Below are 57,671 nucleotides of genomic sequence, written 5' to 3'. Positions count from 1 at the left end.
TTCGAAGCGTCGATTTCTGGTTTCTTTCCTGTAAAATGTGCAGGGAAAGTATAATTTAAAACCTGATTTTTATAGTTTTCGAAACGAGCTTTTGCAGTTCCGTTTTTAGATTGTTTTTGATCTAATAAATAAGAAGTTTCAAACCAAACATCTCTGTAAGTTGGAATATCTAATTTGTAAGCTCCAATTTCTAAAGTTGCAGTTTCTTGAACTGAACCGATTTTGAAGAATTCAATATTGTTAGCATTCAATTTAGCTTCAACAGCTGCGTCAGATTTAGCTTGGAATACGATTCCGATGTTTTCTGCAAAAAGGATTTTCAATAAATCTTTTTCTGCAAAAGCGCTGAAATCAATTTTTGCTCCAAGATTCACATCAGCAAAACACAATTCTAATAAAGTAGTGATTAAACCACCGCTTCCGATATCGTGTCCAGCTAAAATTTGGCTTTCGCCGATTAATTCCTGAATGGTATTAAAAGCGTTTTTGAAGAAAGAAGCGTCTTTAATTGTAGAAGTTTCGTTTCCGATTGTATTTCTGATTTGTGCAAAAGATGAACCTCCAAGTTTGAAATCATCCTGAGACAAATTGATATAATAAATAGAATCTCCGTTTTTCTGTAAAACTGGTTCCACTACTTTTCTAATATCGGTACAGTTTCCTCCAGCTGAAATAATAACCGTTCCTGGCGCGATTACTTCGTCGTTTGGATATTTTTGTTTCATCGAAAGTGAATCTTTTCCTGTCGGAATATTGATTCCCAATTCGATTGCAAATTCTGAACAACCTTCAACTGCAGCGTACAAACGAGCGTCTTCACCTTCGTTTTTACAAGCCCACATCCAGTTTGCAGATAATGAAATTCCTTTTAACTGATCTTTAATTGGCGCCCAGATAATGTTTGATAACGATTCTGCGATTGCATTTCTAGATCCTGCAACTGGATCAATTAAAGCAGCGATAGGAGCGTGCCCAATAGAAGTTGCAATTCCTTCTTTACCTAAATAATCCAAAGCCATAACACCGACATTATTTAAAGGCAATTGTAAAGGTCCCGCATTTTGTTGTTTCGCTACTTTTCCTCCAACGCAACGGTCCACTTTGTTAGTCAACCAGTCTTTTGAAGCAACGGCCTCTAAACGTAAAACGTCTTTTAAATAGGTTTCAAAATCTGCAGCGTTGTAAGCAACATCAGCATATTTTCTATCGATAGTTTTATCTGTCATTACCGTTTTTGGAGAACTTCCGAAGAAATCTTCTAAAGCGTAATCCATCGGCTTTGAGCCATTTGATTTTGATTGAAAAGTAAAACGGTGATCTCCCGTTACATCTCCAACCTGATACATTGGCGAACGCTCTCTATCAGCGATTCTTTGTAAAGTATCAATATCTTTTTGACCGATAACCAATCCCATTCTTTCCTGAGATTCGTTACCGATAATTTCTTTTGCAGAAAGCGTTGGATCTCCAACAGGTAATTTGTCTAAATCAATTAAACCTCCAGTTTCTTCCACCAATTCCGAAAGACAGTTTAAGTGTCCTCCAGCTCCGTGATCGTGAATAGAAACAATTGGATTATTGTCGCTTTCTACTAAACCACGAATCGCGTTTGCGGCACGTTTTTGCATTTCAGGGTTTGAACGCTGAATGGCATTTAATTCGATTCCTGAACCGAAAGCTCCAGTATCTGCAGAAGAAACTGCAGCACCACCCATTCCGATTCTATAATTTTCTCCACCAAGAATTACGATTTTATCGCCTTCTTGTGGTTTCTTTTTAATGGATTGATCTAACTTTCCGTATCCAATTCCTCCCGCTTGCATGATTACTTTATCGTAACCAATTTTACGGTCGTTTTCTGAATGTTCGAAAGTTAAAACAGAACCTGTAATAAGCGGTTGACCAAATTTATTTCCGAAATCAGAAGCTCCGTTTGAAGCTTTGATCAAAATATCCATTGGAGTTTGGTACAACCATTTTCTTTCTTCAAGAGCGTTTTCCCATTTTCTGTCATCGTTTAAACGAGAATAAGATGTCATATAAACTGCAGTTCCTGCTAATGGTAATGAACCTTGTCCTCCTGCTAAACGGTCACGAATTTCTCCTCCAGAACCTGTTGCAGCACCATTGAAAGGCTCAACTGTGGTTGGGAAATTGTGTGTTTCGGCTTTTAATGAGATAACCGAATCAAATTCTTTTATTTCGTAAAAATCAGGTTTATCTGCCGATTTTGGTGCAAATTGCTGCACTTTTGGTCCTTTTACAAAAGCAACGTTGTCTTTGTAAGCAGACACAATATCGTTAGGATTTTCCTGAGATGTTTTTTTGATTAATTTGAAAAGAGAAGTCTCTTTTTCTTCACCGTCAATAACAAATGTTCCGTTGAAAATTTTATGACGGCAGTGTTCTGAATTTGCTTGTGAGAAAGCAAAAATCTCAGAATCCGTTAATTTTCTTCCTAATTTAGTTGAAAGATTGTTTAAGTAATCTACTTCTTCGTCACTTAAAGCTAAACCCTCAGCTTTATTGTAAGTGGCAATATCATCTATTTCCAGAATTGGTTCAGGCTGAATGTTGATAGTGAAGATTTCTTGATCTAATTCGTTGAATTTTTGAAAAAGCATCGGATCAAAATCAGTGAAATTTTCCGTTGCTGGATGAAATTCCTCAATTCTGATAATGCCCGGAACACCCATGTTTTGAGTGATTTCTACAGCATTTGTGCTCCATGGTGTGATCATAGTGGCGCGAGGACCAACAAAAAAACCCGTCAATGCGGATTTTTCGATCTTATTCGAGTCGGCAAAAAGCCAGTTTAATTTTGAAATGTCTTGAGCTGAAATTTCGTTTTGCGTCTGTACGGCAAAAACAGTTTTGCTTTGGTTTTCAAAGAAATGGATCATTGTTTTGTGTAGTTTGTTGTATTGAGGTGCAAATTTAATGTAAATAAATAGCAAGCGCAAATTTGATAACAAACTCTTTTAATGTTTTTTTGCCACTTAAGATACAAAGGCACAAAGTTTAGTTAAAAATGATTAATCGTACTGTTTGCCATTTCGGCTAGGAGAAATCTCTGCGAGTAGCCCGACAAAGATTTGGACTATTCAAATGTTATATCACTAAAGCTAATTAATTTTTGTTAGGATCATTGAGGTGCTCATATTTTCTCCATTGAAATCTGCATCCCTTTTCCCTGAAAGACTGAATGCCAAAAGCATTTTAGTGTCATTTATAAACTTTATTATACCCAAGATTCTGCCTTTTTCAATAAGTTTGTTATTCTCTACTATTGATGCTATAAAATCAATTGTAAATGGGGATTTTGAATAATCGATAGTATATTTTAGTTCACCTGATTTACTATCATTTTTTCCGCCTCTGATTATAAATTTTTTTCCATCGATAAATTCACCGCTAATTGTTAATGAGGCATAATTATCTTTAGTAAAAATAAATTTACCCTGATTTCCATCAGAATCTATTCCAGACCATTCTCCAATAATTTTAGAAGTAGTTTGTGAGAAAGCACAACCAGAGAAAAGTACTATAAGTACTAAAATTATTCTTTTTGAAAATTTCATTTTAGAAATGTATTAAATATAGTTTTTGAATAGGACTTTGCGTCTTAGCGTCTTTGTGGCAAAAATTGCAAAACTCTTTATTTCGGAAATTCAGCACTTTGATAAGCACCTAAATCCGGTGGTGAAGTTCTCGTAATTCCTAAAATATCCTGCAGAATTATATAGGACTGATTTCCTTTCGCGAAAGCGGCAGAAGTTTTATCGATGTTGAATTTATTCTGAGAAACATTATAAAAATTCGGGTTTTCATTGAGAATGATGTTGCTGTAATGTTCCGTATCCGTTTTAAATTGATAATCAGGATTTGTTGTTGAGCTGTTGAATTTTAAAAGACAATTATTTAATTGATAAACAAATGGTGCGTTTGGTTTTTTACTTAAGTTAAATTCGTTCGTATTTGAACCATAAATTATGCAATTATTAAAAGCTGCCTGCGTCAACGCATTTGTTTCGGGCACTTTGCCTGCCAAACTATTGCTTATATTAACTGCAAATTGTGAGTTGCTTTGCCAATTGTTATTAAAAGTGCAATGCGTAAAATTATAATTTCCGCCGTAAACACAGGATAAACTACCTAGGCCGGCATAATTTATAACTAGATTTTCTCCGTTAATTCGGGCGTTTTGTGCTAAAATTCCATATTTAGCACAATTATAAATTTGGGTATTTTTAATTTGAATTGTGTTAACTGAATTTCTAATATCTAATCCTGTAATCGCATTTTTTAAAGTTAAATTTTTGATTGAATGGTTATTACTGCCGTTTTCAAGAATAACCGATTTCCATTGTCCAGGAATATCCGAATAAAGAGATTCTAATCGATCGCCTTCAAAAATAACTTCATTTTCTAATTTTTCTGTTGTTGAAGTAGTTCCGTTAATTTGAAGAGAAGCGTTCTTGCCAACATATAATCCTGAGTTGGTATGAAAGTGAATTCTTGCGCCAGCTTCAAAAGTGACTGTTTTGTTTTCTGGAACTCCTGCGTAACCATAAACTACATAAGGTTTTTGTTTGGTAAAAAGTAATTCATTTCCGTTTACAGGATCATTTTCTTTGAGATAAAATCCATCAACATCTTTGCCGTCAATTTTGATTTTCTCTTTTGTTCCGTTTGGATTTTGATTCGGATATAAAAAAACAGCATCCTGAATTAAGGTCACCAAAGCGACTTGCTGCAGATTTGCGCCGCTGTCAAATTGAATTTCATCGGTATATAAAAAATCGGCTGGATTTGCATCTGTAATATCTGCCGTAGTTTCAATAAAAATGTACAAACTGTCTTTTGCTAAAAGCGTAACATTGTTGAAAATTTTACCATTATTGCCACTCATACCATCAACAGTCATTCGGTATTTTGAACTTAGTCCTTTTTTGAATTGTACTACTGGAATTGATATGTCGTTTTTGCTTCGATTGTAAACTTTTAGTTGATAGGTGCTTGAGCCAATATTTTTAAAAACGGTGTCCAAATAAACGGTGTCTTTAGAAAACTTTAAATCTCCAGAACTGGCAACGGTATCAAAGTCAGTTCGGCAGGAACTGAAAACTAGAATTAAACCCAGAAAGAAGATTGCAAAGTATTGACGCATTTAAAAGTTTTTTTTAGCCACAGATTAAGAGGATTAAAAAGATTTTCCGGAATAGGTTAAAAAATAAATCTATGTTAATCTGTGTTAATCTGTGTAATCTGTGGCAAAAAAAATCAGCCATAGATTTGATTGTTTTTGTAAAAATAACAAAAAACTTACACGTTTGAAGTTGAATTTTAAATTTTAGAATTGGATTTTAGATTTATGTCTTATCTTTCTTTAATTTTACGATTTTAAAGTTTATTTAATGAATTATACAAAAGAACAGATTTTAGCGTACTGCAATGAGTTTTCTAAAAATACATTGATGGAAACGCTGAAAATAGAATATATCGATGCTGGCGAAGATTTTTTAACTGCAAAAATGCCTGTAAACCCAAGTGTCCATCAGCCAATGGGATTATTGCACGGCGGGGCTTCTGTAGCTTTGGCGGAAAGTGTTGGAAGTGCAGCTTCGCATTTTTTTATTAATGCGAAGGAACAAGAAGTTCGCGGTATCGAAATTTCGGCAAATCATTTAAAAAGTATTCGTGAGGGTGTTGTTTTTGGAACTGCTCGAATTATTCATAAAGGCAGAAGTCTTCATCTTTGGGAAATTAAAATTACGGATGAAGCAGGAAATTTGATTTCGCTTTGCAAATTGACGAATATGGTTTTGGATAGAAAGAAAAGTGAATAAATTATGAATCCATTTTTCTTGAAAATTAAAAAACATAAAGAACTAAATTTACCTTTTGTACTTTATTCAAAACCCAATACTACTGATCTTATAGTTGTTTTGCAACAAAATAACACTTTATATACTGTTTCAGATTACAGCGAAAAAGGATTTGTGTTCGCTTCTTTTGATGAAAAACAACTGGTTCTGATTCCTGAAAATGAATCGGAAATTATTACTACTGAAAAAGAGCCGACTTCATTTGAATCCATCGAAGTTGATGATTTAAATTTTGATGCTGAAGCTAAATTTCAATACGAATATTTGGTTGCACAGGGAATTCAAGCAATCAAAAATGAAGAGTTCAAAAAGGTAGTTTTGTCACGAAGTGAAGAAGTCCCTTTAGTTGAATTTGATTTTGCTGCAGCTTTTCAGCATTTGGTTCAATTATATCCAGCAACTTTTTGTTATTGCTTTTTTCATCCGAAAATAGGACTTTGGATGGGAGCAACGCCTGAAAAACTGCTTAAAGCAAATGAAAATGTTTTTGAAACAATGGCATTGGCGGGAACGCAGAAAGATGATTTGCAAACTGAAATTGTCTGGCAGCAAAAAGAAAAAGACGAACAGCAATTTGTGACTGATTTTATTGTAAAAAGGCTTAGAGAATTTACAGCTTCGGTTGTAGTTTCTGAACCATATAGTTTAAAGGCGGGTTCTATCTGGCATATTAAAACGGATATTTCGGGAGTTTTAAAGGATAAATCAACTTTGGAAGAAGTCATTGATACGCTTCATCCAACGCCAGCAGTTTGTGGTTTGCCAAAGAAAAAAGCAAAATCATTTATTATTGAAAACGAAAATTATGATCGTACTTTTTACAGCGGATTTTTAGGAGAGCTTAATAGTGATTTTGCTGGAAAAAATGTAAGCTCTGATTTATTTGTAAATTTACGATGTATGCAGATTCAGGAAAACAAAGCCATTTTGTATATGGGCTGTGGTATTACAAAAGAAAGTATTCCAGAAAAAGAATGGGAGGAAAGCGTCAATAAATCAATGACGATGAAGAGAGTTTTAAAAATATAGAGAAAGAATAGTTTCAAGTTTCAGGTTTTACGTTCTATGCGTAACCTGAAACTTGAAACCTGAAACAAAAATTATGAAATTAGATATATTAGCTTTTGGCGCACATCCTGACGATGTAGAATTGGGTTGTGCTGGAACAATTTTAAAAGAGGTTTCTCTAGGGAAAAAAGTTGGTGTTGTTGATTTAACACGCGGCGAATTAGGAACACGCGGAACTGCTGAAACTAGAGATGAAGAAGCAAAAGCTGCAGCAAAGATTTTAGGAGTTGTTGTTCGTGAAAACTTAGGGCTTCGTGACGGCTTTTTTGTAAATGATGAAAAACACCAATTAGAAGTCATTAAAATGATTCGCAAGTACAAACCTGAAATTGTGCTATGCAACGCTGTTGATGATCGTCATATCGATCATGGAAAAGGAAGTAAATTAGTTTCTGATGCTTGTTTTTTATCAGGATTGGTGAAAATAGAAACTTCTATAGATGGAAAGCAGCAGGAAGCTTGGAGACCAAAAGTGGTTTATCATTATATTCAATGGAAAAATATTGAACCAGATTTTGTAGTTGATATTACTGGTTTTGAAGAAAAGAAGATCGAATCAATTTTGGCTTATAAAACACAATTTTACGATCCAAATTCAAATGAACCTGCGACACCAATTACGAGTAAAAACTTTTTAGAAAGTGTAAAATATCGTGCGCAGGACTTAGGACGTCTAGTTGGTAAAGATTTTGCCGAAGGTTTTACTGTTGAAAGGTGTTTGGCAGTCAATAGTTTAGAGAATTTGATTTAATTTTTATGAAAATTTTTCATTTTTTTCTTTGTAGAACTGAACCTTTGTTCTATATTTGCACTCGCTAAGCAAAAATGGTGGTTGTAGCTCAGCTGGTTAGAGTAGCGGTTTGTGGTGCCGCGGGTCGCCGGTTCGAACCCGGTCAGCCACCCAGATTTAAAGCCTTGAAGAAATTCAAGGCTTTTTTTGTGCGTTTATTTTTTTTAAAAATCACTTATATAGTTTGAACAAAAAAAAGCATGACAGTTACATCATGCTTTTTGGTTGGTTATTATATTTGGTTGGTGTATTATCGAATTTCGTCAAAAGTATTTCCCTGCTTAATATCGCCGGTTTTAAAACCTTTTTTAAACCAATACATTCTTTGTTCTGATGTACCGTGTGTAAATGAATCAGGAACTACCTGACCTTGCATTTTGCTTTGTATTGCATCATCTCCAACAGCATTAGCTGCACTTAAGGCTTCTTCTATGTCTCCTTCGTCCAGCGTTTCCTGATTGTCATGTGCCCATACTCCGGCATAAAAATCAGCTTGCAGTTCTAAGGCTACCGAAAGTTTATTGGCTTCGGCTTGACTTTTACCTTCTTGTGCCTGATGCATTTTTTCAGAGGTTCCTAGTAATGTTTGCACGTGATGGCCAATTTCATGCGCTATAACATACGCAATTGCAAAATCACCGCCCTCAGCACCAAATTTAGATTTTAGTTCTTCAAAGAAGCCTAAATCCATATATACTTTTTGATCGCCCGGACAATAAAACGGTCCGGATGCTGATGAAGCTCCGCCGCAAGCAGTATTTACAGAGCCTTTAAAAAGCACTAATTTTGGGTTTTTATAAGTCATGCCATTTTCGGCAAATATTTTGCCCCAGGAATCTTCAGTTTTAGCTAAGACAGATCTAACAAAATGTCCCATTTCTTCATCTTCCTTACTTAATGGAGCGGCTGCTTCAGTTTGTGTCTGCTGTCCGCCTTGCATTTGTTCTAAAACGGGCGTAATAAACTGCGCATTTTCGCCGCCAAAAACATTTACTAACAAAATAATGATACCGATAATTCCGCCTCCAACGGCTACTTTTCCGCCAGAAATTGATCTTCTGTCTTCAACGTTATCACTTTCTCTGCTTCCTTTCCATTTCATACTTTGTTGTTTTTTAAAAAGTTATGTTTGTTGTACGAATTTATATATTTTTTGGGAATTACATGTTATTGGAGGTAATTTACTTTTTTTATTTCAACCATTTTGCCAAAATTTCTTCTACAATACCTTTCATAATAGGCTTTGAGATATAGTCGTTCATTCCTGCTGTTATGCATTTATTTCGTTCTTCTTTTTCGGCACCTGCCGTTACGGCAATTATGGGTGTATGCTCTCCCGTTATTGTGCTTCTTATAGCTTTGGTGGTTTCATATCCATTCATAATTGGCATTTGGATGTCCATAAAAACAAGTGTCGGATTAATGCTTTCAAATTGTTTTACAGCTTCGTAGCCATTTTCACATTCGTAAATAATAGAATTGCTGTATAAATTTGAAATGATGGTTTTTAGCAGCAACATATTAACTTTGTTGTCCTCAACGATTAAAAATTTAATTTTCTCATTGTTTGAACTATTGTTAATTTGGTCGTACTCTGAGTTTAAAGTTTTGAGTTTAGTGTTGTTTTTTTCTGTCCCGCTTTGATTTCTGGTTTTTAGATTTAAATCGAAGAAAAAATTACTTCCTTCACCAATTTTGCTTTCCAGCTGCAGTCGGCTGTCCATTAAAGCTAATAACTGATTGGATATTGTTAATCCCAATCCAGTTCCTCCAAATTTTCTAGTTGTAGAGCTGTCCGCTTGCGAAAAAGCTTTAAATATTTTTTTCTGATTTTTTTCAAGAATTCCAATTCCTGTATCTATAACAGAGAAACGCATTATGCAATTGTTGTTCTTTGTTTTTTTAACAACAGAAACATCTAGTCTAATGGAGCCTTCGTTGGTAAATTTTACGGCGTTTGATAGCAGATTAATTAATATCTGTTTTAATCGGACAATATCTGTCCAGATGTATTTAGGAACTTCTGGATCGATATTTAATTCAAGTTGAAGATTCTTTTGATTAGATTCAAAAATAATTAAATCAAAAACTTGTCCTAGTACTTTTTTAATGTCGTATAAGTCGATAAAGAGTTCAAGTTTTCCAGCTTCAATTTTAGAAAAATCTAGTATGTCGTTTATGATTTCTAATAAGGAATGGGCAGATTGATTAATAGTTGTGGTATACTTTTCCTGAATTCCTTCGAGTTCAGTTTGCATCAATAAATGTGTAAAACCAATTATACCATTTAGAGGTGTTCTGATTTCATGTGATATATTAGCAAGAAAATCTGATTTTGATTTGTTTGCAGCTTCCGCCAGTTGTTTTGCTTTTATGGCATCTTCTGTCACTTTTTTATTTGTAATGTCAAAATAAATACCACCTACAAATTCTATTTCGTCTCCTTTTTTTATTACATCGCCAAACTCTTCGATCCAAATATATTCGCCGGTTTTTCTTTTAATTCGGTAAACATTATGAAGCGGAATTCCGTTTTGAAGATTGTGAATTTGATTCTTAATTACTTTTTCACGATCGTTGTGGTGAATAAGTGATAAAAAGGATAAGTTGTTTTCTATGAATTCAGCTTTAGAATAACCAGTTAAGTTTTTTATTTCGTCGTTTAGGAAGATTTTGGTAGATATTGCATCAAATTTTGACAAGTAAACTGTTCCTGGAATATTGTTGGCAATTAACTTAAATTTCTCTTCGCTTTCTAGGATTTTGGCCTCATTTTGATTTCGCTCGAGGGCTGATGAAATATTATTGGCTAAAACCTGAAAGATGTAAATTTCTTCTTCAGACCATTTTCGTTCAGAAGTGCAGTCGTCAAAGCCTATAAATCCTGTAAAAACATCATTGATATACAAGGGCAGAATCAGAATTGATTTTATTTGATTGTCAAGTAAAAGTTGTTTGAAAAAGGTTTTTTTGAGTTTACGTGTATACGTTTTCAAAATACTTTTGTTAAGGACTGCCTTATGAATTTCTTTTAGATTGTCTTCTGTTAATTGTTTTAATGGTGTTATTTGATGTTCTACACCGTTTCTCGACCATTTGTATTTTTGAGTAAAAGTATTGGTCAAAAAGTCTTTTTCATAATAAAACATATGATCTGCTTTTGAGGCTTTTCCTATTAGATCATATGTTTCCTGAAACATTTCTTCGGTAGATTTGCTAAGTAAAAATTTCTCTGTACAAAGAGAAAGTGCTGAAAGCAACTGACTTTTGAATTCTAATTTACGTTCTGCATCTAATCTCATTTGCGATGAAATTGCAAGTGAAATTACATCTGAAATGGTTTTGGCGTAGTTAATGTCTTCATTGTCCCAATCTCTTTTTTCTTCTGTGCTTTCAAAACAAACTACACCAACCAGTTTTCCGTTCAAGAAAATAGGAACGTCCAGCATTGATTTGATGTTGTTTTTTGTAAAGTACAGCCTCTGAAATTCTGATGTTTCTAATTTATTAAAAACATCTGGAGCGTTTATGACAACTTTATTTTTTAGCGTTTCAAAATAGATTGGATAAGATTCCTGATCTAATATATTTTTGTCACTTGGACTTTGATTGTCGCCGCTGAATAAGTTTTTGCAAGTAATTAAGTCTTTTCGGTATTTCCAGAAGCTGACTCTGTTTGATTTGCTTACTATCGATGCTTCTTTGATAATGTAGTCAAGAACTGTGTTTAAATTGTGGTATTTGCTAAAGTCAGCAGTTGATAGTTTTTTTGTAGAGTTATTGTATGCTTCAATTTTTTCGAGACGTCTTTTTTTCTCATTTTCAGCATTTTTAGTTTCGGTAATATCTCTTGCAATTCCTGCATAACCAGTTGTTTGACCTAAATCATTTTTACGGATAATAATATTTTGAGAAATCCATATTTCCTGCCCATTTTTCTTTAAAATCGGAATCTCGATCGTAGGGAATTTGTTTTCGTTGACTACAATATTTTCATAAAAATCTACGGCGCTTATTGAGTGGCTTTCGTGAATGAAATTTGAATAATGGTGTTTTAATATTTCATTTTCGGTGTAGCCTAGAAGTGTGTAAGCAAATTCATTTATGAATGTAAAATTACCATCGGCATCAATTTCAAAAATAATATCTCTTGCTGTCTGAATTAGGTTTTTGTATTGGTCTTGTACATTAAATTGCTCTGTAACGTCCTGTCCGATACTTATAATTAGATCTTCAGTAAATTTTTTATCTTTCCATTGAATGTGTTTGTATTCGCCGTTTTTACTTTTCAGCTTCCATGTGTAAGTTTTGTTTTCTTCACGATCAAGTATCGGTTCTTTTTCATTTTGCTGATTTTCTTTTGCAAAGTGCCAAAAGTTTAAGCCAATAACTTCTTCTGGCTGATATCCCAAAATAGAAGAAATGGTCTCGCTGCAAAATAGTATTTTGCCTTTTTGGTTTGTTGCAATTGTTAATGAACTTCCTTTTTGAACAATTTCATTTGCAAATCTATAGTTGTCATCATTGTTTGATAAAACGGCATATTTTACATGATTAACAATGAAAATTAAAATGCAAAAATTAATTAATAAAACAGAAGATTTTATTGGAATTAAATGAAAGGAAACGGTCGCAAGAAGAAATATAAACGTTAGGCCTACAAAAAACCAGTATATTTTTATTGGTTTTAAAATGTTGTACGAGAAGAAAAAGGAAATTAAAAAAACAATAACAGGAACAACATCGGTACTGAGGCGAACAATATTATAACATACATAGCTTATGTATATAAAAAAGCAAGTAATAAATATGTTTTGAATTTTGTCGCGCAGCCATTTTATTTTGTCTACCAGCAGATAAATAAATAAAACGAAGAATCCAATCGAAACATTTGTAACTAATAAGCTTTTGGGGCGGATTTTGAAAATCTCATTAATGATCTCGATTACAATAACCGCAATTCCAAAAAATAAAATGTAAAGCTGATATTCTTTTTTAGCTGTCTCGGCTTCTTTTGTTTTTTCAATAAAATACCCAATTTTAGTTTTAATTTTAAAAAACTGGTAGATTAATAATGCTAAAAAAGCAGCTAATGAAAGTCCGAGTATAATAAGTTTTGGACTATTGAAAAAAATAATGTCGGGGCTGAGAGCGTATGATTTTGTCATAATTGATTTCAGAGAATTACCAAAAGCGGTAATTCCTGAAATCAATACATTGAAAAAACTATAGCTTTCCGTCATAGATTTTGAGAGAGTTAGTTTTCGTAAATAACATTTTAAAAAATTCAAATAAAAAGACCTGTTTGAACTCTTTCTATTTGAATTTTTTGTTTTTTATTCGAAATCAGATTGTCCGATAGAGTCAATTGAATCTTGCTCTTCTTCTTCACTGAAAATTGAAAAATAAGTCGCATAGGTAATTGATGTATTGAAAACAGCTGTAAAAATAACGCCAACACAACAAGCTACAAGACCTACTAATGATCCAAGAAATCCAATTATAAATAGGCAAAATATTATAACAGGGTTTTTGCTTACCAATATTATACTTGATTTAATAGCATCTATGGCTTTTAAATCGCCAAAAATGATTAGTGGAATTGTAAAAAATGTGAAAAAATTGATGAATAAAGATACTCCTGTTCCTAGATATCCTAAGCCTAAGCTTTCTGTAGAGTAAGAAATTCCATTAGTAACAAGCCCTATAATAAAAGCAACTGCAAACAATTGAAGAAAATAAGGAGCTCTATAATAAGTGAAAATTGTTGAAACATTAAATTCTTCATCTTTATCTGCACAATCAGCCATTTTTAAGAATCCTGCGCCCAAAGGAGCAAATACTGCGGTAACTGCAGCAAGTGAAACGGCAGTTATTACTTGTTGAATGTAGCTTAAGTTTTGAATTTGAAAATTTTCTAAGGAATTCTCAGATAAGCTTTTAACGCCATAAAAAGTTACAGCTAATCCCATAATTACAATTACTACTACGACTGAAAATACTAGAATTATAAGCCCGGAATACAATGAGATTTTTTTGAAATTTTCGAGGGCATAGTTGAAAATAGTCGAAAAATCTATTGAATAGCCATTTTTTTTGATGTCTTCAATTTGGTCAAGTGTAGCTTTCATTTTAAGAGTAAAATTGTTAAATATAGTTTGTGTTTGGTACCATAATAGTCAATGGTAAATATAATATATTTAATCAATTTCGTCTAAAAATCCTAAAATTGTTTTTGCTTCTTAAATCCAGCTTAATACCCTTTTTATTGAAGCTAATTTGTCTTTGTAAGGAGCGTAACGCATTGGTAAATCAAGCCAGTTTGCTTTTTTTACAATTGCTTTATGATGAGAGAAAGTATCAAAACTCATTTGACCATGATAAGCCCCGATACCGCTGTGCCCGACACCGCCAAAAGGAAGTCTTTTGTTCGAAAAATGAATAACAGTGTCGTTGATACATCCGCCTCCAAAAGAATAGCTTGTGATCATTTTTTTTGCAAAAGATTTATCGTCGCTAAAAACATAAAAGGCGAGAGGTTTTTCGTAACGACTGATCACGTTATGAATGTCGTCTTCGGTTTCATAAGCAAGAATTGGCAAAATTGGACCAAAAATTTCTTCGCTCATTACCGGGCTGTCTAAACTTGGTTCTTCAATTAGGGTAGGAGATATGTAAAGCTTGTCGGCATTAGTTTCACCTCCAAAAATTACTTTATCACGTTCAATCATTTGATCTAAGCGCACCCAGTTTTTTGTATTAATAATACGCGCAAAGTCAGGAGATTTATCTATTTTTTTGCCATAAGCTTTTATGATTTCTTCCATTAAGAAAGTAATGAAATTTACTTTCATGTTTTTTTGAATCAAAATATAATCTGGTGCAATACAAGTTTGTCCCGCATTAATAAATTTTCCCCATACAATTCGCTTTGCTGCTAATTTTAGATTGGCAGTTTCATCAATTATACAAGGGTTTTTTCCGCCTAGTTCAAGAGTTACGGGAGTAAGATTTTCGGCAGCAGCCTTGGCAATGACTTTTCCAACAGTAACACTGCCGGTAAAGAAAATATAATCCCAGCGTTTGGCTAGTAATTTATTGGAAACTTCTACGCCGCCCTCAAAAACTTCGACGTGGTTAATATGAAAAGTTTTTTCAATAAGTTTTGCAATTATTGCAGAAGTATGCGGAGTAAGTTCTGATGGTTTTAAAACAACTCTGTTTCCTGCTGCAACGGCAGCAATAAGCGGACATAAAGCTAATTGAAAGGGATAATTCCAAGGAGCAATAACCAATACATTTCCGTAAGGTTCTTTATAGATGTAATCTGTAGAAGGAAAATTAAGCAAAGAAGGAAAAATTCGTTTTGGTTCTGCCCAAGTATTAATATTTTTGATCGTATCTTTTAGTTCTGAAATGACATAATTTGTCTCTGTCAGGACAGCTTCAAATTCTGGCTTTTTAAAGTCATCGTACAAAGCTTGTACAATTAAATATTCGCTTTTTTGAATGTTATACAATAACTTTTTGAGCGTTTCTTTTCTGTACCCGATGTCGTTTTTATAGTCCATTTTATGATCAGCTTGTTTTTCTCTATGCAAGTTAATCGATAAAATTTAAAAAATTAACAATTATATCATAAAAATCAAATGGCATTCCAAACCGTTTCGTCAGGTGTTGGCGCTATGATAGTTATGTTTTCTTTTGATACAGGATGAATAAAAACCAATTTTCTGGCATGAAGATGAATACCACCGTCAGGATTACTTCGGTCAAAACCATATTTCAAATCACCTTTTATGGGAGATCCAATTGCGGATAATTGAGCACGAATTTGATGATGACGTCCTGTATGAAGATTAATTTCCAGCGCCGTATAATTTTGAAGTTCTTTGATTATTTTATAATCTAAACTAGCTAGTTTGCTGTCTGGAACCTCTTTTAAATGTGCTTTTGAAGTGTTATTCTTTTCGTTTCTTTTTAAATAATGAACCAATTTAGCAGACGCTTCTTGAGGTTTGTTTTTTACAACTGCCCAATACGTTTTTTGAGTTTCACGATTACTGAACAATTCATTCATTCGAGACAATGCTTTACTGGTTCTCGCAAAAACAACAATACCTGTTGTGGGACGATCTAAACGATGAATCACACCCAAAAAAACATCTCCAGGTTTATTGTATTTGTCTTTTATGTATTCTTTTACAATATCAGATAATGGTTTATCTCCCGTTTTATCGCCTTGAACAATATCGCCTACGCGCTTATTAACTACAATAATGTGATTGTCTTCGTGAAGAACTTGGAGATTGTTTTTATCTGAAATAATTTTCATAATTAGACTGGCTTAGACTGCTTAGATTTTTAGACTGACTTAGATTTCTTAGATTTTAGTTTTTTTTACAATAAAGTTGCTCTAAACCTAGAAGTCATTTTAGTGATTTCTTCTAGTATATTAATTAGTTCTGTTGTGTTTTCTTCATTTAGAAAGCCTAAATCAGATGAAATCAAAAGTTGAGTTTCAACTTCATAAGCAGATCCAATTGCAATTTCTAAAAATCTAGCAAAATCTTTATTCGAATTTCTCGAAGAACCTTCAGCTATATTTGAAGGAATGGATACAGCTGCTCTTCTTAATTGATTAATTATTCCAAACTTTTCATCATGAGGAAAAGTTGATGTTATTGAATATATTTTAGAACAAAATAATCTACTTTTTTTCCAAATCAAAAGTTCTTTGAATTGATGCATAATTTTAGATTTATATATTTCTAGACTTCTTAGATTTTTAAAAGAATAAAAAAATCTAAGAAGTCTAGAATCTAAGAAGTCTAAGATAGTCTAGACTTAATATTGTTCATTAGAATTTGGGAAATCACTAGACTTAACATCGGCTGCATATTGACCAATAGCTTTTGTCATTTCGTCGTATAGATTTAAGTAACGGCGTAAAAAACGCGGACTAAACTCGTTGTTCATTCCTAACATATCATGAATGACTAAAACTTGTCCGTCAACACCGCCTCCAGCACCAATTCCTATAACTGGAATTGAAATACTTTCAGCTACTTTTTTAGCTAGATCGGCAGGGATTTTCTCCAGAACAACTCCAAAGCAACCAATTCTCTCCAGCATTTTAGCATCTTCAATTAATTTTTCTGCTTCAGCATCTTCTTTTGCGCGAACGCTGTAAGTTCCAAATTTATAAATTGACTGAGGAGTTAAACCCAAATGCCCCATAACTGGAATACCTGCGTTTAGTATTTTTTTAATTGATTCTTTAATTTCTTTTCCGCCTTCAAGTTTTACTGCATGTCCTCCGCTTTCTTTCATAATTCTGATAGAAGAGCGTAAAGCTTCTTTTGGGTCAGATTGGTAGCTTCCAAAAGGTAAATCTACTACAACCAAAGCTCTTTCGACAGCACGAACTACAGACGAAGCATGATAGATCATTTGGTCTAAAGTAATTGGCAAAGTCGTTTCGTGACCCGCCATAACATTTGATGCAGAATCACCCACCAAAATCACATCGACTCCTGCGGTATCAACAATTTTAGCCATTGTATAATCATAAGCGGTAAGCATAGAGATTTTTTCTCCGTTGCTTTTCATTTCTATTAATGACTTTGTTGTGATTCTTTTATAATCTTTTTTTGCTACTGACATTTTATTTTTTTTTGATGATGTAAAAGTATTGAATAATTGTAAATTGAGAATCAGCAATAAAAGAATATTTCGATGCTGTATAGTTTCCCGTCTTTAAATTCTATTCTAAATTGACTGTCTTCCATTAGTATAGAATAGATATGAGGCCATTTTAGCGAAGCTTCAATATAAGTTCCATATTTTTCAATGAAAGCTTTTTCGGACATGGTATGGTCTAAAACCGAATTTGGGTTTATAATAAGTTTATTGTTTTCATTGATAAAAACCTTAACGATTTCGGCTTGATTTTGTTTTTCATCTACAGATGAGTGTAAATCTGAGTAGTAATAAAATAAATCACTTAAGTAAATACCGCATTCATCGCCTACACTTGCTTTTTTTGCAGGCTCTCCAAATGTTTTTACTAGATCTTTTTGAGTTAAATAAAGCGATTTTGTTTTGGTGCCTTTTAATGAAAATTCGGCTTTTTTTATAAATGCATTAATTTGTTCTGGCAGCTTATGTTTGGTTAAACCTTTTGCAAGAGCCATATTCAATTCAGTATCAGCAATAAGTTTAGGGTGATTTAGCTGTTTAACAACTTCATAATAGCGTTGATATGCAGGTACTAATTTATCATATTCACTATTCCATGCTAGCTCAACAAGTCTTTCGCTTATGGTTTTTCGCTCAGCGGTAGCATTAACATCAAGTTTGTCGAAGTCTTTTAATAAAATTTCAAAGTTTGGTCTTGCGCCAAGGAATTTTCTTAAGGTAAATTTTGCATATTCTTCGTCAAAATTACCATTAATGTTAACCCATTCTTCGGAACTTTTAGGCAGATAATTTACAGGCACTGCGTCACCAGTAAATAAAATTTCTCTGATCTTGGAGTTTTTATCTGGTAAAGCTCTGGCTTTTAAACCTGCTGCTAAAACAAATAAATGATTACCGCCATAATAAGCGTCGCCACCTTCTAGAATTGGGTTTTCATTATCTTTAATCTTAACATCTCTGGCGTTTAAACTTTTTGCTACGAATTTATCTGGAATATAACCTTCGTTAAAATTATCGGCTTGTACTTTATACCAGCCATTTTTATTTTCTGATAATAAACGAACTTCGGCTCCATATTTAAAATAACCTAAAAACTCAGCAGCAGTATTAGTTGTAGTATAAAGTCTTGTATCTGAGTTAAGAAAATAGCGCTGTTGCGAATGCAGTAAAACAGAGCAGAATAGGGCAATTATGAAGTTGAGCTTTTTCATGAAGTTTTTTTGTTCGCCACGAATTTCACCAATTTACACGAATTGTTTTTAACCAAGAAGGATAGAAATTAGTGTAAATTGGTGAAATTCGCGGCAGACTTTATAAAATTTAACAATCAGCCATATTTACAGCAACAGCCAATCCGCCTTCAGAGGTTTCTTTGTATTTTGAATTCATATCTTTTGCTGTCTGCCACATAGTGTTAATAACTTTATCTAAAGGCACTTTTGCATTTTTAGAATCAGTTTCAAGAGCTAATTCGGCTGCATTTATAGCTTTTATGGCACCCATTGTATTTCTTTCAATACACGGAATTTGAACTAATCCGCCAATAGGATCACAGGTTAAACCTAAATGATGTTCCATAGCGATTTCAGCAGCCATTAAAACCTGAGCAGGAGTTCCGCCCATTAATTCGCATAATGCTGCCGCTGCCATTGATGACGAAACGCCAATTTCGGCTTGACAACCGCCCATTGCAGCAGAAATAGTGGAGCCTTTTTTGAAAATACTTCCAATTTCGCCAGCAACCATCAAAAACTGTTTTATTTCTTTTTCGCCGGCTTTATGGTTTTCAATTACTAAATAGTACATCAAAACAGCTGGAATTACGCCGGCACTTCCATTAGTTGGAGCTGTAACAACACGTCCTAACGACGCATTTACTTCATTTACAGCAAGTGCAAAACAGCTTACCCATTTTAAGATTTGACGAAATTTCACTTCCGTTTTTCTTATTTCTTCAAGCCATGATTGCGGATCGTTATAGTTGGATAAACCAATTAAATTTTGATGCATATCAAAAGCTCTTCTGCGCACATGTAATCCGCCAGGAAGAATTCCTCCCGTATGACAGCCTATGTACATACACTCAAGCATTGTATTCCAAATACGCATAAGTTCTGAGTGAATTTCATCTTCAGAACGCATCGATTTTTCGTTTTCATAAACAATCTCCGAGATTGATTTTTGCTCTGTAACGGTATAGTTTAAAAGCTCAACGGCATTTTGTATTGGAAACGGAAAGGCACATTTTATTACCTCTTTAATTTTGGCATTTTCGCGTTCTTCTTTTACAACAAAACCGCCGCCGATAGAGTAAAATGTAGATTCGTACTCAGAGTCATCAGCTTTATAAGCTGTAAATTTCAGTCCATTTGCATGAAAAGGAAGAAACTCTTTATTGAAAACAATATCTTGAAGAAAATAAAAAGGAACTTTATATTGATCTGCGAGAATTATCTCGTTTGTATCTTCAATGTTTTTTATAATTCCAGCAATGTTTTCTACCGGAATATATTCAGGATCTTGACCGCTTAAGCCCAGCATTACTGATAAATCAGTAGCATGTCCTTTACCAGTTAAAGAAAGTGATCCATACAAATTGACTTTTACTCGAGTAACTTGATCTAAAAGCGATTCATTTTTTAACTCTTCTAAGAAGCGTTCGGCGGCTCTCCAAGGCCCCAAAGTGTGTGAGCTCGAAGGGCCGACACCAATTTTAAGCATATCAAAAACAGAGATACATTCTTCCATTGTTCAATTTTTGTTATGACAAAGATAATTGAATAATGCAATGAAGTTTTACTTTCAATTAGAAATCTTGCGATTTTGTTAAAAAAGATATTAAATTCTAATAATTTGACAAGGAACTAAATTTAATTAGTTAATATAAGGCTTTAGTAAAGAGTTTAGTAATTTTTTTTAGGTATTTTTGTAATAGATGCAAGTGCAAAAACAATATGTTTAGACTTTCGCAAAAACAAAATTAATTATATCTTCAGATAAAAAATATTCTAATTTAAGACACCATTTTGAGAGAAAATTAAAATACCACAATGAAGATTAAAATTACACTATGATAGAATTTTTCAAGCATTTTTTACAAGAATTCGAATTACCGTTAAGTAACCCAGTATTGATTTTTTCGTTAATACTTTTTATTATCTTGTTGTCTCCCATTTTACTTAAAAAAATAAATATTCCAGGTATTATAGGTCTTATCATTTCTGGAGTTATCATTGGTCCGCATGGACTTAACATACTTGCCAAGAACTCAGCAATTGATTTGTTTTCGACCATAGGACTTTTGTATATTATGTTTATTGCGGGTTTAGAATTGGATATGAATGAGTTCAAAGCCAATCGTAATAAGAGTTTATTGTTTGGTTTTTTTACATTTATTCTGCCGCTCTCTGTTGGTTTTCCCGTTTGTTTTTATCTTTTAAAATATGATTTTAATGCGAGTTTTTTAACAGCAAGTATGTTTGCAACACACACTTTGGTGGCATATCCTATTGTGAGTAAACTTGGTATCGCAAAAAATCAAGCAGTTGCTATAACAGTAGGAGGAACAATTTTAACAGATACTGCCGTTTTGATTATTCTTGCGGTAATTATGGGAAGTGCACAAGGAAGTCTAAATCAAGCTTTTTGGATAAAACTTGGAGTTTCACTTGCCATTTTTTCGGCCATTATGTTTTTAGTGATTCCGAGAATTGCAAAATGGTTTTTCAAAAAATTAGAAAGCGAAAAACACGCGCATTATATTTTTGTACTGTCAGTAGTTTTCTTTGCGGCGTTTTTGGCAGAAGTAGCGGGAGTGGAGCCTATTATTGGTGCTTTCGTTGCGGGATTGGCATTAAATCCTTTAATTCCGCATTCGTCAGCTTTAATGAACAGAATAGAATTTATAGGAAACTCATTATTTATTCCGTTTTTCTTGATTTCTGTGGGAATGCTTGTTGATATAAGTGTAATTTTAAGCGGACCAACAGCTTTAATTGTAGCAGCAACTTTGAGTGTTGTGGCTATTTTTGGAAAATGGATTGCCGCCTTTTTTACTCAAATTGTTTTTAAATATACAAAGACTGAAAGACAACTTATTTTTGGCTTAAGCAGTGCACATGCTGCTGCAACTCTAGCCGTAATTTTAGTGGGTTTTAAAGCTAAAATTCTTGATGAAAATATTTTAAACGGAACTATTATTCTGATTCTGATTACTTGTATTGTTGCTTCATTTGCAACTGAAAAAGCAGCTAAAAAAATTGCCATTTGCGAAGAAGAAGTTTCTACAGAGGATGCAGATAAAGATCAAATATTAGACGAACATATTTTGATTCCGCTGGCTAAAACTTCGGCGACAGCCAGTTTATTAGATTTTGCACTTTTAATAAAAGACAAAAAATCAGCTAATCCGGTTACGCTTTTAACCATTGTTCCTAATAATGATCAAGCCGAAAAGAATATTTTAAAGTACCGAAAAGCAGTCGATAAATTTGTAATTCAAGGTTCAGCTTCTGAAGTTAAGATTAATACAATTGCCAGAATTGACCATAATCCTGCAAGTGGTATTGCAAGAACTTCTAAAGAAATCATGTCAGATATTGTGATTGTCGGCTGGCCGAGAAAAACAGGATTTTTAGATAAAATTTTTGGAGAGAACGTAGATTCGATTATTAATAATGTTGATAAAAGTTTATTCATCTGTCGTTTTCAAAAAACATTTATAGAAGATAAAAGACTGGTGTTTATTTGTCCGCCATTTTCTGAAAGAGGTGTCGGTTTTCAACTTCTGCTTCAGAAAATTTCAAGATTATCGCAAGAATTAAGTATTCCGATTGTAATTTATGCGGAGTATAAAACACATCAAACTATTCAGCAGATTGCCAATAGTTTGAAGCTAAATGCTAAATTCGGCTTTAAAAGCATTTTAGATTGGGATAACTTTGAAGTTATTTCAGATGAGATCAAGCCAAATGATCTAATTGTTTTTAATTTATCTAGAAAAGGTTCTGTGTCGTATCAATCTATTTTTGAGAGACTTCCTCAGAAATTCGAGAAATTCTTTGGCGACAATAACATTATTTTAGTTTATCCGCAAGATGATCGAAAAGAGAGTTCTATGGATGCTTACGAAGATTTTACCGCAACGCCGTTAACCAAAAGTTTGGAAGCTATTGAGCAGATTGGTCGTGGTTTGGGAAGTATTTTGAAGAAAGGTTAGGCAATTTTTAAAGTTATAAATCGCATAGATGACACGAAATTTTCTATTAATTATAATGATATGTTTTACTTTTACAGTAAGTGCACAGAACAAAATGAAAAAAGCAGAAGAACTTATAGATAAAGCTGATCCGGGATGGCCGGTTGTTGAAGATTGGATTAAAACGGCAAAAAATAAGGTTGAGGTTTTACCTGTTGATGCGGTAAAAGCTAAAGAAGTCTTATATAAAACTCAGGTAACTACACGTTCAACTATGGGAGCGGTTGTTTTTATGACCGGCGGTATTTTAGTCGACAATGGCTGGATTCGAATTCTTGGCTCTGGAAATTCAAGATTTAATAGAACTTTACCTGATTGGAATAAAGGAAAATCGTTTAATGAGTTTGGCGAAACACCTTCTTTTTTATTAATTGCTGATGATGCAATTGGCGGTTTTTATTTATTGAATGGCGGCGGACTGGGAAATGATTTAGGGAAGATTTACTATTTTTCTCCTGATAATTTAGAATATGAACCGCTTGATATTACTTATTCTGAGTTTCTAGGTTTTTGTTTTAATAATGATTTGGATAAGTTCTATGAAGGAAACAGATGGAATGGATGGCGTGATGAGGTTTCGAAATTAAAAGGCGACGAGGTCTTTAATTTTTATCCTTTTCTTTGGACGGCTGAAGGAAGTGATATTAATAAAAGCACACGAAAAATTATTCCAATTCAAGAACAATACAGCTTGAATTTAGAATTGAGAAAACAGCTGGGTTTTCAGTAGTTAAAAACATTATAAGTCAAAGTTTTTCAAATGAATTGTATTTTCTTTCCTTTGATACCAGTCATTAAAGACTAGTTCTACTTTATCCACTTTAAAAAATCCAAAATTGTAATCACGAAACTCTTCTGTAATTTCAATTAGTTTTTCGGGATTTACAAGTTTTTCTGTAAAACGCATTACTGTTGAATGCGCTGTAGAAATGGAATATCGGCTGTCGATACTTTGCTCTAAAGCAGAATTTTTGAAGTTTTCTCGAAGTTTATTTCTTAAGTTATTCAAAGATTCATCTGTGGGGAAACCTTGAATCATTATCGCTGAATTTGAGGCAGTAACACCTCGAAATTCAATCGTGATTTCGTCTAGATCTATTAAGCTTTTCTGAATCGTATTTATATATTTTTCAACAGCAATTTTATCTAAGTTAAAACCTTGGTAACATGAAATAATAGAGAGTACGGTAATATGAATATCTGAGTTTGGATAATAATACTGAGACGGTTCAACGGCTTTTAATTTGTCTAAAAGCAGCTGAATTTCGGTATTAATTTTTTCGTTTGGACGAGCAAGAAGTGTAATTCCAAATCTGGAATCTGAACTATCATTAATATAAGGATCTAAATTATATTTTTCGTTTAAAATAGCTTCAGAAGCACTTTTATAAAGTTGATTATAATGTTCTGTTAAATTCATTTAGACTTATTTCTTTTTCGCTTTTTCAAGGTTTTCTTTGACTCTAAATTTTACAATTTTAGTAATCAAATCGTAGGGCATTTTTTCTTTTAAAGGAAACTGAACAGAACCTTTTCCTGATTTATATTTTGAGAGTTCCTCAGCAAAAGCTTCGTGACCGCTTGGCAAAGCATACAAACCTATATGATTTTTAAAAGCAGCAAAATAAACCACGATTCCATTTTGTTCAAAAGCAGGCATAGAATAACTAATTCTTTCTTTGGCTTCTGGCGCAGCTTGCTGAATTGTCATTCGAACTTTTTCTAAAATTTCTTGAACGTCATTTGGAAATGCGCCAATATATTCGTCGATATTTTCGGGTTTCTTTGTTTCCATTTTTTTTGTTTCAAGTTTTAGGTTTCCTTTGAGAACTTGTAAAACTGTGTTTTTTAGAAATAATTACTTCGTATACTTTGCGGTTAAATCACAATTAAGCTAGTCCTTTCGGAAAACGATCTAAAACTAAATTCAATTGTAAATTATGCTCTAAATACGCTTTTGCTCCAGCTAAAACCAGAGTAAAACCTTCGGTTGAATTGCGAACTTGATCGATTATTTTATCAGTATCTCCCTTAAAACCTGAATTTGTAATACTCACAAAAGTTTCATTTTCATTTAATGGCGCAAAAATCCATTCAACTAAAGTTGTTTCTCCTGTATTTCCCCACTCAATAACGATTTTTTTATTCTCTTGTAAAACAATGGTTGTAACCGAAAGTGTAAAACCATACATTTCCCAAGTCCATTCTGTTTTTTGGTTTTCTTCTAATTTTCCTGACCCTTTTGTAAACCAAAATTTACTTGTTATTTGAGGATCAATAAAAGCTTGAAAAACTTCTGAAAGAGGTTTTCGAATCAGCATTTCGGCTTTTGCAAATTTGTTGTTTTCCGTTTTCATTTTTTCTCGAAGTTATATGTTGTTTGTTAGAAGCAGGATTGATTCGTAAATGTAACTCTAATTTTTTACTTGTAACTCCAAATATCTAACTCATAATTCTTTTTTATCAATCCATTTTCCTACAGTTGGAGCGACATAATTTTTCATTTGATAAAGTAAATCATCAATAGTCTCACTAACCAAAAGCATTTTTTGATTGACTTCTTTCAGTAATCCTTTTTCTGTCATTGTTTGCAGTAATGCTATCAGTGCATCATAAAAACCATTTACGTTTAAAATGGCAATTGGTTTTTTATGTAATCCTAATTGTGCCCAAGTCAGCATTTCAAACAATTCTTCTAGAGTTCCAAAACCGCCGGGAAGTGCAATTACACCATCGCATAACTCATTCATTTTTGTTTTTCGTTCGTGCATACTTTCTACCAAAATTAATTCGGTTAAACCTAAATGAGCAATTTCTTTAGACCTTAAAAAATTAGGAAGCACACCAATTACTTTTCCTCCTGCGTTTAAAGCTCCATCTGCAACAGCGCCCATTAAACCTACATTTGCGCCTCCATAAACTAATTCTATATTTTGTTCGGCTAAAGTTTTTCCTAAAGCAATTGCTTGTTCTTCGTAGATTTTTTCGGTTCCAAAACTGGAAGCACAGAAAACAGTTATTCTTTTCATTGTTATTTTTTTGATGTGAGTCTTAAAGATGCAAGAAGCAAGTTGAAAGACTACCATTTTGTAATTTACTTTTTCTTCAATTCATATTCAAAATATGGTACTTCGGTACCATTAATGTTAAATAGGATATCGTTTATTTTTTCTGCTCCCAGTTTTAAAACGGCTTTTTGAGAACGAAAATTTTCTGCTCCAACGTGAAAAAGGATTGAATTAACGTGCTGAAAAGCATAATCTATCAGTAACTTTTTAATTGAACTATTGTAAGGACCGCCCCAGTATTTTCTTGTAATAAAAGTGTAGCCAATTCCAACGTTGGATTTTTCGGGATTGAAATCATAGAAACTTGTGGTTCCCATTATTTCATTGGTTTTTTTATCTAGAATTAAGAACGGATTTTTTGTACTTATGATTTCAAAATAGGTTTTAAAACCTTCTCTTTCATGTCGGTTTTTTACAGGATTCTGCTCCCAAATCAGCGGGTCAGATGCTGCTTGAAATAATGCTTCAAAATGGTTTTCCTCTAGCGGAATCAATTTTGTGATCTCATTTTCTAAGAAATCGGGTTGTAAATTAAAATTTGATGTTGTCATTTTTAGTGTTTTTTTGCAACAAATTAATTAAGTTGGATTGGTTTTATGAAATAGGTAATCTAAAGCCAAATACAGCCAATTCTCCCTGCATAAAATCTAGATCTTCACATCTTTTAAAACCAATGTTTTCATACATCTTCCAAGCCGTTTTCATGGCTAAAGTAGAATGAATTATAAGCTGTTTTCGATCGTTTTCGGCTGCTTTTTTAATGCATTCTTGTGTCAATAATTTTCCAATTCCTTTTCCGCGTGCCTTATTGTCAACGCCTAATAAACGAAATCCTGCCGAGTTTTGTTCTTGAGTTGCAATTCCGCCAGAACCATAATATTGCATATCATTAAAGTAAACAACAGCTCCTAGAATTGTATTTTTTTCATCAACAGCCACAAGAAGTTCCGTTTCTGGGTGTTTTGTAAAATCGCCAATATTTGCCAGCATTTTATAATAATTGGGCTGTTCATTTTCTTTCGGAAAACCTTCTAGTTGTGAATAAACTTGAATTAATAGTTGTCCTATTTTTTCAAATTCTAAAGGAAGAGCATTTCGAATTATATAGTTTGAGGTATTCATGATTTTTTTAAGTAATACTAATTTAATTTACTCCGTTCCACCATTGTTTAAATTCTTGTTTTTCGTTTTTCAATTCCACTATTTCTCCAATTAATGGCGTAATTAATGGAAGTGGTTTTTCATGTAAACGATTCAATTCGGTTACTTTTTTCAAAGGCTCGTCCCAAGCGTGAAGTGCCAATGCAAATTTTGAAGAATGAACGGGAAAAACTCTCTTTGCTTTTAAATCGTGCATTGCTTTTATAACATCTTCGGGCATATTATGAATGTATTTCCAGTTTTTATTGTATTGACCGTTGTCGATTAAAGCAATGTCAAAAGGGCCAAATTTTTGACCAATTTCGGCAAAATGAGAATCGTAACCGCTGTCGCCTCCCAGATATATTTTGAAATCGTTGGTTTCAAGAACAAAAGAAGTCCAAAGCGTATTGCAGCGTGTAAAACTTCGACCAGAAAAATGTCTAGATGGCGTGGTGTGAAGTATTAAGTTCTCATCAAGTTCTATTTTTTCATACCAGTCTTTCTCAATAATATTTTCTTTCTCAAATCCCCAAAATTCAAAATGCGAACCTACGCCAAGCGCTGTGATTACTTTTCTTGTTTTTGCTTTTAATTTTAGAATGGTTTCGTAGTCTAAATGATCGTAATGATCGTGTGTAATCAATAAATAATCAATTTCCGGCAAATCGTCAACAGTATAAACATCTGTTCCTTTAAAAGCTTTTGTTGTGCCCGAAATAGGAGAGGCGTTTCCGCTGAAAACGGGATCTATTAAAAAACGTTTTCCTTCTAATTGAATAAAATAGGAGGAATGTCCAAACCATGCTAATACATCTTGATTAACTGGAATTTCGTGCAAATTAGTCTTAATAGAAGGAATTAAATCAGCAGGGATTTTTCGTTCTACTTTTTTGAAGAAGAATTCATAAGAAACTGAAAAGTAATTTGCTCCTTCGGCTAGATCCGGCGTAAAGTTTTGATTTTCGAATTTTCCATTTTTATATTGTGGAGATTTCTGTATTAAAGCCAGTCTTTCGCCCGAAGGCTTTTTTCCAAATTTTGGATGCCGTAAAAAATTATAGGCTATAAGTACTAGTACGAAAAGTAAAATTAGGAATGTAACCATTTTTTAAGAATTGTGGTATTTGTTGGTTAGAAAATATATTTATGATAGAAGCTTCATTATATAGTTAAAAACTAAGGTTATGGCAATAATAAATATTAACAATAAACTTGAATAAAGTCTGATATTTGGAAAACCATTATAATCTTTAGATTCCTTGAGATTCAGGTATATTTTTTTTCGTCTATAAAAACAATAAACAAAAGTTATAATAATAAATACAAAAACGATACTCTCAAATGCAAAACGATCATTGAGATGCTGCGAGCTATTTTCGGGTAAAACGGGACTCATTTTTTTATTTTGCTGGATATAAATTATGTACTTCTTTAATCGAAAGCAGTATTACATTTTTTAAAATTTCTAGGTCAATATCACTTAGTTTTTTGATATAAATACATGCTTTTGATGATTTATGTTTTCCTAGTTTTGCAAGTTCCTTTTCGGTGCTTTCAGATAAATAGAAGTAAACTGTGGTTGCAGCTTTTCTTGGAGAAAAAGCGGCCAAAGGAGCATCGCCTTCATGTCCGCTCGCATATTTATAATGATATGATCCAAACCCAATTATACTTGATCCCCACATTTTAGGTTCAAAACCAGTTGTTTGCTGCATTACTTTAATAAGCTCGTAAGCATCATTTCTTTTTGATTCGTCTTCAACCGTGTTTATAAAATCAGTAACGCTGCTTTGAGTTTCTGTAGTTTTATTTTTTGCCATTGTATTTTTTTTTGAATTCTATTTTCAGTATCAGTTTAATGATTTACTTAAAACTGCAACTGAATTAAAACATTCCATTTTCGTTAATTGTTTCTGTGGGAATTGATTGACCTAAATCCCATAATTCTATAATTTTATCAGCTTTGAATTTTAAAATATGAACTACTGCGAAACCTATGTCTATTGGGGTTTGTTTTAAATGCGAATGTACTGCAACTAACTTTTCGTCTTCTAAAATATGATGAATTTTAAAAATTTTGTTAGGGTTTGTCCTTGCCGATTCTTCCATTGCCAGCATTAAAGTGTCGGCATCACCTTTGAAATAAGCATTGTGATGTTTAAATTTTTTGCCCACATAAAGCCTAAATGCTTCGTGTGAGTGACCGCCGGCCGCAAGTTTTAAAAAATTTTGCGCAATTTCTTTCCTAGTCATGATATTGTGATTAACAGCTAACTAAGTTATGAAATTTAGAAGGATTTAAAGAAAATAGAAACGGAATTTAGAGAATGTACTATAAATTTTCAGGTTTTATCTGGCTGAGATCGATGTCTAGTTTTGCAAATTCGGTTAAGCCCAAATCTGTAATATAGAAATGTTTATCAGCGGGATTCTTTTTTGCAATCCAGCCTTTTTCTGCAAAAGTTATGGCAAGCAGCTGACCAAGTTTTCCGCCAATATGTTCGTAGCACATTTTGGCGGGTTTTGTTTGAGCTGATTTCTCATCCATTTTTTTCCAAATTTAGGATTTCTTTGCAACTAACTTTAATGCCAAATAGGTCATTGGGATATAAGCAAAAACTAAATCGACAATTGTAAACCATATTGGAGACGGTAAAGAACAAACGCTTACAATTCCTCCTAATAAAAAGAAACCTCCTATAACTAAGGCTAGTTTTGTTTTGTGATTTGCAGCGATTAAGGCTGTTGTTAATGCACCTGCAAACGTTCCGAGAGCGTGCGCCAAGAAAGGAAATAGAAAATGTTTGGCTTCAAATAAATGCATGGTGGCTTGCAAACCTTCCATTGTTGTATTGTCTGCTCCATTTGGTGGCGGAATTATAGAACCGCTGACTAATATAATACTCATATTAACAACACTTCCAACAAAAAGGCCGGCAATAACGGCAAGTATATTTCTTAAAATAGGATTCATAGATTCTGGTTTTGTATCACGAATTTATGAAATTTATTTAGATGATAGTTTCTTTTCGTTTTCGGTTTGTGGTTTTCCAGCTGCATTGGGTTCGCCTTTGCCTGTTGTGATTAACTTTTTTAAGCTGTTTTGTATATAATTTGTCCAAGCGTCTTGGCAGATTTCAAAACATTCGTATTCTGGAACTAAACCAAAATGAGTAAAACGAAGTTCTGTTTTTCCATTTTTTTCTGAAATTTCAAAAGTAGGTTTTGTGTTTGTCCATTCTGTTTTATCTTCAGTAAATTTAAAGTAGTTTTCCTCAATCAGCCAAACTACTTTTTGATTTGGAATAACTTCAATTAATTTTACTTTGCAGCGATGGATATCTTCGAAATGATAATCAAATTCATCATTTAATTGGGCTGTGTTTCCTTCAATTTCCTGCGACCACCAATTACGAACATTGGTAACGGCATTAAAAACTTCTTCTGGAGATTGATCGACAGTTATTGTTGTGGTAAAATCTGCTGCACTCATAATTATTAATTTTTAAAAGTTGAATATCAAAGTTATTGTTTAAAAATCAATATGTTAGGGTGTTTAAAAGACATTTTTAAGGGGTGTTTCAGACAGAGAGGATCTCTATTTTAGATTTTAGATTTTAGATTTTTGAAAGTATTTCTGTTTGCTTTTTTCTAATCAGCCCAATTAATAAGTTGATAATGTATACGGGTATTCCAATAAAAGTAATTACTAATAATTCCAGAACTAAAGTCGAGTTTATTAATTGATAATCACTCAAGAATGAAGGGAATTCAGGTTTTTGTAGAAACATCTTACTATAAAGTAAAACAATCCAATAAATTACAAAACTGCCAATAAAGATTATAGAATGAAGTATAGTTAAAGCTTTTACAAGCTTTTTTCTAAATACTTTTTGAACAAGCCAATAGCCAAATCCCATTATGAAATAGCAAATAAATAAAAAGATAGTACTGTCAAAATTACGTACTACGTAATAAGTATCGTGAATATTGATATCTAGATTAGCCGTTGGATCATCGTTATTCTGAATGAATCCGATAATTAAAATGAGCAGCGCAACGATCCAAAATATATGATAGACTTTTATTTTATTGAGATTCATGGTTCTTGGTTGATAGTTTTTTTCTAATACTTTGTTATTAATGATTTATTTAACTCAAATAAAATATAAGTTCCATTTTCAGATTGTCCTTTTCTTTTTTCGATGAAGCCTTTTCTTTTATAAAAGTCAACAGCTTTTAGATTATTTTCTAAACACTTTAAAGCGAGCGGGAAATTAGTTTTGGAGACTGCGGCTTTTAGTAGTTTAGTAGCGATACCTTTATTTTGATATTTATGGTGAATGTATAAATGATGCACAAAATTAGTAGGCGTCCAGATTGAAATAAAGCCAATGGGAATATCTTCCTGCAGAGCCGTTAAAATTAATTCGCCTTGTGTATATTTTTCGAAATCATCTAATTGAAATTCGGAAGAATTAAGCCATGTAAAAGTTCTTTTTCTTTCTTCTAAAAATAGAATTCTTAATGCTTCGTAATCTTTATTTCTAGCTTCTATTATTTTCATTGAATTATAAATTCATGCTTTTACCTCAAAACTTTAGATTCATTTTCGAGCATTTTTTCGATATTAAAATAGATGCCGTCAACTTGATATTTGCCTTTCTCGAAGCTTAAATAATCACAATGATCTACTAAAGATTGTGATTTACTTTCTAGTTCGAAAACATTAAGCAGTACATATTCATGCTCAACAAGAAGAACATGAAATCCTGTCTCGCATTGTTTTCCGTCGCCCGAAGATAAAATAGCATTCATGATGCTGTGAAATTTAAAAGAAGCTATTTTTGAATTTACTTCATCGCCTTTTAAGTGATAAGTATAAGCTAGAAGATTGAGCTGTCTGAGATCAAATGGAAATTCGCTTAAACTATTGTTGATTAGTTTGATAATTTCATCGTAATCTTTGTTTTCCAGTTTTTCTTTACCATAAATTTCATTTAGTTTTTTTTCATTTGGCGATTTCCAAAAAGCATTGTATTTGGGCTGAAAAACGTAACCAAAATACAAATGGTTGAAATCGTCGTGTGTTAGTAAAGTATCGTTTTTTACTAATCGTTCTATTAATTGAGGATAATAAAATGTTGATTTTTTATCTTGAATTTCTTTTTCAATTGTCTTGTAATCTGGAATTTTGAAACCTTGATCTTGAGCAGCAGCTTTTGTTCCTAATACTAAAACGGCAAATAAAATTAATTTTTTTATCATGATTTGAGATTTAGATTTCATTATTTAATTTGATCTTTACAAGGTTGAGTATAGATTGCGTGTTTTGGTCTTTTATTTCAATGTTTTTAATAAAAATAAATTAAGAAGATCATTTTTAAAAATCAAATTAAAAGAAAAAAACGGTAGATAAGCCGAATATATCCTAAAAAAAATCTGATCTGTTTACACGGATCAGATTTTGACCTTAGAATATTTTAGTTTTCGTTATTTAACTTTTTCTAAATCAGTTAATTTCCAGCTTTGATCACGTAAGGCAGGTGTTGGGCCGTAAAAACGTGCTAATATTTCGAACTTGCCTTTAGGATCTGTTGGCACCCAATTTGACTCACCGCTTGGTGGCGGAGTTGGACCAAAGTATAAATCGACAGAACCGTCACTATTCGTTTTTAATTCTGGGCTTTGCGATGAGCGCCCTGCACGTTTTTGGTTTCGAATAAAGGTGTGCGTGTCTCTATTATAAACTGTCATTGACCAGTATTGTTTTACAGGAACATTGGCAGGAACATTTACTTTGTAAGTGCTATTGCCATCAAGTGGATTGCCATCTTTGTCTACAATCTGCATTAAGTAAAATTGTGATTCACCAAGATGTTTAGCGCTAAAAAAAGCAATCATGTAACAAACGGCTCTATTGTCGATAGGATAAATTTCTGAGATTGAGTATTGACTTTTTACGCTTTTAATATTGTCTTCATCTGCAGGAAAAAACCAATGTGTGTCTTTGTAAAAAGGAGGTGTTATTTCGTAATTATATAAAAGCCATTCTTTAGCTGTTTTTACGGCTTGTGTTAGAATTTCTTTAGTGCGGGCGTCAGGAGCAAAAGATTTCCCTCTTTGAATACCTAATGTTTTTAAAGGATCAATCATTACACGATCTCTTGTAAGCCAAGGCTCTGTTTGCACAATTGAATTTAATGTTTGATAAAAAGTGTGGTCATACCGAATGTTTGAGTCGTACACATCATTACTCGCATCGATAAAAACAGTTGTTGGATTTTTTGAAGCTTCGCTGAGCGGATAAACTTTAATGCGTTTGGAGTAAGCTACTGCCGCAGCAACATCGGCAGCACTGCCGCTTTTTAATACAGAGCGCAAAAGGGCATAGCCTCTGTAAGTATCAGATTGCAAAGGGATATAACCTGCGGGTATTTTGCTTTTATCATAGCCGGGAGGTAAAAATAGATATTTTCCGCCCTTTCCTTTATCAACTCCGCCAGGACCAACATCTTCAATTGCATTTTGCCAGTAAGTCATTACACTGCCATTAAAAACGCCATTGTCTGCTGGTGGAATTTCTAATACAACAGGACCTACTTTTTCTGTATTGAAAAATGGCATTAAATAAATTACATCAGGATTTGGGGTAAGAGTTTGATTTTTCCAATCTAACAGTTTTGGCCAAATAACAACTTGATTGTAATTACCGTTTATTTTTGCAAGTGCATCGTACATCAATTGAAAATTAACTGCCGGCATTCCCCATACTGCAGCTTCAACTGCGCGTTGATACAAAATTTGTTCTTTAATATTTGCAGGTTTAAATTCAGTTCCAGCTGTATTTGAATTGTCGATTTTCTCTGCATTATTGGTTTGATTATTATTGCAGGCTGTCAGGAGAAATACTGACAAGAAAGAAAGAAGGATTTTTTTCATAACATTAATTTATTTAGTGGATATAAATTTTATTATTTTAATTTTTCAACATCCTGTAGATTATTCTTTGTCAAAACCGACTCTGGAAAAAACTTAGAAGTTGAAAATAATCTTTCTGCTTAATATTTATAAGAAATCTATATTTCTTATGAAAGGGTAATTTATTAATCTAATGAGCGCATTATTTGGTTGAGGGCTTTTTTGAATTAAATTTAGTGTTAAAATTATGAAAAAAAAGTATAGGTAAGTGATTTTTTAAAAGAATGTATTTAAAAATCAGTTGTTTATGTTTTTTGCTTGTTGAAGGCTTCTGCTGAGTAGTGATTGTAAGCAGATCTAGTTTCTAATAAAAAAATCCGATTGGTTTATACCAATCGGATTTTAGATGTTTTATATTATAACAAAGGAATTAAATGTTCCCAGTTTAGTTGTTTTGCAAAATCAAGCGGGGTTTTGCCGTTGTTGGTTTTGGCTGTAGTATCTGCTCCAGATTTTAGTAAAACTTCAACTGAGGTTTTATTTCCTGCAATTGTTTCGAGATGAAGAAAAGTATAACCTAATTCATCTTTTGATGTAAGTTCTTTGGGATTGTTTTTTAGAAAATCAACAAGGCTGTCTTTCATGTTTTTACTCATTGGATGTTCTATAAGATTTTCGGGTTTTTCTTTTTGATCTGAAACAACTTGAATATCGTCGAAATCTCCAAATTCTAAGCCCCAAGCTTTGTCGTGTTCTTTTCTTTCGTTCTTATCCATTTCTGAACGCATTGCATGTATGGTAAAGGCTCCGTAGGTTTTACCTTGAATAGCAAATAACCAATCGCTTATTTGGTTGACTGGTATTTGTACTTCGTCTCCGTTGTTTACATTGGTTAGCTCATCGGGTTGATTTACTAAAACGCCATAAATAGTATCGCCGTCAAAATTGATATCGTTAATCCACATATGTTCGACTAGAATTTCACCATCTATTTCCTGAGTAAAAGCCAATTTTACACAAGCAACATCAAGTCCGGGAACTATTCGACGGTATTCCCACGATAATTCTCTCCAGAAATATTTAAACGTTTCTTGTGCTTTTTTGTGTGCTTCGATCATTCTTGGATTTTCTCCGTCGGCAAAGAATATTGGTGTATTTTCCATTCTGTATTATTTTAATTTTAATTGCAGGCTGTATTTATATTTTAACTCCAAGATAAAAAAAATCTTATAAACGGCTTAAACTTTAACAATAAAAAAATCCGATTTGCTTTCACAAACCGGACTTTTTTAAATTGAAAATAATATGTAACCGAAGAGATGCAAATGCGTCTCTGGTTATTGTTACAAGTGAATTACTTCGCCGTATGCATCAGCAACAGCTTCCATAACTGCCTCGCTCATTGTTGGGTGAGGGTGGATAGATTTAAGGATTTCATGACCTGTAGTTTCTAGTTTACGAGCTACAACTGCTTCAGCAATCATATCAGTAACACCAGCACCAATCATGTGACATCCTAACCATTCTCCGTATTTAGCATCAAAGATTACTTTTACGAATCCGTCAGCAGCACCAGCAGCTTTTGCTTTTCCTGAAGCTGAGAATGGGAATTTACCAATTTTTAATTCGTAACCTTTTTCTTTTGCTTGTTTTTCGGTTAAACCTACAGAAGCGATTTCTGGAGTAGCATATGTACAACCAGGAACGTTTCCGTAATCGATTGGATCTACATGTAAACCTGCGATTTTTTCAACACAGTTAATTCCTTCAGCAGAAGCTACGTGAGCTAAAGCCTGCCCAGGAGTAACATCTCCAATTGCATAGTAACCAGGAATGTTAGTTGCGTTGTAAGCGTTTACTAAGATTTTATCTCTGTCAACAGCGATTCCAACTTCTTCTAAACCAATATTTTCGATGTTTGTTTTAATTCCAACTGCCGAAAGCACGATGTCAGCTTCAAGAATTTCTTCTCCTTTTGCTGTTTTTACAGTTGCTTTAACTCCATTTCCTGTAGTATCAATTTTTTCTACAGAAGAGTTAGTCATAATTTTTACACCTGCTTTTTTCATAGAACGCTCCATTTGCTTAGAAACGTCTTCGTCTTCAACAGGAACAATGTTTGGCATAAATTCTACGATCGTAACTTCAGTTCCCATAGAGTTGTAGAAGTGAGCGAACTCAACTCCAATTGCTCCAGAACCTACAATAATCATAGATTTTGGCTGAGTTGGCAACGTCATTGCTTGACGGTATCCAATTACTTTTACACCATCTTGAGGTAAGTTTGGAAGCTCACGAGAACGAGCTCCAGTTGCGATGATAATATGATCAGCGCTGTATTCAGTAACTTTATTGTCTTTATCTGTAACGTCAAGTTTTTTTCCTGGTTTTAGTTTTCCAAAACCTTCGATAACGTCAATTTTGTTTTTCTTCATTAAGAATTGAACTCCTTTGCTCATTCCTTCAGCAACACCACGGCTTCTTTGAACAACAGCAGGGAAATCTTTATCAAATTCAGAAACTTTCAATCCGTAATCAGAAGCATGCTTTAAGTAATCAAAAACCTGAGCTGATTTCAATAATGCTTTAGTTGGGATACATCCCCAGTTTAAACATACACCACCAAGATTTTCTTTTTCAACTACAGCTACTTTAAAGCCTAATTGTGATGCTCTAATTGCTGTAACATATCCGCCAGGACCACTTCCTAAAACAATAACGTCGTATTTCATTTTTTTGGTTTTTAGTATTTATTATCGAAAAGGAGGTTTATAATTCCGAAACTCACTTGCCGATTTTTTCTTTTGTTATTTGTGATTGCGAATTTAAGGAATTATTTTAAAAAACGCTTGAAATTTTATTTTTACCCCTGCTGATTTTGACCTTTTCACAGAAATTGAATGAATTGTGAATTGTAAATTGTGAATTATGAATTGATTTTTGTGATTTGGTGAAAAGTGATTAGTAATTAGTGGTAAGTCGTTTTGAAATTTAATAAAATAAATAAGCCACAGATTATTAGGATTAAAATGATTTTAAAAATCAGTATAAATCTGTGTAATCTGCGACAATATATTTTGCTGTGATAGAATTATGCGGAATGGCATTGCATGGCTTCAACTTGGCTCAGCCTGACAATTATTAATTGATAATTGTGAATTATAAATTTGGAGTTATAAGTTCAACGCTAATCGTGCCTACCATCAACCACCAACTATTTACAATTATACTTTAACGTGTCCCCAATTTTCACCGCTTGCAATTCTACGTATCTGCATTTCGCTTACACCAAATTGTTTGGCGATCATTTTTAGACGTGTTTTTTGTTCTGGTCTTGCTAATATTTTCTTGATTAACATGACTTTTGTTGTAGTCAATTTTCTTCCGTCGGCTTTTAAGTTGTGCTCGATCAGGTTTTTCTTGGCTTGAATTACTTTCGGACTTTTACGGCTGTGCGCCATCATTTCGGCTTTTGTTGCCCAGCATAAATTGCGTACATCGTCATTGCTTCGATTGTAGTCTAAGTGAAGTACATAAGTTTGTTCTTCTGATTCTTTAGGAATAAAATAATGGGCAACTAATTTGTATAAAAAAAGGTATTTGTTAACGATTTGATCGTCTTTTTTTACCTTAAATCTAAAAGTAGGATAGCCATCGCTTAAACCGCCTTTTAAAAGACGTCCGTTTTCAATTTCATCGGTGAAGCTTATTAATCGGCCTCTGTTTGAAATGGCGTATTTAAGTTGTAATGAGGCATTTATTTCTATTTCTTTGAATTTTTCGTCAGGGTAAAATCTGTGTTGTGGCATTTTCGTTTACATTTGATTTTTGAATCTCAAAGATAAAGAATTGATCAAAAATGATCGCTATCGTGCTGGTTATGAAGCATCAGTTTTATGATTCTTATAACGCTAATTTAACGTTTTCTAAATTTTTTTGGCAATTTGTAAAGTCCTTCTCTATCAAAAAATGCGAATGATACACTTTTTTGATTTTTTGATATTCTAATAAAACCACATTTTAGAACTCAAAAAAGGATCTGAATTTTATTGATCGAGCCAGTTTTTGAAATTATTGATTTCTTTTTTGCTTATTATTATTGGGTCATTTTCAACAGAAGGAACAGTAAGAATCAATTCGATTTTTTGATTAGAGTGTTTCAACACTTCTTTTATAGTACTTCGATTTACAATGTATTTACGATTTATCTTAAAAAATGTAAATGGATCGAGGTTGTTAATAATATCTGTCAAGGTGCTATTGTATAAAAAACTGTTTCCAGAATTTACATATATAAACAAATGTTTTCCAGATGCGGCAAAATAGGTAATTTCGGCTTCGTTTATAGAGATAAGCTTATAACCGTGGTTTACTAAAAAATGACGCTGTATTTTGCTTGTTTCGGGGTTTTCGATTGCAACTAATGATTGCAGTGTTGCATCGCTGTTAAAAGTCTCTTTTATTTTTTTGAATTTGATTAAGGCTTCAAATAATTCTTGTTCTTCAAAAGGTTTTAAAAGATAATCAATTGTAAAGTGTTTGAAAACTGAAATAGCGTAGGAATCGTAAGCGGTAACAAAAATGACAGGGCAGGAGATCGTTGTTTTTTCAAAAATTTCAAGACTTTTTCCGTCGCCTAAATGAATATCCATAAAAGCCAAATCGACATTGTTTTCAGAAAAAAAGGCCACAGCTTCTTTTACAGATTTTAAAACTGCAATTTCGGCTATTTGCAAAATGTCCTGCTGTTCTAAAATAGATTTTAGATAGCTTGAAGCAAGATACTCGTCTTCAACAATGGCAATTTTCATTTTTAAAGCTTCATTTATAGAACCAGAATTCTAAAGTTGATTTTGCAAAGATAGTTGACTCTGTTTTTAAATGCAAAAAGGCCCAGTTTTTTGAACTGGACCTTTTTTCTGATTTTGAACGAACTTATATATTCGGATTATTTAATCTTGCGTCTGCTGGATAAATAATAGTGTAACGCGGATCGTTTTGTAGTAAAGTGTACTCTATGGTCATGAATTTGTGAACAATTTGTTTTTGAGTACTTCTTCTTAAATCAAACCAGCGGTGTCCTTCAACAGGAAATTCTCTGCGTCTTTCTTCAAAAATGAAGTTGGTTAGATCAGTCGCATTCATTGTATTGATGTTACTTGCCAATTGATCGTATCCTGCTGGTGTGTATCTGTTTTTAATAAAACTTAAAACGGTTGCCTTTGCATCGTTAATATTATCCAGTTTCAACAAAGTTTCGGCTTTTGTCAAATACAACTCTGAAGATCTGAATGATGATTTTTGATCGTCGTTTCCGCCTTTTAAAATTCTAAAACGGCTTCCACTTGCTGCAAAATAAAGCGGGAAACGCAAGTCAGTTGTTTTGTTGTAAGCCGCAATTAAGTCTGCAGATGCATAAGAAGCTCTTTTTAGACCAACGATATAGCCATCTTCAAGGGCTAAAATAGATTCTTTTCCATCGTATTTTGTAGCTAAAACCGGGGTTGCTTTTAAATCAATTAAAGTGTTTTTTAATTCTAAAGCTTTATTGGCAGCATCAAGTGATTTTTGCCATTGCTGTTGATATAAATACAAACGGCTTTCTAAGCTGTATAGCGCCACTTTTGAGAAACGGTAATTTAAACCTTTTGGCTGCGTACTTAAGTTAATTAATTTTTCAGCTTCTTTAGTGTCAGAAATAACTTGATTGTAAATAACGTCTACGCTCTGTGGAACAAATACTTGCTCCAAATCAATCTCTAAAGCTAATGGAACTCCTTTGTCTGAAGCTGCAGTTGCAGGATTATAAGGTTTTCCAAAAAGATTTATTAAATCAAAATTTGCCATTGCTCTCAAAGCATAAGCTTCTCCAATTAATTGATCTCTTTCTTCAGATGCTGCTACTTTATTAGATGCTTCGTTGATAATTACGTTCGTATAAAAAATTACAGTATATAAATCTTGATAATGAAAATTTAGTGTATTTCGATCCGGATTTAGATCTTTCCAGATATGTACATCTTTGTAAATAGCAGTTTCACTGTTATCTTCATTCAGTATTAGTTCGTCTGTACGAGCGGCGCTCAATGATTTGTGTTCTGGGTAAACTGAATATGCTGTTGTTAAAACCGCACGAAACTCATTTAGTGATTCTGGAATTACTTTTCCCACTGGAGTAATATCCAAATAGTCATCGCAGCTGCTAAGTGCAATAGCAGCGACGAAAAGTGTTATATATTTTGAGAATTTTTTCATCTTTTTTAATTTTTAGAAAGTTACATTAAATCCTAAAGTCAACGATCTAGGAACTGGCTGTGCGTAAATGTTTCCGAAAGTTTCTGGGTCAAAATAACCTTTGTAATCTGAGCTGATTACGAACAAGTTTCTTGCTTCAATATTTACTCTAATACTTTGAATGTCGATTTTGTCTAGAAACGTTTTTGGGAAAGTATATCCAAAACGAACACTGCTTAATCTCATATAACTCATTTCGCTAACCCATGTGTCTAAATAGTTATAAGTAATAATTGGGTTACCGCCAGAGAACCAATTGTAAGCCATCCAAGAATCTCCTGTACCAGAATCTTTACTTGTAATTCCTGGTAAGTTTGATGAAGTATTAGTTGGCGACCAAGCGTTTAAAATATCAGTTGTATAGTTTTGTCCTCTATCTACAAGTGTTCCGTTGTATGGAGGAGTTCTTGTAACAGTTTGTTTGATGTTAAACGACGCTGCTATGGTAAGATCAAAATTACTTACTTTAAAAGTATTGATTAAACCTCCTGTAAATTTTGGATCTCTATCTCCCAAATAAGTAAATAAGTCTCTAAATTCTGCGGCACTTAAATCTGATTGCGAGAACATACCAGGAAAAACACCAGCAAGCGGATCATATAAACCAAAGAAAGTTTGCGCATTTACAGTTTCACCTTTTTTATTAACAAATAACGGGTAACCGTTTTCGTCAATTCCGTTTGTTTTTAAACCAAATACTGCATTTACAGCATGTCCTTCTTGGTTTGGTAAATAACTGTTGTCTCTTATTTCTAAACGATCAACTTTACTTTTGTTATGTGCAAAGTTAAAATTGGTGTTCCATTTAAAATTAGGACGGTCGATGTTTTTTGTAGATAAAGCGATTTCAAAACCTTTGTTGGTTACCTGTGCCCAGTTCATGTTTGTAAATTCAAAACCATTTTCTAATGGCAATGCTTTTAGACCAATTAAATCGGTACTTTTTCTTCCGTAAATATCTGTTACAAGAGTAATACGGTTGTTAAGTACACCAAGGTCAAAACCAAAGTTAGTATTTTGGGTTTTTTCCCAACGCAATTTGCTATTCGGCGGACTTGTTACCACAATTGTAGGTTCTGATTGCCCCGGAAGGATAATAGCTGTTTTATTATCTCCAACTACATATGGTGAAGTGTTTTTATCAATATTCCCTTGTAAACCGTAAGAAGCACGAAGTCTTAAGTTAGAAATAGTTTTACTGTCTTTTAAGAAATTTTCTTGAGAAACTAACCAAGATCCAGATGCTGACCAAAGTGGCAAGTACTTGTATTTAGGATCTACACCAAATAAATCTGAACCATCATAACGAACACTTCCGTAGAAACTGTATTTTCTTTTGTAAGTATAAGATGCTGTTGCAAAGAATGAAACAAAAGCATTTTCGTTTTGTGTTTTTATATATGTTTTGTAAAATGCTTCTTTGGCAAAAGTTGAATTTGGAAAAATAATTTGCTGTGTGGTCAAGGTATTTTCGTCAAAACCAAAACCTTTAGTTGCTATAGAAGTCGTTTTGTTTCTTCTTAATTCATTACCAGCCATTACTTCAATTTCGTGATTCTCTCCTAAAGTTTTAGAATAATTCACCATTGTTTTTAAGTTGTACTGAAAAAAGTCTGTGTTTGTGTTTTGAATAATTCCACCATCAGGTAAGAAGTATTTTTGCGTATTATCGGCAAAATAACTTGATCTTTCTCTTTGTCTTCTAGTGTAAAAAGTTTCTTGACCAGCGTATTTTTCGCTAGAAGAGTTATCAAGTTGTAAACCTAACTGACTTGTTACTCTTAAATCTTTTGTGATTTTATATTCAGCATCAAACAATGCTTTTATTGCTCTCGTTTTTAAATCGTACGAAGTATTGTTTCTTTCTTCTAAGAAATTAAATGGAAGTTTAATATCAGAATAAGAAGCAATATCCGGGTCATATTTATAGCTTCCGTCTGCATTGTACGGAGTTAAATAAGGATTTACGTTTCTTGAATAATTTGCTGGATTTGTAAATCCATCAAGATCTGTTAAGTAAGATGTCGTTTTATTTTCGGCACCAAAAATTCCAATACCAACTTTAAATTTATCAGTAATCTCGTAGTTGTTTTTCAATGTCAAGTTGTAACGCTTGAAACCTGTGCCAACAGTAGCTCCGTTTTCGTCATAATATCCTAAAGAGAAGTAGTAATCCGATTTTTCACCACCGCCGGATAAACTTAAACCATGCTGTGTATTAATTGCATCTTGATACAATAAGTTACCCCAATTTGTATTTTGATTTCTTAAGTTATTGATTGATTGTTGAGTTCCTGCACTTAAAGAAGAGAAACCACCGGTTCTGAAGGCATCTAATTCATTCGCTCCGTTTAAGATACGAGCAACTTCACCACCGGTGTCTCTATATGTCAAATCTGCGCGACTTGCCATGTTAAGTTCTAAATCTACTTTTTGATTTGAATTTAATAAGTTCAATTTGTCAAAATCAGGTCTTCGTGTAATAAAGGTGTTCGTGTTGAAGTTTACAACCATTTTACCTCTGCGTCCTTTTTTTGTAGTTACCACAATTACACCATTTGCGGCACGAGCACCATAAATTGCAGTTGCAGCAGCATCTTTTAATATTGTAATATCTTTAATATCATCTGGATTTAAACCAGCGATAGAGTAATTTGCAAGTTGATCGATATTTTCCTTGTCATAGTTTTTAGGAACATCATTATTTTCTAATGGTAATCCGTCAAGAACCCATAAAGGATCTTGCGTGCCATTAAGAGATGCTGTACCTCTAATTCTAATTTTGGCTGGCGCTCCCGGCGCTCCAGATGGAGTTGTAACAGCAACACCCGCAACTTGTCCCATTAATAATTGATCGACACCAGAAACTCCTGATTGCTGAATCGAAGCCATGTCAACCTTAGTAATAGCTGAAGTCAGTTTTCTTTTTTCTATTTTTTGGTATCCTGTCAAAACCACTTCCTGAAGCTGGGCAACATCAGATTTTAAACGGATTGTATATTCTTTTTGAGAAGTTATTTCAAGAGTATAAGGTTTATATCCCATAAAAGTAACTCTCAATGAAGTAACATTTTTGCTGATTTTTAATTGAAATTTACCATCAAAATCAGTTGTAGTTCCAATTGCTTCACTGTGTATAACTCCTGCTAGAGAAGTTTTGTTCGAGATAGAATTGTTCTCTACAAAAACTGATGCGCCAGGTATTGGCGACTGATCAGTTTCATCAAGAATGATTCCCGTAATGGTTCTATTATCCTGTGAGTATCCTGCGATAGCTAGGAACAGCAGTAAGATATTTAGAAAATTTTTCATGTTTTTGTATTGTATATTAATTGATTGTGTTGTTTAGCGCTTTTTCGATTCTTTGAATTAAATCGGTATAATGATTTTGAGTCGATTGATCTCCAGTATTCTTTTTCAGTTTTAGTAATTTTAAAACCGTATTCAATTCTCCTTTTTTATCAGAGGTAACTTCTGTAACTCTTTTTAAAGAAGTCTGATTGATATTCCGAACCATTTTCGAATCTTCTAAATAATTGCATAAATGCGGCATATTTAGTGTTTCCTGAATGTCGATTATTTTTTTACCATCTGTTTTTTCAAATATTTTATTTGTAGAAACAATCAAAACATCTACATAGTTCTTTTGCGTCATGCGCTCTAGAATTGTCAGCGATTTACCTTGTATTGTTCCTGCAAATACACTTTGATGTATCTTTTTAAATAAATCATTTACGGTAAATACCTTCTCAGTGGTTTTATTTCGTTGGTACAATTCGTTTTCTGTTATTCGAAGTAAACGATCATCACTAAACAAATCGTATAAAATACCGTACTGCAATTCTCTTGATAAAGTATAAGGCGTGTATTCGTAAGGTCCTACAGGAGAATCTTTAAGCGGATTTGTTTTGTCTAAAATATCGTTAAAGAATAACCATTGTGGAATTGTAAGTACATTTTTGATTAAATAATCGGCTGCTCTTTTTTGCATTACTGCCGAAACAGGAATGTAACTTTGTTTGTTGTCTCCGTGAACAGTTTCGTTTAAATAAACTCCGCCAATATTATTCAATACATGACGATTGTACAATTGCCATTGTCCAATAGTTCCTATATATAGTTTACCAGTTTCGTAATACGTACGATCTTTATCGTAGGTCCAGTTTAAGATGTTATCTACAACACGTTTTAGATTTTTTAAACCATATTCGCTCGCTTTTACAGCGTCGTTTCCTAAGTCTTCAGATTGAGAACGCGGATCGATTATATTTTCTTGCTGTTCACCATAAAAATAAATCAGATCATTTTGATGTTTGGCAATTAACTCGTTTAATTTTAAAGTTTCATTTTCATTTACATTGTACCATCTGTAACCCCATTCGATAGCATATTTATCATATTCTCCAATTTTTGGAGTAATTACAGTAACATTATCTTCTGGCTGCGCCACATAATTGTAACGAGCATAATCCATAATAGATGGTGCAGTACCGCCCATTTTTGCGGTAAAATCTTTAGAACGCAAAGATTCAACATCATAAGCAAAAGAAGATCCCATATTATGTTTAAGTCCAAAAGTATGACCAACTTCATGTGATGATACAAATCGAATGGCTTCTCCCATAAGCTCATCGCTAAATTTGTTTCCTCTGGCTTTTGGGTCAATTGGACCTGTTTGTATACGCATCCAGCTTTGTAAAGACGTCATTACATTATGCCACCAAATAATATCGGCTTCTAGAATTTCACCGCTTCTTGGATCAACAACAGATGGTCCCATTGCGTTCGATTTTGGCGATGCAGCATATGTAATTACAGAATAACGTACATCATCTACGTCAAAATCTAAATCTTTTTCAGTTGGTTCTTTAGCAATAATGGCGTTTTTAAATCCCGCTTTTTCAAAAGCAATCTGCCAATCGTGAACACCATCAATAATATAGTTTCTCCATTGTTTTGGAGTCGAAGGATCAATATAATAAACAATTTGTTTTTTAGGTTCAACCAGTTCGCCTTTTAAATAACGTTCTTCATCTTCTTTTTTAGGTTCTAAACGCCAGCGTGTAATAAGCTCCTTTTCTAACATTGCCTGCTGCGCATCAGCAAAGTACCAATGTTTTTCAGTGAAATAACCAATTCGTCTATCAGAAAAACGCGGTTTCATAGGTGTTTTATCAAGTAAAACAATATTACTTGTTACACCAAGAGTTACAGACAAAGCTGGTCCGCCTTCGCTTACAGAAGTCGTTAACTGTGATTTTACAACAATGTTTTTTGGAAATGATTTTAGACTTTCAATATAAGATAAGTCAGATTTTACAGAACCTCCAAAACCTATGTTGCTCAAAACATCATTGAAGCTTTTTTGCTTCCCGTCAAAAATCTTATTTACTTTAATTACAACTGCAGTCGAATCGTTGTTTTTAGTTTCAATATCAAAAACTTCAATAATAGATTCAGAGAAATTATCGATTACTGATGCTGTGATAGCGTCTTCTTTAGGAGAAGAAACTTTTGGGACATATGATTTTACCCAAACTTTCTTTGCAATTGTATCTTTATAAAAGGTAATTATTTTGTTTTCATAATTCATCCCTTTGTTTAATCCAGCTTCATTAACTTGAAATGGAACTTGAGATAATTTGTTTACAACTAGAAATTCTCTTTTAAATAAACTATCCTGAATTTCAAAATAAACATCGGTTTTAACCTGAATGATATTAAAAAGCCCTTTTTTAAGTGTTCCCTTTTTTATAAGGTCACCGTATTTCTTTGTTTTTTTAGAATCAGTAGAATCTTTTGCAATTTCGGTATCCGTTTCTTTTTTCTTTTTCTTCTGAGCAAGAACAGTAACGGGAACAAATAAGAGCAGAACTAGTAAGCAGAATAATTTTAAATTATGCAGGAATGCCTTTTCCTTCATTTTGATGTTAAGTTTAAGTTAATTTTCCGCCGAAGCTATTTGATTTTAGCTCGAAAAAAAAACAAAAGGGAGTGAGTGGCTTTATTTTAGGAGTGAATGTGTATTAATGGCAAGATACAAACAAAATTGCCCTCTTTTTCTGAGGTTTCAAAATTGGTTTTCGAGTAAAATTGATAAATACTGTTCAGATAATTTAGCCCAAACTTGGTTCCGGGCTCGCTGTCAGCCTTTTTTTGGAGATTGTTCGTAATAATTACTTGATTTTTCTGAATCAGAATTTGAGTTGTTAACGGTGTTTCCTGCGTCGCTTTATTATGCTTAATTGCATTCTCAATCACAACTTGAAGAGCCAGATACGGAATAAATTTTTCTAAGGCTTCTTGGTCTTCGATTTGAATCGAAAAGAACAATTCTTCCTTAAAACGGGTTTGCTGTAAAAAGATATATTTTTCGATAAATAACAGTTCCTGCTTTAACGGGACAATGTTTTTTTCTGGCGGATCTATTAAATAACGATAAATACGTGATAAGTTCAGTGTAAACTTTTGAGCGGTTTTTACATCACTGTCAATTAACATATAGAGTGAATTGAGCGAATTGAATAAAAAATGAGGATTTATCTGTTCCTTTAATTGTTGTAACTGAATAAGCGCTTTTTCTTTTATAATTTTTTCATTCTCGACTAGCAGTTTGTTCTTTTCATTTTCGACAATTTCTTTCTCCGTATAAGCACGTCTGTTTGCATAAGAGAATATGTAGAAAATCAATAAAAGCATTACAGTTGTAATCGAATAAATCCAAGTCGAGTATTTTTTGATTAGGGATACATTTTCAACTTCAAAAATTTTAGGAGAATTAACAGATACAAACCATCGAGAACCTTTAATATCTAGTTTTTTGGTAAATCGAATTACATCAAGTTTTAAAAATTCAGACATTGTAATTCTTTTTACGAAATCTTTTTTCTTGCTGAAAATAGTATCTGAAGGTTTAACAGAAGAAACGTCAAATATATTTTTTCCAACAAATTTTAAGTCTGGGTGAAAAATACAGGCGCCGGTTTTATCAAATACAAAAGCATAATTAGAAACCGTTTTGTCAATTGTAGACAAGTAGGCATGGAGGTTCTTCAAATTAATATCATACCCATAACGAACAACGGTGTTTTTTGAAATTAGTTTGAAATAAATTCTCCAAAGCCATTGTTTATTTTGAAATATAACTGTGCTTACATGATTGGCATCTTTGTTTTTAAGAATAAAATCTGCAGCTTCCTTTTTCCTTAAATCAGAAGGTAAAGTAATTCCAAATTGAATCTTGTCATCATTAATTTGAAACCAGTTGTTCGTAATCATTGCATTTGTGGCTTGCAATGAAGACAAAACTTTTAAGTTTGTCGATAAATTAGTAGAATTACTAATGTTTAGAATATGTTTTATCTGGTTTTCTTGTTCTAGGAATTTTGAAAATTCCTGCGACATGAATTCCTGCTTTTTATAAAAGCTGCGCTGCGCCATATCTTCACTTGCTTGTTCCGTAAGATCTGTAATTAATTTACTAAGTATGTAAACAGAAGTAACGGTAATTAGTATAGAGATAATTACATAAATTAAAAAAGCACGGCGTGAAGTGGTATTGTATTTAAATTTCAAAAAAGTATTGTATTGTTTAAAACCTAATTTGCAACTGCAAATTGTGAGTCATATAAGTTTTTATAATAGCCATCGGTTTTAGTGAGTAATTCTTGATGTGTTCCTTGTTCTACGATTAATCCTTTATCCATAACGACAATTTTATCAGCATTAACAATTGTTGCTAATCGGTGTGCGATAATAATTGAAGTGCTTCCTTTCGTAATCGTTTCTGTAGCGCGCTGAATTAATTCTTCTGAATAAGTATCTATTGATGAAGTTGCTTCATCTAAAATCAAAATACTCGGATTACTTACATATGAACGTAAAAAAGCAATCAGCTGTCTTTGTCCAGACGAAAGCATTACACCTCGTTCTTTAACATCAAAATCGTAATTGTCAGGCAGACTCATAATAAAGTCATGAACGCCAATTTTTTTTGCAGCCTCTAAAACCTGTTCACGACTGATTTCTGGATTGTGCAGTGTAATATTATTGTAAATCGTATCGGCAAACAAAAAAACATCCTGCAGTACCACCGCAATTTGTTTTCGTAACGAAGCCAAAGTATAATTTTCAATATTGTGACCGTCAATATAAATGCTGCCGCTGTTAATTTCATAAAAGCGATTCAGTAAATTAATAATAGTCGATTTTCCTGCACCCGTAGAACCAACAATAGCAATTGTTTGTCCCGCATTTACAGATAAATCAATTCCTTTAATAACTTCTTCTTCTGGAATGTAACTAAAACGAACTTGTTTGAATTCGATGCTTCCTTCGAATACTGGAGCTTCAATAGTTCCGGTATCCTGAATATGATCTTGGGTGTCGATGATATCAAAAACACGATTGGCAGCAATCATTCCTAATTGCATTTCATTAAATTTATCAGCAATCTGTCTTAACGGATTAAACAGCATTCCGATAAACATCGTATAAGAAAATAAGTCTCCAAACGTAGTAAAATGATCTCCGTTTAAAATTTTAAAACCGCCGTAAACTACCACTAAACCTAAAGTAATTGATGAAATAATATCGGCAATAGGGAAAAATATCGAGTTGTATAAAATAGTTTTAATCCAAGCAACTCTATGCTTATTGTTGATTTCTTTGAAATTTTCGGCTTCGATTTTTTCACGGTTAAAAAGCTGTACGATTTTCATTCCCGTAACACGTTCCTGTACGAATGAGTTCATGTTTGCAATTTGCGTGCGCACTTCTTCAAAAGCAACTTGCATTTTACGTTGAAAAATTCTAGTGATGTAAACAAGAATTGGCATTGCAACCACAACAATCCAAGTTAGTTTCCAATTCATATAAAACATAAAAATCAAAACCACCAGCATTTTCATCAAATCGCTTATAATCATAAACAAACCTTGACTGAAAATTCGAGCAATCGATTCAATGTCCGAAACAGATCTGGTCACCAATTGTCCTACTGGAACCAAATCAAAATACTTCATTCTAAAGCTCAAAATGTGTTTGAAAAGTTTTGTACGAATGTCTTTTACAATATCCTGTCCAAGCCAGTTGGCCCAATACACAAAGTAAAACTGAGAGAAAACTTCCATCAGTAAAACCACTCCCATTAAAATAATATATAACAGTAAACCTTGCTTGTCATGAGTTGCGATATAGCCGTCGACCGTTTGTTTTAGTAAATAAGGTCTCAGCGCTGCAAAAATCGATAGCGAAATGGCAAAAATAATAACGCCGTAATAGCGCCATTTATAAGGCTTGGTATATTTTAAAATGCGTTTAAATAATCCGGTATCAAATGCTTTTGCTTTCATTTATTTTTTTCAATGCTTTATGCTGTAAGCTTTAGGCAATAGGCTTAAATCCAACAGTTATAAATAGTCGTAATAAATTTTGGTTAAATATAAACCATGTGCAGGAACGGAAAAACCTGCTTTTTCTCTGTTTTTACTGGCAATAATATTTTCAAGATCTGCCAGTGTAATTTTATGTAAACCAATATTGACTAAAGTTCCCACGATTGCGCGAACCATATTCCGTAAAAAACGATTAGCCGATATTGTAAAAATTAATTTATTGTTTTCAACTTTCCAATACGCCTCAAAAATCGTGCAATCAAAGGTGTTTACATCTGTATGTACTTTCGAGAAACATTGAAAATCGGTATGCTGCAGCAAAATTTTCGCCGCCTCATTCATCAAAGCTACATCTAATTTTTGATTAAAGTACCAGCTCAACTCCTGCAAAAATGGATTTTTAACAGTGTTTATATGGTATTCATAAGTTCTTTTTGTAGCGTCAAATCTGCAATGCGCATCATCATGAACTTTAATCAGATTAAAAATGGCAATGTCTTTTGGTAAATACGAATTAAGCTTATGAACCAGAATTTTGCTGTCAATATCAGAATCGTAATCAAAATGCGCATACATTTCCTCAGCATGAACACCAGTGTCAGTTCGTCCTGCGCCCATTAAAACGATACGCGAATTTAGTAAAACTGAAAGCGCTTTATTTAAAGTTTCCTGAACAGATGAGGCGTTGGGCTGAATTTGCCAGCCATGATAATGTGTTCCGTTATAAGCAAATTGAATAAAATATCTCATTTTAAGGTGCAGAGGTTCTGAGGTGCAAAGGTACGAAAAAAAGTGGCTAAGGTGTTAAGGTGCTAAGATGCTAAGTTTTTTTTAGAAGTTGTTAAGGTTCAGAAGTTCAAAGAAACAAAGGTTTTTTATATGTGATTTTATAAAGACGTACCGCACAGTGCATCTACAAGACGATTGTCACAATACATTTGCATGATGTAAGACATCCTGCTGTTCACTTCTACAGAAAACCTTTGAATCTTTGTTTCTCTGTTGCTTTGAACCTGTTAAAAAACGTTAAATCTCAAATTACCAATCATAGTTTGTTCAGTGAAAAATCGTGTCAGAAATTGACAATTCCAACGATTTAAAAAAGTCTTTTTTTACGAGTTTTTTAGATGAAATAACTAAATGTTAATTTTTGAAAATATTTCATTTTAACAGGAAATATTTCTCTTATGTTTGTAGTCTAAATATCAAAAAACTATGAATGAAATTACTTCTTATTGGTGGATAATTTTAATCTTATTCGCCATTGTATTTTACAAATTTATTTTACGCGTTTTCTTCGGAATGGTCATTGTTCCAGAGGATAAAATTGGTTTAGTAACCAAAAAATTTGTTTTGTTTGGCGCAGACAAATCATTGCCAGACGGCCGAATCATTGCTACAAAAGGTGAGGCTGGTTATCAGGCACAAACATTAGCTCCAGGTTTGTATTGGGGAATGTGGATTTGGCAATATTCAATTGATATGACTGGGTTTACAATTATTCCCGAAGGGAAAATTGGTCTGGTTTTAAGTAAAGATGGAAAAGAAATTCCAACCGGAAGAATCTTAGCCAGAAAAGTTGAAAGTGATAATTTTCAAGATGCAACGGCATTCTTGAATAACGGCGGACAAAAAGGGCGTCAAACGGCTTTTATTACTACGGGATCGTATCGTATAAATACTTTTTTGTTCGAAATTATTATCGCTGATCAAATCAAGATTTACGAAAATATGATTGGTATTGTAACGGCGCTTGATGGAGAGCCGATTCCGCAAGGACAAATTGCTGGTAAGTTTGTCAACGATCATAATAATTTTCAGGATTTTGATAAGTTTTTAGAGCACGGCGGAAATCGTGGTTTACAGCCTCAAGTTATGCTGGCAGGTTCTTACTATATTAATACGTGGGGAATTTTGATCGAACAAAATCCTATGACCGATGTGCCAATTGGATATGTTGGAGTTGTGATTTCTTATATTGGAGAAGATGGACAGGACGTTACAGGCGATACCTTTAAGCATGGAAATATTGTTTCAAAAGGACAAAGAGGTGTTTGGATGGAACCTTTTGGACCAGGTAAATATGCATTGAACAAATACACGACCAAATTAGAGCCAGTTCCAACAACGAATTTAGTATTAAACTGGGCTAACGCACGCAGTGAATCGCATGACTTAGATAAAAATCTTTCGACGATTACAGTTCGCTCAAAAGATGGTTTCCCTTTCAATTTGGATGTAGCGCAAATCATTCACGTTCCCGCTGCCGAAGCGCCAAAAGTAATTGCAAGATTTGGAAGCATGAATAATTTAGTTTCTCAGGTTTTAGAACCTACAATTGGTAACTATTTTAGAAACTCGGCTCAGGACAGCGATGTGATTTCGTTTTTAACAACCAGAAAAGAGCGTCAGGAATCGGCAAAAAATCATATTAAGTTAGTGCTTGACGAATACAACGTAAATGCGGTTGATACTTTGATTGGAGATATTGTTCCGCCAGATTCATTAATGAAGACTTTAACAGATCGAAAATTGGCTGAGGAAGAGCAAAAAACATATCAAACCCAAAGAATGGCGCAAGAACAACGTCAGGGAATGGAAAAAGAAACTGCAATTGCTGATATGCAGAAAGAAATTGTTAGAGCCTCTCAAAGTGTTGAAATCGCACAACGTACTGCCGATGCAACGGTAAAAAAAGCAGAAGGTGATGCAACTAGTTTGAAATTGAATGTAAATGCCGAAGCAGAAGCTACAAAAATGCGTGCAAATGCTGAAGCGGAAGCTACAAAAGCCAGAGCAGGAGCACAGGCAGAAGCAACTAAGTTAAATGCAAGTGCAGAGGCAGAGCGAATTTCAAAAACGGGTCTTGCCGAAGCAGAAAAAATTATGGCAATTGGTAAATCGACTGCAGAATCTTATCAATTACAAGTTACTGCGATGGGTGGTGATAATTTTACCCGCTACAAAGTAACAGAGGAAATTGGAAAAGGAAACATTAAAGTAATTCCAGATGTTTTAATTTCAGGAAATGCTGGTTCTGATGGATCTATCAGTGGTTTGTTAGGTTTAAAACTAATGGAAATGATGGATACTAAAGAGGTAAAGGATGTGAAAAATCAAAATCCTAAAAAATAGTAATGAATAAATACCTAACAGGTTTTAAAAACCTGTTAAAATATAAATCCGATTGGCTTTAGCTAATCGGATTTTTTATTTTAAAATTAAAAGAAAAATTCTCAAACCTGATAAAGAAAACCCTCAGAACCTTAGCTCTCCAGAACCTTAGTTCCTTAAAAAAAACCTTTGTACCTTTGCCCCTAAGAACCTTTGTACCTCCTTAAAAAAGAATGAAAAAAATCCTCCTGCTTTCAGATACTCACAGTCATATTGATGAAACAATTTTAAAATATGTGGTCCAGGCTGATGAAGTATGGCACGCTGGAGATATTGGAGATTTGAATGTAACGGATACGATAAAAAAGTTGAAACCTCTTCGTTGTGTATATGGTAATATAGATGATGCAAAAGCAAGATTAGAATTCCCGCTTCATAATAGGTTTTTGTGTGAAAATGTTTCTGTTTGGATAACTCATATTGGGGGGTATCCCGGAAAATACAATCCAAGTATTAGAGAAGAAATGGTTTCGAATCCTCCAAAATTATTTATTTGCGGGCATTCTCATATTTTAAAAGTAATGTTTGATAAGAAAAACAATTTATTGCATATGAACCCTGGTGCCGCTGGTAAAAGCGGATTTCATCAAATGAGAACAATGCTTCGTTTTGTAATTGATGACGACAAAATAAAGGATCTTGAGATTATAGAAATTGGTAAAAAGTAAAAAAATTAATGAGGTAATGGAATTTGTATCTTAATTGTTGTTCCATTGTTTTCCTTTGAAGAGATAGAGAAGCTTCCTTTGTATTTTTTGATTCTAGCTCGAATACGGTTTAATCCAAAACCTTCAATTTGGTTTAATTTAAGTGTTTTAAAGCCTTTACCGTTATCATAAATAATGATTACAAAGTGTTCGTTTTTTTCTTGCAGTGTGATTTTAGCTTTTTGAGCGCCGCTGTGTTTTATAATATTATTGAACAGTTCAGTTACAATAAAATAAAGCTTCATTTCAAATTTCTCCGGATATCTTTTTTCTGTTGGAACAGAACTAGAAAACTCAAAACGTATATTTGAAGTACTGTTTTTTTCGCATAAATCTTCTAAAGCATAGATTAACCCAAATCGGACTAAAAGAGTAGGAACAAGGTCATGAGACATATCACGCAATAAATCGTGCGCTTCTGCCAAAATCGTTTTTGATTTACTGATTTCTTCTGATGTTACATTGTATTTTGTAGTATAAACGTTTAAATGCAATGAAGCTGAAGTTAATAGTGAGTTGATGTTATCGTGCAAAAACGATGCGATTTTTTTTTGTTCGTTTTCCTGGCTGTCAATTCCAGCATTAATAACATTTAGGAGTATTTTCTGTTTGATGTCTTTTCTCCTAATTTTTTGCTTGAGTTTATTGTTTTGATAAACAAAGTAAAATAAGAGTGAAATAATTATAATAAGTACAACAAATAAGCTGACTACTTTTTTGTTTCTTAACTGTTCGCGTTTGACCTGTGGAGAAATAGTACTTTTGCTGGAATCATTTAGTAATGTAGTATTCGTTTTTTCAGAAGGATTATTTTGTTGACCGTAGACTTTGTCTCCATTGGAAATAAAGAATAGTATCAATATTAAAATTCTAATAAACACCATAAAATTTCGGATAGTTACTTATTTGTATTTTCTGAACTACGAATTAATTAAATTATTTTTTAAGGCATATTTTACCAATCCAATTGTGTTTTTTATCTGCAGTTTTTTCATAATATTCTTGCGATGTGTTTCAACAGTATTTGTACTGATAAAAAGCTGTTCGCTTATTTCTTTTCCGCTGTATTCTAAGCATATTAGCGTGATTATTTCAATTTCACGCGGACTTAAAATAGGATTTTCGATATAAACATCTTTGTTTACTTTTGGATTGTTTTGAAAAAAGATGTTGAATATTTTCTCTCTTACAGCATCACAAAAATATTCTTGTTCTTGATAAACAGCTTCAATTGCTTCGATGATATTCTGGCCGGCACATTTTTTTGTCAAATAGCCTTTGGCGCCTAATTTCATTACTTCTTTTATGATTTTTAAATCATCATAACTGGATAAAATAATCACTTTTGCAGGAAATCCTTTTTGACTGAATTCTTTTAAAACTTCAACACCGTCTTTTCCAGGCATACTGATGTCAAGAATTAATATATCAGGTTTGTCGAGCAAGATATCTTCATAAATAGTACTGCCATTCAATGAGCTTCCTACAACTTCAAAATTAGAAACAGTCTGAAGTAAATTAGTGAGCCCATCAATCAGTACTTGATGATCGTCGGCAAGATGAATCCTTATTTTATTTGTCATAATGGTTTTTGGAACAGAAATACAAATTTATGAAAAAAATATCTTACAACTTTGTTTTTGATCTTCGTTTTAGAATTATCAGTTTAAGGGTAAATTAAAAGCACAAAAAAACCCGAAATAAAATTTCGGGTTCTCTTCGCACATAAAAATTAAGTTTATAGGTTTATCTCAAACGATCTACAGATTTTACAAGATCTTCGTCCTTTTTGATGGCTTTATTAGCTAAAACTAATAACACGATAGCAACAATAGGAAGAAACATCCCAATACCTTTCTCAGAAACAGCGTTTACTGTCTCTCCAGATAAATTTAGAGAACGATATACAAATAATCCTAATAAAATTAAATTTAATATTATGTTCAATCTGCCCATTACAAATTGATTTTGTCTTTTCTTGTATGAAATGATACTAACGATGCTAAGCATTGTACTTAATCCTAGTAAAACAGTGTAAAGCTGATCTTGCATAAAGTAAAAAGCTTTACCAGTATTTAAGGTCCAAAGCGGCGTAAAAAACATTAAAACCCCTGTTACTAAAAAGGTAAGAATTAAATATACGGTTTGAATTCGTTGTATCATGATCTAAAATTGTTTTACAAAAATATATTTTCTTTTTTTAAAATACTATTGTATGATTAAATTTTATTCGTATTATTGCATCATAATACCGTAAGCACTTCATACTGCGGTCAATTGAATTAAATATATCTACCTATTCTTTTACAGTTTTTCCTTTAAAATAATTAAATTCATAGAACATTCATGTTTGATATTTCTGCATTAAAAGAAATGAAGCTTTCTGAGCTTCAAGAAATAGCTAAGTTAGCTAAAACAATAAAGTTTAATGGCGTTAAAAAAGATACTCTGATTACTCAGATATTAGCGCACCAAGAAGCGGCTTCAGCGGCGCCGGAACCAACTATTGTTGAAAAGGAAATAACTGATGATAAACCAAAAAGAGCTAGAATTGCTCCGGCAAAGAAAATTGTCAGTAAAAATGCTCCAGTTTTAGAATTTGATAAGATTGAGGAAGCTCCAAAGGAAATTGAAACTCCAGCGGCGGTAGAAAAAAAGGAAACTGTACAAGTTCAAGAAAAAGCAGAAAATAAAACGGCAGAGAATAAAGCAGCAGAAAAGAAAGCACCGAAAATAGTTAAGTTTAATAAATCAGCTTACGAAAAAAAGGTAGCCCTGCAAAAAGAAAAAGAAGCAGCAAAAGAAATAGTTTCAAACGAAGAAACATCTGAAACACCTGAAACACCAGCAATTGTTGCAAATACAGAGAAATCTGAAACTCCTGCCCCAGCAAAAAAGATTGTTCCTAATCAGAATAAAAATCAAAATCCCAACCCAAATCAAAATCCAGCTCAAAACCCAAACCAAAGCGGGAATGGAAACGGGAATAACGGAAACCAGAATCCAAACCAAAATCATAAAAATAAAAAGAATAATTTCAGAGATTCAGATTTTGAATTTGACGGAATTATAGAAAGTGAAGGTGTTCTTGAAATGATGCCTGACGGTTATGGATTTTTACGTTCATCAGATTATAATTACTTAGCGTCTCCTGATGATATTTATTTATCGACTTCACAAATTAGATTGTTTGGTTTAAAAACAGGAGATACTGTAAAAGGAGTGGTTCGCCCTCCAAAAGAAGGAGAAAAGTTTTTCCCTTTAGTTCGTGTTCTTAAAATCAATGGTCACGATCCGCAAGTTGTTCGTGATAGAGTTTCTTTTGAACATTTGACGCCGGTTTTCCCTTCAGAAAAATTCAAATTAGCCGAAAAAGGAAGTTCAGTTTCTACACGTATTATTGATTTGTTTTCTCCAATAGGAAAAGGACAACGTGGTATGATAGTCGCACAACCGAAAACGGGTAAAACAATGTTATTAAAAGACATTGCAAATGCAATTGCAGCTAACCATCCTGAGGTTTATTTAATTGTTCTTTTAATTGATGAACGTCCTGAAGAGGTTACAGATATGCAGCGCAGTGTTCGTGGTGAAGTTATTGCTTCAACTTTTGACAGAGAGCCGCAAGAACACGTGAAAATTGCTAATATCGTACTAGAAAAAGCAAAACGTTTAGTAGAATGTGGTCACGATGTAGTGATTTTACTAGATTCGATTACACGTTTAGCAAGAGCTTATAATACAGTTCAGCCGGCATCTGGAAAAGTGTTAAGTGGAGGTGTGGATGCAAATGCATTACAAAAACCAAAACGTTTCTTTGGAGCGGCTAGAAATGTAGAAAACGGCGGTTCGTTAAGTATCATCGCAACTGCATTGACAGAAACAGGTTCTAAAATGGATGAGGTTATCTTTGAAGAGTTCAAAGGAACTGGTAACATGGAACTTCAATTGGATCGTAAAATTGCAAACAAACGTATTTTCCCTGCAATTGATCTTACTTCGTCAAGCACGCGTCGCGATGATTTATTATTAGACGAGAAAACGTTACAAAGAATGTGGATTATGCGTAAATATCTTTCAGATATGAACCCAGTAGAATCTATGGATTTTGTAAACGATCGTTTCAAAAAAACCAGAAATAACGAAGAGTTTTTGATTTCTATGAATGACTAGAGGAAGTTGCAAAGGGACATAGGTTCAAAGTAGCAAAGGTTTTATTTGTAGAGATTTATCTTCAATATAAAATCATAAAAAAAGNGAGATA

49 protein-coding genes and 1 tRNA gene (1 of these 50 running past the window's edge) are annotated in these 57,671 nt (G+C 33.2%); 9 read left to right on the top strand and 41 right to left on the bottom strand.

Annotation, left to right across the window (positions count from 1 at the left end; genetic code table 11):
* The 3 genes from purL to BOW57_RS11865 all read right to left on the bottom strand — a co-directional run.
* Positions 1–2,903, bottom strand: partial view of a phosphoribosylformylglycinamidine synthase gene (gene purL / locus BOW57_RS11875; RefSeq protein WP_129054511.1) — the 5' portion only. Its footprint begins 751 nt before the window's first position; 2,903 of the gene's 3,654 nt are visible here — the first part of the coding sequence; it begins with the start codon at positions 2,901–2,903; its stop codon lies off the left edge, out of view.
* 222 nt (positions 2,904–3,125) lie between these two features.
* Entirely contained in the window at positions 3,126–3,581 is a 456-nt protein-coding gene (locus BOW57_RS11870) for a hypothetical protein (protein WP_129054509.1), read from the bottom strand.
* 77 nt (positions 3,582–3,658) lie between these two features.
* A complete protein-coding gene (locus BOW57_RS11865) occupies positions 3,659–5,170 on the bottom strand; it encodes a hypothetical protein (RefSeq protein ID WP_129054506.1) in 1,512 nt (503 codons plus the stop codon).
* A gap of 247 nt (positions 5,171–5,417) precedes the next feature.
* On the opposite strand from BOW57_RS11865, the gene BOW57_RS11860 reads away from it, so the two are divergent.
* The 4 genes from BOW57_RS11860 (at position 5,418) to BOW57_RS11845 (ending at position 7,858) form a co-directional block, all read left to right on the top strand.
* Positions 5,418–5,849, top strand: a complete 432-nt coding sequence (locus BOW57_RS11860) for a PaaI family thioesterase (protein ID WP_089053208.1) — start codon at positions 5,418–5,420, stop codon at positions 5,847–5,849.
* A gap of 3 nt (positions 5,850–5,852) precedes the next feature.
* The gene (locus tag BOW57_RS11855; RefSeq protein ID WP_129054504.1) at positions 5,853–6,917 is read left to right on the top strand and encodes a chorismate-binding protein; all 1,065 of its coding nucleotides are present in this window, start codon (positions 5,853–5,855) and stop codon (positions 6,915–6,917) included.
* 73 nt (positions 6,918–6,990) lie between these two features.
* Positions 6,991–7,707: a bacillithiol biosynthesis deacetylase BshB1 gene (gene bshB1, locus BOW57_RS11850; RefSeq protein WP_129054502.1), complete on the top strand. Its 717-nt coding sequence runs from the start codon at positions 6,991–6,993 to the stop codon at positions 7,705–7,707.
* Between the two features lie 77 nt (positions 7,708–7,784).
* A tRNA-His gene (locus tag BOW57_RS11845) sits at positions 7,785–7,858 on the top strand.
* A gap of 138 nt (positions 7,859–7,996) precedes the next feature.
* Here BOW57_RS11845 and BOW57_RS11840 read toward each other — a convergent pair.
* The 9 genes from BOW57_RS11840 to BOW57_RS11800 all read right to left on the bottom strand — a co-directional run bounded on the left by BOW57_RS11840 (position 7,997) and on the right by BOW57_RS11800 (position 20,196).
* Complete coding sequence (locus BOW57_RS11840) at positions 7,997–8,848, bottom strand: neutral zinc metallopeptidase (RefSeq protein WP_129054500.1); 852 nt, start codon at positions 8,846–8,848, stop codon at positions 7,997–7,999.
* 88 nt (positions 8,849–8,936) lie between these two features.
* Positions 8,937–12,989: a PAS domain S-box protein gene (locus BOW57_RS11835; RefSeq protein WP_129054498.1), complete on the bottom strand. Its 4,053-nt coding sequence runs from the start codon at positions 12,987–12,989 to the stop codon at positions 8,937–8,939.
* A gap of 93 nt (positions 12,990–13,082) precedes the next feature.
* Positions 13,083–13,877 (bottom strand): hypothetical protein, encoded by a 795-nt coding sequence (locus tag BOW57_RS11830; RefSeq protein WP_129054496.1) that lies wholly within the window; start codon positions 13,875–13,877, stop codon positions 13,083–13,085.
* Between the two features lie 111 nt (positions 13,878–13,988).
* Positions 13,989–15,317: an aldehyde dehydrogenase gene (locus tag BOW57_RS11825; protein WP_129054494.1), complete on the bottom strand. Its 1,329-nt coding sequence runs from the start codon at positions 15,315–15,317 to the stop codon at positions 13,989–13,991.
* 74 nt (positions 15,318–15,391) lie between these two features.
* Positions 15,392–16,081, bottom strand: coding sequence for an RluA family pseudouridine synthase (locus BOW57_RS11820; RefSeq protein ID WP_129054492.1), 690 nt, complete (start codon positions 16,079–16,081; stop codon positions 15,392–15,394).
* 65 nt (positions 16,082–16,146) lie between these two features.
* On the bottom strand, positions 16,147–16,497 hold the full coding sequence (locus BOW57_RS11815; protein WP_129054490.1) for a four helix bundle protein: 351 nt from the start codon (positions 16,495–16,497) through the stop codon (positions 16,147–16,149).
* Positions 16,498–16,593: 96 nt separating this feature from the next.
* A complete protein-coding gene (gene panB, locus BOW57_RS11810) occupies positions 16,594–17,412 on the bottom strand; it encodes a 3-methyl-2-oxobutanoate hydroxymethyltransferase (protein ID WP_129054488.1) in 819 nt (272 codons plus the stop codon).
* A 50-nt stretch (positions 17,413–17,462) separates the two neighbouring features.
* Positions 17,463–18,659, bottom strand: coding sequence for an SH3 domain-containing protein (locus BOW57_RS11805; RefSeq protein ID WP_129054486.1), 1,197 nt, complete (start codon positions 18,657–18,659; stop codon positions 17,463–17,465).
* Between the two features lie 109 nt (positions 18,660–18,768).
* Positions 18,769–20,196, bottom strand: coding sequence for an L-serine ammonia-lyase (locus BOW57_RS11800; RefSeq protein WP_129054484.1), 1,428 nt, complete (start codon positions 20,194–20,196; stop codon positions 18,769–18,771).
* Positions 20,197–20,518: 322 nt separating this feature from the next.
* Here BOW57_RS11800 and BOW57_RS11795 point away from each other — a divergent pair, with 322 nt between their 5' ends.
* Together BOW57_RS11795 and BOW57_RS11790 are read left to right on the top strand one after the other, a co-directional pair.
* On the top strand, positions 20,519–22,666 hold the full coding sequence (locus tag BOW57_RS11795) for a cation:proton antiporter (protein ID WP_129054482.1): 2,148 nt from the start codon (positions 20,519–20,521) through the stop codon (positions 22,664–22,666).
* 28 nt (positions 22,667–22,694) lie between these two features.
* Positions 22,695–23,435 (top strand): DUF2625 domain-containing protein, encoded by a 741-nt coding sequence (locus BOW57_RS11790; protein WP_206734743.1) that lies wholly within the window; start codon positions 22,695–22,697, stop codon positions 23,433–23,435.
* Positions 23,436–23,444: 9 nt separating this feature from the next.
* Here the strand turns inward: BOW57_RS11790 and BOW57_RS11785 are convergent, their stop codons facing one another.
* The 26 genes from BOW57_RS11785 to truA form a co-directional block, all read right to left on the bottom strand.
* Positions 23,445–24,125 (bottom strand): mutarotase, encoded by a 681-nt coding sequence (locus tag BOW57_RS11785; protein WP_129054480.1) that lies wholly within the window; start codon positions 24,123–24,125, stop codon positions 23,445–23,447.
* Between the two features lie 6 nt (positions 24,126–24,131).
* The gene (locus BOW57_RS11780) at positions 24,132–24,500 is read right to left on the bottom strand and encodes an iron chaperone (RefSeq protein ID WP_129054478.1); all 369 of its coding nucleotides are present in this window, start codon (positions 24,498–24,500) and stop codon (positions 24,132–24,134) included.
* Positions 24,501–24,594: 94 nt separating this feature from the next.
* Complete coding sequence (locus BOW57_RS11775) at positions 24,595–25,062, bottom strand: SRPBCC family protein (protein ID WP_129054476.1); 468 nt, start codon at positions 25,060–25,062, stop codon at positions 24,595–24,597.
* A gap of 90 nt (positions 25,063–25,152) precedes the next feature.
* A complete protein-coding gene (locus BOW57_RS11770; protein WP_129054474.1) occupies positions 25,153–25,734 on the bottom strand; it encodes a TIGR00730 family Rossman fold protein in 582 nt (193 codons plus the stop codon).
* A gap of 65 nt (positions 25,735–25,799) precedes the next feature.
* Positions 25,800–26,324: a GNAT family N-acetyltransferase gene (locus tag BOW57_RS11765; RefSeq protein ID WP_129054472.1), complete on the bottom strand. Its 525-nt coding sequence runs from the start codon at positions 26,322–26,324 to the stop codon at positions 25,800–25,802.
* A 43-nt stretch (positions 26,325–26,367) separates the two neighbouring features.
* Positions 26,368–26,895 carry a GNAT family N-acetyltransferase gene (locus BOW57_RS11760; protein ID WP_129054470.1) on the bottom strand — a complete coding sequence of 176 codons (528 nt, stop codon included), beginning with the start codon at positions 26,893–26,895 and terminating at the stop codon, positions 26,368–26,370.
* Between the two features lie 22 nt (positions 26,896–26,917).
* Positions 26,918–28,021 carry an MBL fold metallo-hydrolase gene (locus tag BOW57_RS11755; RefSeq protein ID WP_129054468.1) on the bottom strand — a complete coding sequence of 368 codons (1,104 nt, stop codon included), beginning with the start codon at positions 28,019–28,021 and terminating at the stop codon, positions 26,918–26,920.
* Between the two features lie 295 nt (positions 28,022–28,316).
* Positions 28,317–28,736 (bottom strand): DUF1801 domain-containing protein, encoded by a 420-nt coding sequence (locus tag BOW57_RS11750; RefSeq protein WP_129054466.1) that lies wholly within the window; start codon positions 28,734–28,736, stop codon positions 28,317–28,319.
* Between the two features lie 64 nt (positions 28,737–28,800).
* Positions 28,801–29,169, bottom strand: coding sequence for a polyketide cyclase (locus BOW57_RS11745; RefSeq protein WP_089053230.1), 369 nt, complete (start codon positions 29,167–29,169; stop codon positions 28,801–28,803).
* A 79-nt stretch (positions 29,170–29,248) separates the two neighbouring features.
* Positions 29,249–29,464 (bottom strand): ArsR family transcriptional regulator, encoded by a 216-nt coding sequence (locus BOW57_RS11740; protein WP_129054463.1) that lies wholly within the window; start codon positions 29,462–29,464, stop codon positions 29,249–29,251.
* A 12-nt stretch (positions 29,465–29,476) separates the two neighbouring features.
* Positions 29,477–29,890, bottom strand: coding sequence for a hypothetical protein (locus BOW57_RS11735; protein ID WP_129054461.1), 414 nt, complete (start codon positions 29,888–29,890; stop codon positions 29,477–29,479).
* 33 nt (positions 29,891–29,923) lie between these two features.
* Positions 29,924–30,409, bottom strand: a complete 486-nt coding sequence (locus BOW57_RS11730; RefSeq protein ID WP_129054459.1) for an SRPBCC domain-containing protein — start codon at positions 30,407–30,409, stop codon at positions 29,924–29,926.
* A 124-nt stretch (positions 30,410–30,533) separates the two neighbouring features.
* On the bottom strand, positions 30,534–31,019 hold the full coding sequence (locus BOW57_RS11725) for a hypothetical protein (RefSeq protein WP_129054457.1): 486 nt from the start codon (positions 31,017–31,019) through the stop codon (positions 30,534–30,536).
* A gap of 23 nt (positions 31,020–31,042) precedes the next feature.
* Complete coding sequence (locus BOW57_RS11720; RefSeq protein WP_129054455.1) at positions 31,043–31,483, bottom strand: GNAT family N-acetyltransferase; 441 nt, start codon at positions 31,481–31,483, stop codon at positions 31,043–31,045.
* A gap of 20 nt (positions 31,484–31,503) precedes the next feature.
* Positions 31,504–32,184, bottom strand: a complete 681-nt coding sequence (locus tag BOW57_RS11715) for a DUF4919 domain-containing protein (protein WP_241687437.1) — start codon at positions 32,182–32,184, stop codon at positions 31,504–31,506.
* A gap of 225 nt (positions 32,185–32,409) precedes the next feature.
* Positions 32,410–33,858, bottom strand: coding sequence for a DUF1214 domain-containing protein (locus tag BOW57_RS11710; RefSeq protein ID WP_129054453.1), 1,449 nt, complete (start codon positions 33,856–33,858; stop codon positions 32,410–32,412).
* 395 nt (positions 33,859–34,253) lie between these two features.
* Positions 34,254–35,000, bottom strand: a complete 747-nt coding sequence (locus BOW57_RS11705; RefSeq protein ID WP_129054451.1) for a DUF2314 domain-containing protein — start codon at positions 34,998–35,000, stop codon at positions 34,254–34,256.
* 180 nt (positions 35,001–35,180) lie between these two features.
* The gene (gene lpdA / locus BOW57_RS11700) at positions 35,181–36,569 is read right to left on the bottom strand and encodes a dihydrolipoyl dehydrogenase (RefSeq protein ID WP_089053238.1); all 1,389 of its coding nucleotides are present in this window, start codon (positions 36,567–36,569) and stop codon (positions 35,181–35,183) included.
* Between the two features lie 492 nt (positions 36,570–37,061).
* Positions 37,062–37,646: an NUMOD4 domain-containing protein gene (locus tag BOW57_RS11695; RefSeq protein WP_089053239.1), complete on the bottom strand. Its 585-nt coding sequence runs from the start codon at positions 37,644–37,646 to the stop codon at positions 37,062–37,064.
* Positions 37,647–37,883: 237 nt separating this feature from the next.
* Positions 37,884–38,648, bottom strand: coding sequence for a LytTR family DNA-binding domain-containing protein (locus tag BOW57_RS11690; protein WP_089053240.1), 765 nt, complete (start codon positions 38,646–38,648; stop codon positions 37,884–37,886).
* Positions 38,649–38,772: 124 nt separating this feature from the next.
* Positions 38,773–40,092: a RagB/SusD family nutrient uptake outer membrane protein gene (locus BOW57_RS11685; protein ID WP_129054449.1), complete on the bottom strand. Its 1,320-nt coding sequence runs from the start codon at positions 40,090–40,092 to the stop codon at positions 38,773–38,775.
* 12 nt (positions 40,093–40,104) lie between these two features.
* A complete protein-coding gene (locus BOW57_RS11680) occupies positions 40,105–43,443 on the bottom strand; it encodes a SusC/RagA family TonB-linked outer membrane protein (RefSeq protein ID WP_129054447.1) in 3,339 nt (1,112 codons plus the stop codon).
* Between the two features lie 16 nt (positions 43,444–43,459).
* The gene (locus tag BOW57_RS11675; protein ID WP_129054445.1) at positions 43,460–46,054 is read right to left on the bottom strand and encodes a zinc-dependent metalloprotease; all 2,595 of its coding nucleotides are present in this window, start codon (positions 46,052–46,054) and stop codon (positions 43,460–43,462) included.
* Positions 46,055–46,140: 86 nt separating this feature from the next.
* On the bottom strand, positions 46,141–47,706 hold the full coding sequence (locus BOW57_RS11670) for a sensor histidine kinase (protein ID WP_129054443.1): 1,566 nt from the start codon (positions 47,704–47,706) through the stop codon (positions 46,141–46,143).
* Positions 47,707–47,729: 23 nt separating this feature from the next.
* Positions 47,730–49,484: an ABC transporter ATP-binding protein gene (locus BOW57_RS11665; protein WP_129054441.1), complete on the bottom strand. Its 1,755-nt coding sequence runs from the start codon at positions 49,482–49,484 to the stop codon at positions 47,730–47,732.
* A 57-nt stretch (positions 49,485–49,541) separates the two neighbouring features.
* Positions 49,542–50,276: a tRNA pseudouridine(38-40) synthase TruA gene (truA, locus tag BOW57_RS11660; protein WP_129054438.1), complete on the bottom strand. Its 735-nt coding sequence runs from the start codon at positions 50,274–50,276 to the stop codon at positions 49,542–49,544.
* A gap of 465 nt (positions 50,277–50,741) precedes the next feature.
* On the opposite strand from truA, the gene BOW57_RS11655 reads away from it, so the two are divergent.
* Together BOW57_RS11655 and BOW57_RS11650 are read left to right on the top strand one after the other, a co-directional pair.
* Positions 50,742–52,661, top strand: coding sequence for an SPFH domain-containing protein (locus BOW57_RS11655; protein ID WP_129054436.1), 1,920 nt, complete (start codon positions 50,742–50,744; stop codon positions 52,659–52,661).
* Between the two features lie 212 nt (positions 52,662–52,873).
* Entirely contained in the window at positions 52,874–53,368 is a 495-nt protein-coding gene (locus tag BOW57_RS11650; protein ID WP_129054434.1) for a metallophosphoesterase, read from the top strand.
* A 5-nt stretch (positions 53,369–53,373) separates the two neighbouring features.
* On the opposite strand, the gene BOW57_RS11645 is transcribed toward BOW57_RS11650, so the two are convergent.
* From BOW57_RS11645 to BOW57_RS11635, 3 genes are all read right to left on the bottom strand, one after another.
* Entirely contained in the window at positions 53,374–54,267 is an 894-nt protein-coding gene (locus tag BOW57_RS11645; protein ID WP_241687436.1) for a sensor histidine kinase, read from the bottom strand.
* Positions 54,268–54,327: 60 nt separating this feature from the next.
* Positions 54,328–54,990: a response regulator transcription factor gene (locus tag BOW57_RS11640; RefSeq protein ID WP_089053250.1), complete on the bottom strand. Its 663-nt coding sequence runs from the start codon at positions 54,988–54,990 to the stop codon at positions 54,328–54,330.
* Positions 54,991–55,153: 163 nt separating this feature from the next.
* The gene (locus tag BOW57_RS11635; RefSeq protein WP_089053251.1) at positions 55,154–55,570 is read right to left on the bottom strand and encodes a DUF4293 domain-containing protein; all 417 of its coding nucleotides are present in this window, start codon (positions 55,568–55,570) and stop codon (positions 55,154–55,156) included.
* A gap of 183 nt (positions 55,571–55,753) precedes the next feature.
* Here BOW57_RS11635 and rho point away from each other — a divergent pair, with 183 nt between their 5' ends.
* Positions 55,754–57,580, top strand: coding sequence for a transcription termination factor Rho (gene rho, locus BOW57_RS11630; protein ID WP_129054430.1), 1,827 nt, complete (start codon positions 55,754–55,756; stop codon positions 57,578–57,580).
* Positions 57,581–57,671 lie beyond the last annotated feature (91 nt).

Origin of the sequence: Flavobacterium sp. YO64, from assembly GCF_004119505.1 — a bacterium.
In the GTDB taxonomy this organism is placed as follows: domain Bacteria; phylum Bacteroidota; class Bacteroidia; order Flavobacteriales; family Flavobacteriaceae; genus Flavobacterium; species Flavobacterium oncorhynchi.
This window is presented reverse-complemented; position numbering and strand designations above follow the sequence as displayed.

Coding starts and splice junctions, on each gene's coding strand:
- lpdA (WP_089053238.1), bottom strand. CDS start 36,569: ATGAAATACGACGTTATTGTTTTAGGAAGTGGTCCTGGCGGATATGTT.
- BOW57_RS11675 (WP_129054445.1), bottom strand. CDS start 46,054: ATGAAGGAAAAGGCATTCCTGCATAATTTAAAATTATTCTGCTTACTA.
- BOW57_RS11795 (WP_129054482.1), top strand. CDS start 20,519: ATGATAGAATTTTTCAAGCATTTTTTACAAGAATTCGAATTACCGTTA.
- BOW57_RS11805 (WP_129054486.1), bottom strand. CDS start 18,659: ATGAAAAAGCTCAACTTCATAATTGCCCTATTCTGCTCTGTTTTACTG.
- bshB1 (WP_129054502.1), top strand. CDS start 6,991: ATGAAATTAGATATATTAGCTTTTGGCGCACATCCTGACGATGTAGAA.
- BOW57_RS11725 (WP_129054457.1), bottom strand. CDS start 31,019: ATGAATCTCAATAAAATAAAAGTCTATCATATATTTTGGATCGTTGCG.
- BOW57_RS11730 (WP_129054459.1), bottom strand. CDS start 30,409: ATGAGTGCAGCAGATTTTACCACAACAATAACTGTCGATCAATCTCCA.
- BOW57_RS11790 (WP_206734743.1), top strand. CDS start 22,695: ATGACACGAAATTTTCTATTAATTATAATGATATGTTTTACTTTTACA.
- BOW57_RS11740 (WP_129054463.1), bottom strand. CDS start 29,464: ATGGATGAGAAATCAGCTCAAACAAAACCCGCCAAAATGTGCTACGAA.
- BOW57_RS11815 (WP_129054490.1), bottom strand. CDS start 16,497: ATGCATCAATTCAAAGAACTTTTGATTTGGAAAAAAAGTAGATTATTT.
- BOW57_RS11840 (WP_129054500.1), bottom strand. CDS start 8,848: ATGAAATGGAAAGGAAGCAGAGAAAGTGATAACGTTGAAGACAGAAGA.
- BOW57_RS11715 (WP_241687437.1), bottom strand. CDS start 32,184: ATGATAAAAAAATTAATTTTATTTGCCGTTTTAGTATTAGGAACAAAA.
- BOW57_RS11785 (WP_129054480.1), bottom strand. CDS start 24,125: ATGAATTTAACAGAACATTATAATCAACTTTATAAAAGTGCTTCTGAA.
- BOW57_RS11690 (WP_089053240.1), bottom strand. CDS start 38,648: ATGAAAATTGCCATTGTTGAAGACGAGTATCTTGCTTCAAGCTATCTA.
- BOW57_RS11735 (WP_129054461.1), bottom strand. CDS start 29,890: ATGAATCCTATTTTAAGAAATATACTTGCCGTTATTGCCGGCCTTTTT.
- BOW57_RS11635 (WP_089053251.1), bottom strand. CDS start 55,570: ATGATACAACGAATTCAAACCGTATATTTAATTCTTACCTTTTTAGTA.
- BOW57_RS11820 (WP_129054492.1), bottom strand. CDS start 16,081: ATGAAAATTATTTCAGATAAAAACAATCTCCAAGTTCTTCACGAAGAC.
- BOW57_RS11755 (WP_129054468.1), bottom strand. CDS start 28,021: ATGGTTACATTCCTAATTTTACTTTTCGTACTAGTACTTATAGCCTAT.
- BOW57_RS11760 (WP_129054470.1), bottom strand. CDS start 26,895: ATGAATACCTCAAACTATATAATTCGAAATGCTCTTCCTTTAGAATTT.
- BOW57_RS11800 (WP_129054484.1), bottom strand. CDS start 20,196: ATGGAAGAATGTATCTCTGTTTTTGATATGCTTAAAATTGGTGTCGGC.
- BOW57_RS11865 (WP_129054506.1), bottom strand. CDS start 5,170: ATGCGTCAATACTTTGCAATCTTCTTTCTGGGTTTAATTCTAGTTTTC.
- BOW57_RS11655 (WP_129054436.1), top strand. CDS start 50,742: ATGAATGAAATTACTTCTTATTGGTGGATAATTTTAATCTTATTCGCC.
- BOW57_RS11640 (WP_089053250.1), bottom strand. CDS start 54,990: ATGACAAATAAAATAAGGATTCATCTTGCCGACGATCATCAAGTACTG.
- BOW57_RS11750 (WP_129054466.1), bottom strand. CDS start 28,736: ATGGCAAAAAATAAAACTACAGAAACTCAAAGCAGCGTTACTGATTTT.
- BOW57_RS11860 (WP_089053208.1), top strand. CDS start 5,418: ATGAATTATACAAAAGAACAGATTTTAGCGTACTGCAATGAGTTTTCT.
- panB (WP_129054488.1), bottom strand. CDS start 17,412: ATGTCAGTAGCAAAAAAAGATTATAAAAGAATCACAACAAAGTCATTA.
- BOW57_RS11830 (WP_129054496.1), bottom strand. CDS start 13,877: ATGAAAGCTACACTTGACCAAATTGAAGACATCAAAAAAAATGGCTAT.
- BOW57_RS11835 (WP_129054498.1), bottom strand. CDS start 12,989: ATGACGGAAAGCTATAGTTTTTTCAATGTATTGATTTCAGGAATTACC.
- BOW57_RS11855 (WP_129054504.1), top strand. CDS start 5,853: ATGAATCCATTTTTCTTGAAAATTAAAAAACATAAAGAACTAAATTTA.
- BOW57_RS11720 (WP_129054455.1), bottom strand. CDS start 31,483: ATGAAAATAATAGAAGCTAGAAATAAAGATTACGAAGCATTAAGAATT.
- BOW57_RS11705 (WP_129054451.1), bottom strand. CDS start 35,000: ATGGAAAATACACCAATATTCTTTGCCGACGGAGAAAATCCAAGAATG.
- BOW57_RS11680 (WP_129054447.1), bottom strand. CDS start 43,443: ATGAAAAATTTTCTAAATATCTTACTGCTGTTCCTAGCTATCGCAGGA.
- BOW57_RS11825 (WP_129054494.1), bottom strand. CDS start 15,317: ATGGACTATAAAAACGACATCGGGTACAGAAAAGAAACGCTCAAAAAG.
- BOW57_RS11870 (WP_129054509.1), bottom strand. CDS start 3,581: ATGAAATTTTCAAAAAGAATAATTTTAGTACTTATAGTACTTTTCTCT.
- BOW57_RS11780 (WP_129054478.1), bottom strand. CDS start 24,500: ATGGAAACAAAGAAACCCGAAAATATCGACGAATATATTGGCGCATTT.
- BOW57_RS11710 (WP_129054453.1), bottom strand. CDS start 33,858: ATGAAAAAAATCCTTCTTTCTTTCTTGTCAGTATTTCTCCTGACAGCC.
- BOW57_RS11650 (WP_129054434.1), top strand. CDS start 52,874: ATGAAAAAAATCCTCCTGCTTTCAGATACTCACAGTCATATTGATGAA.
- BOW57_RS11765 (WP_129054472.1), bottom strand. CDS start 26,324: ATGACAACATCAAATTTTAATTTACAACCCGATTTCTTAGAAAATGAG.
- BOW57_RS11695 (WP_089053239.1), bottom strand. CDS start 37,646: ATGCCACAACACAGATTTTACCCTGACGAAAAATTCAAAGAAATAGAA.
- BOW57_RS11665 (WP_129054441.1), bottom strand. CDS start 49,484: ATGAAAGCAAAAGCATTTGATACCGGATTATTTAAACGCATTTTAAAA.
- BOW57_RS11685 (WP_129054449.1), bottom strand. CDS start 40,092: ATGAAAAAATTCTCAAAATATATAACACTTTTCGTCGCTGCTATTGCA.
- BOW57_RS11775 (WP_129054476.1), bottom strand. CDS start 25,062: ATGAAAACGGAAAACAACAAATTTGCAAAAGCCGAAATGCTGATTCGA.
- BOW57_RS11770 (WP_129054474.1), bottom strand. CDS start 25,734: ATGAAAAGAATAACTGTTTTCTGTGCTTCCAGTTTTGGAACCGAAAAA.
- rho (WP_129054430.1), top strand. CDS start 55,754: ATGTTTGATATTTCTGCATTAAAAGAAATGAAGCTTTCTGAGCTTCAA.
- BOW57_RS11745 (WP_089053230.1), bottom strand. CDS start 29,169: ATGACTAGGAAAGAAATTGCGCAAAATTTTTTAAAACTTGCGGCCGGC.
- truA (WP_129054438.1), bottom strand. CDS start 50,276: ATGAGATATTTTATTCAATTTGCTTATAACGGAACACATTATCATGGC.